Below are 54,416 nucleotides of genomic sequence, written 5' to 3' on the forward strand. Positions count from 1 at the left end.
TAGTTCGTTGCCTTATCGATCCTCTGCCGATCGCCGGGCCGGGCTCTATAGTCTGTCCCGCACCCGTTTGAGGAAGGCTCTTAGTTCGGCGCCATCGTAGAAAGCAATATCAGCGGGTGATGTCCACCACAGCTTTCGCAATTCAACATCAGATATATCTTCTCGCGTGATCATGTCGATAAAAATTCCGAGCTTCTGACGATCGCCCTTGTCTTTCATCGGGGACAAAACCGTGTCAATCATTTCGTCTACACTAGACACGTCATCTAAAATATCTTGATATAATTGCGAAGTGAATGCTCGGAATTCTGCAGATAACTCGATTTTAGTCCCCCTCCGTTAGAGGATAAGCTGTTCGAATAAAAAACCCGCTGGTGAACGGGGATCGTGCCTCAGTTCAACTCCAGCACTATATGTGTCGCGCATATATACGGCACCTTCGTCGGTGCTATAAGCTTCTCTGCCAGTTTTATAATCAAACATCTTTCTTATAAATTTACGATCGTCTTCGCCCGATGCAACTCGATCGACCGCCGCTTTATTGGTTTCAATGGCTTGATTTACGAGATTATTCGCGGTTTCTAACGATTCAAAGCCGCCGTTTCTTCTCATGCCTCCATTGGCTACCAATGAGCGCCACTGTGATTTTTGAACACGCTCAAACAATTCGGTATCAGACTTCCCGACATGCTCTCTTATCGCGTGTCTTCTTCCCTCTTCAGCCAGAAGATCAACTCTGTACCGCTGATCGTCTGCATCTCCTACGAAGATAAGGCGCGCGTCATCATTCGCTCCACGACCTCCGAGACGATCCTCATCCGTCCATTGTCCACCATCTCGACGTCCAGCAGGCACCCGTGGCTGACCGGGATTGTAGGCGCTGACAGTGAGTTTGAGACGAAATAGCTTCAGCTCCACTTTGAGAGCCGCGAGGTGCCATCTCGTTCGCTGAACGACAATTTCATCAAAGAGCATGGAGCACCCCGCCAGCTGCACCCGCTCATATTAGGCTAATTATCTTATTTGTCAAGGATGTTCATATTTTGTTCCGTTGCGGACTCGGGCAGCGATAGGTTGCGTGCTGATCTATCGGACTTTGAGGCGGAGCCGGGCATCGCGCCCGGCCCCGTCACATCACAGCGAGTAGTACTGCACGAACTCGATCGGGTGCGGGGTCATCTCGTAGCGCAGCACCTCGGCCATCTTCAGCTCGATGAACGAGTCGATCTGGTCGTCCGAGAACACGCCGCCCTCCTTGAGGAAGGCCCGGTCCTTGTCGAGGCTGGTCAGCGCCTCGCGGAGCGAGCCGCACACGGTCGGGATCTTCTTCAGCTCCCGTGGGGGCAGCTCGTAGAGGTCCTTGTCCATGGCCGGACCCGGGTCGATCTTGTTGCGGATGCCGTCGAGGCCGGCCATCAGCAGCGCCGAGAAGGCGAGGTAGGGGTTCGCCATCGGATCGGGGAAGCGGACTTCCACGCGCTTGGCCTTCGGGCTCTTGGTCCACGGGATACGGCAGGAGGCCGAGCGGTTGCGCGCCGAGTAGGCGAGCAGCACCGGTGCCTCGTAGCCCGGCACCAGACGCTTGTACGAGTTGGTCGACGGGTTGGTGAAGGCGTTGAGCGCCTTGGCGTGGCGAATGATGCCGCCGATGTACCAGAGGCATTCCTGCGACAGGCCGGCATACTTGTCGCCGGCAAAGACCGGCTGGCCGTCCTTCCAGATCGACTGGTGGACGTGCATGCCAGAGCCGTTGTCGCCGTAGACGGGCTTGGGCATGAAGGTCGCCGACTTGCCGTAGCTCTGCGCGACGTTGTGGATGCAGTACTTGTAGATCTGCATGTGGTCGGCGAGCAGCGTCAGCGTGTCGAACTTCATGCCGAGCTCGTGCTGGGCCGAGGCCACCTCGTGATGGTGCTTCTCGACCTTCACGCCCATCGACTGCATGGCGGCCAGCATCTCGCCGCGCATGTCCTGCGCCGAATCCTGCGGCGGGACCGGGAAGTAGCCGCCCTTGGTCTGGACCCGGTGGCCGAGGTTGCCGCCCTCGTAGTCGGTGAAGCCGTTGGTCGGCAGCTCGGTCGAGTCGAGCTCGAAGCCGGTGCGGTACGGGTCGGCGGCAAACTTCACGTCGTCGAACACGAAGAATTCGGCCTCGGGGCCGACATAGATCGTGTCGCCGATGCCGGTCTGCTGCAGGTAGGCCTCGGCGCGCTTGGCGGTGCCGCGGGGATCGCGGGCGTAGGGCTCGCCGGTGGCCGGCTCCAGCACGTCGCAGACGATTGACAGGGTCGCGGCCGAGAAGAACGGGTCCAGGGTGGCGGTGGCTGGGTCCGGCATGAGCAGCATGTCGGACTCGTTGATCGCCTTCCAGCCGGCGATCGAGGAGCCGTCGAACATGGTGCCCTCGTCGAAGATCTCCTCGTCGATGAGCGACACGTCGAACGTGACGTGCTGCCACTTGCCGCGCGGATCGGTGAACCGGAAGTCCACGTAGCGCACGTCGTTGTCCCGGATCGTCTTCAGCACCTCGGCCGCAGTGGTCATCGTGGGCATCCTCCAGGGATCGCTCGGAAACACGCTCGCGACGCACCCGCTCTCAGTCGGGCGGCACCAGCGAGCGGCGCTTGATATCCGTCACGGGCGCGTGTTGCCACCCGCAGGGTGCGGGAATCGGCTCGGCGGTGGGACGATCGAGTACGATGTTGGCGCGCTCTCGAGTCCGTGAACGCAAGGACCGACGTCAAAGGCGGTGCCCGCAGCGCGTGGTCGTTCGTTTGGCACGACCCATGCTTCCGCGACGGCGGCCGTCGGAGAGGCGGCAAGCCGTTCGCGTTGCCCAGGGGTACCCCGGTCGCGCATCGATACGGACGAGAGAACCGGAATGACCAAATATAAGCTCGAGTACATATGGCTCGACGGGTACGCGCCGACCCCGAATCTCCGTGGTAAGACGCAGATCAAGGAATTTGACAGCTTCCCGACCCTCGAGCAGCTCCCGATGTGGGGCTTCGATGGCTCCTCCACGAAGCAGGCCGAGGGCGGCAGCTCCGACTGCATGCTCAAGCCCGTGCGCCACTTCCCTGATCCGGCCCGGAAGAACGGCGTGCTGGTGATGTGCGAAGTGATGATGCCGGATGGCACGACCCCGCACGCGTCCAACAAACGCGCCACCATCCTGGACGATGCCGGCGCCTGGTTCGGCTTCGAGCAGGAGTACTTCCTGTACAAGGACGGCCGCCCGCTCGGCTTCCCGTCCTCCGGCTACCCGGCCCCGCAGGGCCCGTACTACACCGGCGTCGGCTATTCGAACGTCGGCGATGTCGCCCGCCAGATCGTCGAGGAGCACCTCGACCTTTGCCTCGATGCCGGCATCAACCACGAGGGCATCAACGCCGAGGTGGCCAAGGGCCAGTGGGAATTCCAGATCTTCGGCAAGGGCTCCAAGAAGGCCGCCGACGAGATGTGGATGGCCCGCTACTTGCTGCAGCGCCTGTGCGAGAAGTACGGCATCGACGTCGAGTACCATTGCAAGCCGCTCGGTGACACCGACTGGAACGGCTCGGGCATGCACTGCAACTTCTCGACCTCGTTCCTCCGGGAGCATGGCGGGAAGGCGTATTTCGAGAAGCTCATGGAGGCGTTCAAGAGCGCCCGTGAGGAGCACATTGCCGTCTACGGTCCGGACAACCACATGCGCCTGACCGGCAAGCACGAGACCGCATCGATCAACGAGTTCACGTACGGCGTGGCCGACCGCGGCGCCTCGATCCGCGTGCCGCACTCGTTCGTCAACAACGGCTACAAGGGCTACCTTGAGGACCGCCGTCCGAACTCTCAGGGCGACCCCTACCAGATCGCCTCGCAGGTGCTGAAGACCGTCGCTTCCGTACCAACCGAGGCCGCTGCAGCCGCGTAAGACGCGGGGCCGACCATATCGTCAATGAAGCCGGGCCCTCGGGTCCGGCTTTGCCGTTTCTGAACCCTGCAGGGGAACGGACAGAGGAGAAAAAAACAAAGCGATGCCGTCGAGCATGCACCGTGAATCGGTGGGACGCGTCACCTGCTGTGCGGGGAGCGGATGGCTCAGGACCGGCGCGGACGCTCGTCCTCACGGATCGCGGCGTCATGATACCACGCGCCGCCGCCTACGCTCGGCACCGCCGCGGGCTTCGTCGCTACGATCGCCCGCGGCGTCGCGCGGGCGCGGCGGAAAGCGGTCAGATTATAGATCTGGGCCGTCTCGCGTAGGTCCGTATCGGCCATTGCACATCCTCCTGCACGGGATTCGAGCGACCGATCGTACCGGCCGTTCCCAGGGATGTGGGGTGTCGGCGGCTGCGCTCCAGGGCGAAGCGCGCCAATGCCGGACATTCGCGCAGGGTGCATTCTTAGGCAGATCGGGAGCGGCGGCTCCGGATGTGCACGCCGGCTGCCGTCAGATCGCGTCGGTCCCGGTCTCGCCGGTACGGATGCGGATCGCTTCCTCGATGGTCGACACGAAGATCTTACCGTCGCCGATCCGGCCGGTCTGGGCCGACTTGCGGATCGCCTCCACGGCGCCCTCGACCAGCGCGTCCGACAGGACGATCTCGAGCTTCACCTTCGGCAGGAAGTCGACCACGTATTCGGCGCCCCGATAGAGCTCCGTGTGGCCCTTCTGGCGGCCGAAACCCTTCGCCTCGATGACGGTGATGCCCTGGAGGCCGACCTCCTGGAGCGCCTCCTTCACCTCGTCGAGCTTGAAAGGCTTGATGATCGCTTCGATCTTCTTCATGCCGCCCGGGCCCGCGCTACGATGCGGAGTATTTCTAACATCCCCGTGACGGGTTCGCCATGCCGATTTGACGGCATGCCCAACGAGAATGCCCAATCTCTGTGCGACTATCGCACATCATGCGGGCGTTTTCTGGTTTTCTGGCGCGCTTTTCGCCAAGTCTGGTCGACGCACGGGCAAACAGGAGGCTCACATGCGGTTGCTGACGGTCGCGGCCATGAGACAGGTCGATGCCGTGGCCATCGCCGGCGGGATCCCGGGCTCGGCTGCCGACGGGGGGGCGCGCCCTCGTCCTGTGCGGGCCCGGCAACAACGGCGGCGACGGCTTCGTGGCCGCGCGCCTACTGGCCGAGCACGGCTACGCGGTCGATCTGCGGCTGCTCGGTGATCGCGGGGCGCTGACGGGCGATGTCGCCCTGGCGGCGGGGTCATGGACCGGGCCGGTCGGACCAGTTTTCTCCGGGGAACTCCCGCCCTGCGATCTTGTGATCGATGCGCTGTTCGGCGCGGGTCTGTCGCGGGACCTCGACGGTGATGCCCGCGCGCTGGTCGAGGCCGTGAACGCGGGCGGACATCCCGTTCTCGCCGTCGACATTCCGAGCGGCATCGACGGCGATACCGGAGCCGTCCGCGGTGCGGCGATCCGGGCGACCGAGACCGTGACGTTCGTGACGCTCAAGCCGGGCCATCTGCTGCAGCCGGGGCGAAGCCTGTGCGGGCCGCTGAACGTTGCGGATATCGGCACGGGACCGGCGGCCCTGGAGGCGGGTCTGGCCGCCTGCAGGGCACCGCTCGACCGGAACGGGCCCGATCTGTGGGCGACGGCGTTTCCACGGCTCACCGGAGCCAGCCACAAATATACCCGTGGCCATGCCCTGGTGCTATCCGGCCCTGCCACGAAGACCGGCGCCGCCCGGCTGGCCGCCCGAGGCGCCCTGCGGATCGGGGCCGGCCTCGTGACGATCGCCTCGCCGCCCGGGGCGCTGGCCGAGAACGCCGCCCACCTCACGGCGATCATGCTGCGATCCTGCGAGACCGCCGACGACCTTGATGACCTGCTCACCGACGAGCGTCTCAACGTGGTGCTGGCCGGCCCCGGTCTCGGCGCCGGTGAGCCGACCCGGGAGCGTGTCGCGGTGGCGGCCTCGGCGGGACGCGGCCTCGTCCTCGATGCCGACGCGCTGACGAGCTTTTCCGGTCAGGCGCGGCTCCTTGCCGCGCATCTGGAGGACGGTGCGGCGCGGGCCGTGCTGACACCGCATGCCGGCGAGTTCGCGCGGCTGTTCGAAGGCACGCCAGCCATGGCCGAGGGGGCCGACAAGGTCGCCCGGGCCCGCGCCGCTGCATCCCTCACCGGCGCCGTGGTGGTCTTTAAGGGCGCCGACACCGTCATCGCCAGCCCGGATGGGCGGGCGGCGATCAACGATCATGGCAGCCCCTATCTCGGGACCGCCGGGTCGGGCGATGTCCTGGCTGGTTTGATCGCCGGCCTGATGGCGCAAGGCATGGAGCCGTTCGAGGCCGCCGCCGCCGCCGTCTGGCTCCACGGGGATGCCGGCCTGCGTCACGGGCCGGGGCTGATCGCCGAGGACATTCCGGAGCTGATGCCCGCGGTGTTGCGCGATCTCGAAGTCGTGGCCGGTTCGGCGGATTGATCGCGAAGAACCGGCGCTACGTGACGTCGAAGCACGTCCAGAGGCCGGTGTCGAACCGCTCCAGCACCGTGGCGCTGATCAGCCACCGGCCGGGATTGTCGGCCAGGAAGCCGATCCGTGCGGTGCGGCCCTCCAGCAACTGGAACGTGTCGAGCCAGTAGGGCTCCCAACCGTCATCCAGGGGGTGCAGCAGGCGGAAGCAGTGCCCGTGCAGGTGGAGCGCCTGCGGAAAGGCGGTCTCGTTGCGCAGGGCCAGCACCACGACCTGGCCGCGCTTCACCGTGAAGATCGGCGGGAGGCCGGTGGTGCCGCTGATCCCGTTCACCGACCAGATCTTCTGCGGGTCGCCGGTAAAGACCGGATCGGGGCTGGCCCCGTCCTTCTTGTCTTTCGGCACGAAGGCGCCGCCGGTGATGACCACGTCGCGGCGCAAGGCGTTCTGAAGCTTGACCTCGGCCGGCAGCCGCTTGTTCTCGCCGATCGGGCCGATCGGCGGCCGCTTCTCGGTGATCCGGGGGCCCTTCGCGGTGACGCTCGCCAGCGTCAGACCTTTGCCGATCAGCGCCTGGATCTCGCAGGTGGCGCCCTCATTGTCCGGCAGGTCGACCATCAAGTCGTAGCGAGTGCCGGGCGGGAAGGGCAGGGTGGCCCGCAGCGGCTCGAACGTGTCGGTCGGCTGCCCGTCGACTGCCGCCACGTAGACCTTCACGCCCTCGAACTTGATGCGCGTCGCCCGGGCGTTGCAGGCATTGCCCAGCCGCAGGCGGACCCGGGCGCCGGGGCGCGCCTCGAAGGTATCGGGCACCGGCTTGCCGTTGACCGTGACGAGGTTGCCGAGCCGCCCGTTGCTCGCCGCGAGCGGTACCTGCCCGAACGGCATCAGCGTCCCGTCGTCCTGGAGCCGCCAATCCTGCAGGATGACGGCGACGTCGGCATCGATCGCGGGCGGGTTCGTCTCTTCGACGACCAGCATGCCGGCGAGCCCGCGGCCGGAGGGCTCGCTCGCGCCGCCGACCACCAAGGGGCGGATCAGGAAGGAGCCGGCGTCGGGCGGCGTGAATGCATAGAGGAAGTCGCCGCCGGGCGGGATCGGCGCCTGGGTCACGCCGCCCACGCCGTCCATGGCGTTGACGATGCGGACCCCGTGCCAGTGCAGCGACAGGGGCTTGTCGGTCCGGTTCTCGACCTTCAGGCGCACCGCCTGGCCGAGCTTCACCCGGACGGTCGGGGGCTGTGCCTTGCCGTCGAAGCACCAGATTGGTGTCTCCGGCGCGGGCTTCGGCCGGAACCGCGCCGTCCCAGGGGCCGCCGGCAGGGCAGGGGGCTCCGCCTGGGCCGCCCCGGGTGCGGCGGGCGCAGGTGCAGGGGTCTGGGCCTGCCCCGGTTCGGGCGCGAGCCCGAAGGCGGCAACGGCCGCCAGCAGGGTCCTTCGCGACGGGGCGCCGGCCTGCGAATCGGCCGGCGGCACGGGGCGGGGTGGCGGCATGAAGTCTCGGCTGCTTTTCGCGACGGACCCGCTCCATAGCGGTGCGGCGGCCCGGGCGCCACAGGACAAGTTTTTTGCTGCGGCCCCGTCGGCCCATGCTATAGGGCCCGCTTCCGGCGGCCGGCGATGCGCCGGATGTCGGCGCGCGCGGGCGTGGCGGAACTGGTAGACGCGCTGGATTTAGGTTCCAGTGTCGCAAGACGTGGGGGTTCGAGCCCCTCCGCCCGCACCAGGACCTTTCCTGTAGGTGTGGTCCCAGCGGACCGCCCCGATCCCGTCACCCGACATCTCGGCATCCCGGTCCGCGCGAGCACGACGCCGGCCCGGTCGGCGAACCCAGGTTTTTTTGAAGAGCGACGACGACGATGCAGGTGACCGAGATCAACGCCCAGGGTCTGAAGCGCGAGTTTCAGGTTCATCTGGCCGCCCAGGAACTCGAGGAGCGCCTGACCACAGAGCTGTCCGGCATGAAGGACAAGGTGCAGCTGAAGGGCTTCCGCCCGGGCAAGGTGCCGGTCGCGCACCTGCGCAAGGTCTACGGCCGCTCCGTGATGGCCGAGGTGGTGCAGAACGCCGTCAACGAGGCCAACCGCAAGATCGTGACCGATAACGGCCTCAAGCTCGCGCTCGAGCCGCAGGTCGAGTTCCCGACCGATCAGGCCGAGGTCGAGAAGGCGCTCGACGCCAAGGGCGACCTCGCTTTCAAGGTGGCGCTTGAGGTGATGCCGAGCTTCGAGCTCGCCGATCTGTCCGACGTCAGCCTCACCAAGCAGGTCGCCAAGCCCTCCGACACGGAGGTCGACGAGGCGCTGGAGCGCATGGCCGGCCAGGGCCGTCCGTTCGCCGATCGGGAGGAGGGCGCCGAGGCTCAGACCGGCGACCGTGCCACGATCGACTTCGTCGGCCGGATCGACGGCGAGGAGTTCCAGGGCGGCAAGGGCGAGGGCATCGACCTCGAGCTCGGCTCGGGCTCGTTCATCCCGGGCTTCGAGGAGCAGCTGGTCGGCGCCAAGGTCGGCGACAAGCGCGTCGTGAAGGCAACTTTCCCGGCCGAGTACGGAGCCGAGCAGCTCGCCGGCAAGGATGCCGAGTTCGACGTGACCGTCATGAAGATCCAGGCCCCGGGCGAGGCCAAGGTCGACGACGAGTTCGCCAAGACCATGGGCATGGAGTCGCTGGAGAAGCTCCGGGAGGCCGTGTCGGAGGCGATCGGGCGGGACTACGAGACGGCTTCGCGCCGCCGCCTCAAGAAGGACCTCCTCGACGCGCTCGACGCGAAGTACGCCTTCGAGCTGCCCCCCTCCCTGGTGGCGCAGGAATTCGCCGCCGTGTGGGCTCAGGTCGAGCAGGACCTCAAGACCCGGGGCAAGACCTTCGCGGACGAGGACACCACCGAGGAGAAGGCCCAGGCCGAGTACCGCAAGATCGCGGAACGGCGCGTCCGTCTCGGTCTCGTGCTTGCGCAGGTCGGCGAGAGCGCCGATATCAAGGTCTCGGATGACGAGGTGAACCAAGCCCTCATCGCCCGGGTCCGGCAGTTCCCGGGCCAGGAGCAGCAGGTCTGGGACTTCTACCGGAAGAATGCGCAGGCGCTCGCGGAACTCCGCGCGCCCCTGTTCGAGGAAAAGGTGGTTGACCACGTCCTCGGGCAGGTCAAACTCGTCGAGGAGCCCGTCTCGAAAGAGGCGCTTTTCGCAGACGATGATGACGACGACACGACCGGCGACAAGCCGGCAGACGAGGCCGGGGCCAAGGTCGAATCGAAGACCGAGCCCAAGGCCGACTGAGACCCGCCCTGTCCGAGGACGGCGGGCAAGAATTAGGCGATGGTTAAGCATCGCCGGTGTTCGCTGACATGTCCGGGGCTGCCCTGATTCGCGGCAGCCCCGGGCCTCACTCTGGGCAGGACGAGATGAGAGATCCGATCGACGTCTACAACAACGCGCTCGTGCCGATGGTCGTCGAGCAATCGAGCCGCGGCGAGCGCGCCTTCGACATCTACTCCCGCCTGCTGCGCGAGCGGATCATCTTCCTGACCGGGCCCGTGGAGGATTACGGCGCTTCGCTGATTGTGGCGCAGCTCCTGTTCCTCGAGGCGGAGAATCCGAAGAAGGAAATTTCCTTCTACATCAATTCCCCCGGCGGCGTGGTCACCTCCGGCCTGTCGATCTACGACACGATGCAGTTCATCCGCTGCCCGGTCACGACGCTCTGTGTCGGCCAGGCCGCCTCGATGGGCTCGCTCCTGCTCACCGCCGGTGAGCCCGGCCACCGTTTCGCCCTGCCGAACGCCCGGATCATGGTTCACCAGCCGTCCGGCGGCTTCCAGGGTCAGGCGACCGACATCCTGATCCACGCCCGCGAGATCGAGGCGCTGAAGCGGCGCCTGAACGAGATCTACGTCAAGCACACCGGGCGTGAGTACGACGCCATCCACACCGCGTTGGAGCGCGACAACTTCATGACCGCCGACGCGGCCAAGGAGTTCGGGCTCATCGACGAGGTGATCGAGAAGCGCCCCGAGCCGGCGGCTGCCTGAGCGTAACGCGTTCCCCTAGAGCCGCGGCGCGGCCTTGATCCCGCCGCGGCAGCGTGTTTGCATCCGAGATTGGGCCCTTCGGTCAAAGACGCACAGCACACTGTTTCTTTAAACGGGCCCCCTACATTCATAAGTCGCGCGTTCGCCCCTAGCCGGCCGCGGACGCGAGGAATCCGGAGACCGATATGAGCAAGACTGGCGGCACCGACTCCAAGAGCACGCTGTATTGCTCGTTCTGCGGGAAGAGCCAGCACGAGGTCCGCAAGCTGATCGCCGGCCCGACGGTGTTCATCTGCGACGAGTGCGTGGAGCTGTGCATGGACATCATCCGCGAGGAGTCGAAATCCTCGCTGGTGAAGAGCCGCGACGGCGTACCGACCCCGAAGGAAATCCGCCGCGTCCTCGACGATTACGTCATCGGCCAGGACTTCGCCAAGAAGGTCCTCTCGGTCGCGGTCCACAACCACTACAAGCGGCTGGCCCACGCGACGAAGCACAACGACGTCGAGCTGGCCAAGTCCAACATCATGCTGATCGGGCCGACCGGTTCCGGCAAGACGCTGCTCGCGCAGACGCTCGCCCGGATCCTCGACGTACCGTTCACGATGGCGGACGCCACGACCCTCACCGAGGCCGGCTATGTCGGTGAGGACGTCGAGAACATCATCCTCAAGCTGCTCCAGGCCTCGGACTACAACGTCGAGCGGGCGCAGCGCGGCATCGTCTACATCGACGAGATCGACAAGATCTCGCGCAAGTCCGACAACCCGTCGATCACCCGCGACGTGTCGGGCGAGGGCGTGCAGCAGGCACTCCTGAAGATCATGGAGGGCACGGTCGCGTCGGTTCCTCCGCAAGGGGGGCGTAAGCACCCGCAGCAGGAATTCCTGCAGGTCGACACCACCAACATCCTGTTCATCTGCGGCGGCGCCTTCGCGGGGCTGGAGCGGATCATCTCCCAGCGCGGCAAGGGCACCTCGATTGGCTTCGGCGCGACCGTGCAGGCCCCGGACGACCGCCGCACCGGCGAGATCTTCCGCTCGGTCGAGCCCGAGGATCTGCTGAAGTTCGGCCTCATCCCCGAGTTCGTCGGCCGTCTGCCGGTCCTGGCGACGCTCGAGGACCTCGACGAGGCCGCGCTGAAGAAGATCCTGCAGGAGCCGAAGAACGCCCTGGTCAAGCAGTACCAGCGTCTGTTCGAGATGGAGAACGTGGACCTGACCTTCCAGGACGACGCCCTGTCGCTCGTCGCCCGCAAGGCGATCGAGCGCAAGACCGGCGCCCGCGGCCTGCGCTCCATCCTGGAGACGATCCTGCTCGACACGATGTACGACCTGCCGGGCCTCGAGTCCGTGGAGCAGGTCGTGATCGGCCCCGAGGTGGTCGAGGGGAAGTCGCGCCCGCTCTACATCCACGGCGACCGCAACAAGGACGCACCCGCCAGCGTCAGCGCGTAAGCGCTTGGTAGGGTTGCATTAAGCGCCCGGCTCCGGCCGGGCGCGCTGCGGGGATAGCCTTGAAAACGCGCTTCCCCGCAGCCACTTCAGGCTCAGCGCGGTGGCCGCTCGCTCCTTCGAGGCGCGGTCCGCGTTACCAGCCGCAAAGTCCCAAAAAGCCCCGACCCTCGCGGCCCGGTCGGCCCCTGGCTGTAGGCGCGCTCCGTGCATGGAGGCGACGAAGCCGGGTGTCCTGAGAGGAAGTCAGCATGTCACAGTCGAAATCGCGCCAGCCGGTGGTCCCGGGTTCGACGGGCACCTACGCCGTTCTCCCCCTGCGCGACATCGTCGTCTTCCCGCATATGATCGTGCCCTTGTTCGTGGGCCGCGAGAAGTCGATCCGCGCCCTTGAGGAGGCCGTCCGCACCGATCGCCATATCCTGCTCGCCACCCAGATCAACGCGGGCGACGACGATCCGGCCACCGACGCGATCTACAAGATCGGCACCCTTGCCTCCGTGCTCCAGCTGTTGAAGCTGCCCGACGGCACCGTGAAGGTGCTGGTCGAGGGCGTTGGCCGCGCGAAGGTCACGGGCTTCACCCGCTCGGACGAGTATTACGAGGCGACCGCGGAAGCCTTGCACGACGAGCTCGGCGACAGCGTCGAGGCCGAGGCGCTCGCGCGCTCCGTGCTTTCGGAGTTCGAGAATTACGTCAAGCTGAACAAGAAGATCTCCCCCGAGGTCGTCTCCGCCGTGACCCAGATCGACGAGCCGTCCAAGCTCGCCGACACGATCGGCTCGCACCTGCTCGTCAAGATCTCCGACAAGCAGGGCATCCTCGAGACCCCCACGGTGGCGCAGCGCCTGGAGCGCGTCCTGTCGCTGATGGAGAGCGAGATCTCCGTGCTTCAGGTGGAGAAGCGCATCCGGACCCGCGTCAAGCGACAGATGGAGAAGACCCAGCGCGAGTACTACCTGAACGAGCAGATGAAGGCGATCCAGAAGGAGCTGGGCGACTCCGAGGATGGCCGCGACGAGCTGGCCGAGCTGGAAGAGAAGATCGAGAAGACCAAGTTCACCAAGGAGGCCCGCGACAAGGCCACCGCCGAGCTGAAGAAGCTGCGCCAGATGTCGCCGATGTCGGCCGAGGCGACCGTCGTGCGCAACTACCTCGACTGGATGCTCGGCATCCCGTGGGGCAAGCGCTCGAAGATCAAGAAGGATCTGCTCGGCGCCCAGGCGCTGCTCGACGACGACCATTTCGGCCTCGATAAGGTCAAGGAGCGGATCGTCGAGTACCTCGCGGTGCAGCAGCGCGCGAACAAGCTCACCGGCCCGATCCTGTGCCTCGTCGGTCCCCCCGGCGTCGGCAAGACCTCGCTCGGCAAGTCGATCGCCAAGGCGACGGGTCGCGAGTTCGTCCGTATGTCGCTCGGCGGCGTACGGGACGAGGCCGAGATCCGCGGCCACCGCCGGACCTATATCGGCTCGATGCCCGGCAAGATCGTGCAGTCGATGCGCAAGGCCAAGACCTCGAACCCGCTCATCCTGCTCGACGAGATCGACAAGATGGGCATGGATTTCCGTGGCGATCCGTCGGCGGCGCTCCTCGAGGTCCTCGACCCTGAGCAGAACAGCACCTTCAACGATCACTATCTGGAGGTGGATTACGACCTCTCGAACGTGATGTTCGTGACCACGGCCAACACCCTCAACATCCCGGGCCCGCTGATGGACCGGATGGAGGTGATCCGCATCGCCGGGTACACCGAGGAGGAGAAGGTCGAGATCGCGCGCAAGCACCTGATCCCGAACGCCCTGAAGAAGCACGGCCTCGGGACCCACGAGTGGTCGATCGACGACGACGGCCTGATGATGCTGGTCCGCCGCTACACGCGGGAGGCCGGCGTCCGTAACCTGGAGCGCGAGCTGTCCAACCTGATCCGCAAGGCGGTGAAGGAGATCCTGATCACCAAGACCAAGGTGGTTGCGGTGACCGTCGAGACCCTTCAGGTCTTCCTCGGCCCGCCGAAGTTCCGCTACGGCGAGATCGACGCGGACGATCAGGTCGGCGTGGTGACGGGTCTGGCCTGGACCGAGGTCGGCGGCGAGTTGCTGACGATCGAGGGTGTCATGATGCCCGGCAAGGGCAAGATGACGGTCACCGGCAACCTGAAGGACGTGATGAAGGAGTCGATCTCGGCGGCGGCGAGCTATGTCCGCTCCCGGGCCATCGACTTCGGGATCGAGCCGCCGCTATTCGACCGGCGCGACATCCACGTCCACGTTCCAGAGGGGGCGACTCCGAAGGACGGCCCGTCGGCCGGCATCGCCATGGCCACCGCGATCATCTCGACGCTGACCGGGATCCCGGTCCGCCGCGAGGTCGCGATGACCGGCGAGGTGACGCTCCGCGGTCGGATCCTGCCGATCGGCGGCCTGAAGGAGAAGTTGCTCGCGGCGCTCCGCGGCGGCATCAAGACGGTGCTGATCCCCGAGGAGAACGCGAAGGACATCGCCGAGGTGCCCGACAGCGTGAAGAACGGGCTGGAGATCATCCCGGTCGCGCGGATGGATCAGGTGCTGGAGAAGGCGCTGGTCCGTGTGCCGGTGGCGATCGAGTGGGAGGAGCCGCTGCCCGTGGCCAAGCCCGCCCGGACCGAAGAGGACGGTGCCACCTTCGTGGCGCACTGACACCCTCCCGCTCTGACGTGTCAAGAAAGCCCCCGGGGATCGTCCCCGGGGGCTTTTTCGTGTGCGAGGGCCGGGATGCGCATCCTGCTGATCAACCCGAACACCAGCGCGGCGATCACCGATCTGGTCGCCAGGCATGTCTGCGCTCAGCTCGGGGACCAGGCCGCGTTGCGCGCCGTCACCGGGCGTTTCGGGGCCCGCTACATCGCGAGCCGCAGCGCCGCGGCCATCGCGGGCCATGCGGCCCTCGACGCCTTGGCCGAGCACGAGGCAGGGTGCGACGCCGTCTATCTCGCGTGCTTCGGCGATCCGGGCCTGTTCGCGCTGCGCGAGATCGCCCGGGTGCCGGTGGTCGGTATGGCGGAAGCCGCCTGCCACGAGGCTGCAGCGCGGGGCCCGTTCGGGATCGTGACCGGCGGCGCCGCCTGGGAGCCGATGCTGCGGGAGTTCGTGGCCGCGCTGGGTCTCGCCGACCGCCTCGCCGCGATCCGCACCGTCGCCCCGAGCGGCGCCGCGATCGCCCGTGATCCGGACGCCGCTCTGGCCGGGCTGGCCGAAGCCTGTGGGGCCTGTGCGGAGGCTGGCGCCGTCACCGTGATCTTGGGGGGCGCGGGGCTCGCCGGCCTCACGGCGCGCCTGGCATCGCGCGTTGCGTGCCCGCTGATCTGCTCGGTCGAGGCCGGAACCCGCTCTGTCCTGGCGGCAGCGCGTGGGTCTGCGCAGCTGCGACAGGCTCCGGAACCGGCCGAGACTACGGGGCTCGCGCCGGCCCTGACGGCACGGATGGCCGATCGCGGGTAGCGTTCAGGTCAAGCGGGCGGCGGATCTTGCGCCCGACCGGCCGCATGCCGTAACGGTCGGTCGCGGGGCGGTTAGCTCAGTTGGTAGAGCGTCTCCTTTACACGGAGAGGGTCGGCGGTTCGAGCCCGTCACCGCCCACCATATACATCAGGGACTTGAAACCTGCGGCGGGCCTGCGCGAAGTGGCGCACGGTGCAGCCGTGGTTCAAGTTCGGCCCGGGCTACCGCTTCGCACTTGAGGCCGAGGGGCCGCGCGTCGGCGATCAGGCTGCGCGCCACAAGTTGCCGGGGCTGTCGGCCGTACTCGGCTACGCGCACGCGGAACACAAGCGGCTCGATCTGGTGCCGATTACGAGGCCGGACAGGCCTCCGGCCCGGGATCGGTGGCTGACCCGCTCGCAGGCCGCGCAAATGCCGCTCGCCGCGCCGAGCCTTCGGCGGGCGGGCGGGAAGGCGAAGGCGGTCTGGCGGCGACACAGCGATAGTGATGCGCGCGCTGCTGATCCAGTTCCATGTCGCCCGGTTCATCCTGGCGGGCCCCTACACGGGTACCCGGCATGAAGCGATCCTCCGTCTGAAGTGGATCGAGGTCACGTGTTCCGGCTTCGTGGATCTGCGCTCCGGCCTCATCGACCGGCACGGCACGGCCGAGGGAAAATCATCGACGCGGCGGATGCCGATCCCGATGTTGAAATGGCTGGCTGCGCCCATGCGGCGGTGGCGGCGATCCGGTGCCTACGGGATCGAGTTTGAAGGATGGCAAATCCTGCCTCTGCGCCGCGCTTGGACCACCGGTGCGCGCGGCGAGGAGATCTAGCGCCACGTCCTACGGCACACTTTCGCGACCTGGGCCGTTATGGACGGGATGCCGTTCGGCACGGTGGCGAAGGCGCTCGGCACGACCGAGCGCGTGGTCGAGGACGTCTATGGGCGTCACTCGCCCGAGCACCTGCGCGGCGGCGTCGAAAGCGTGTCCGGACGGCGCAGGTAGCCGAAAGGGATGAAGAGACGAACAGTCATGCGCGATACCGAGGTCAGCATCAGGTTTTTTTTGGCGGGAAAGGAGTGGGGTGCCCGCTTCTGGCGGCAGGTCCCACGCCGAGGCGAGGAGGTCATGCTAGGCGGAAAGCATGAGGTCCGTGGCGCTTACCGGGTGACGCGCGTGGTGTGGGGTGTCGAAGGGCCGGACGAAGAGCTGCTTGGCATCCAGGCCGTCAACGTCGAGGTCGAGCCCGTCGGGTAGGGCGGAGGGCACCTGGCGGCCGAGCCCGGAACAGGGCGCTGGTTATTCTCCGGAAACGGAGGTTTTCTGGGCCCCAGAATAGCCCACTACGGCACTGCTGCGGAGGACCGACATATTATGGCAACAGACCACCAATCCTTTACTCGGATTGGGTCGGGGGTTTGAGGCTCTCATCATCCGCCAACCACGATCTTGTTGCACACCAGACACCCCGATTTTTGCAGCGGAGCATGACACAAGCGAGAGATCATAAGATCGAAGCTGCGATCGGGGCCAGCTGCGCGGTCGCGAGCGCCGAGCCTTTGACCCTTCGTTTGGACCGGACCCTCGACGGCGTGAAGGCGATCGGACGGCCTTCTGCGGCCCATAAACAGCTGGCCGACACGGCGTCCCGGCCGGGCACGGGCTGCTCGATCGTGAAGAATGCCGTGGCCTTGGCCTCTCCGGCGCAGAGATGAGTGAGGCCGCCGCTTCCGAGGCTCAGCCACGGCACTGGTTTTACGACAACAAGGGTTTGGTGGCGCTGTTCTGCCTCTTGTCGGTCGTCGCCATCTTTTGGCAGGTCAGTCGCTTCGAGGGCTTTCAGCCGATCTTCACCTGCGGCGGCCCCGAGGGAATCGATCGGGCGGTGCTGTCGTCCGGCATGCAGGCGTGCATGGCCGATGCAAAATCGCAGGCGGCGCAGGCGCGCTGCATGCACGTCGTCTACGTTCTGGCGTGTACCGACGAAAGATGGCGATAATCGACGATAGCCATCTTCGGGCGGTGGTCGACGCCTTCGTCGGTGGCAGCAGCATCGACGCCCGCCCCACCGTCTCGCGTCGCCGCCGAGAGGCTCACGACGGAGAGCGCGCGGCGACGCCACGCGCCGGAATGTCGATCGCGCCGGCGGAACGGCGTTAGCGCGCGAATCTGGCCGGCCTCAAACCTTCGCCTCGACCAGCAGATCGACCGTCGCATCCATGCCCTCGACCTGCGGGACGTGCTGAACCAGCATCACCTTGTAGAACTCGGGCGCCTGCGCCCCGGCGAGCGGCGGAAGCACGATGGTCTCCCCGATGCGCGGCACAACGATGAAATCCCAGGCGCCGAGTTTCTCGGTGGTCGTCAGCATCAACGTGCAGTGTACAGTCATTCCAACCTCCTGCCTGAATCTACGTGGCATCACCGCTCGCAGGGCGTCCAGCCGCTCGGCACGAACCGGAGCGGGGGGCGACGCCGCCCCGAGGTCTCAAGAAGCAGCCACTTCGAGGTATCCGACTTTGGAACACCGGGTCGGAACACCGGCCCCCGGCCTCCAAACGCGCCGTTTCCTTGACAGGTCGAGCGACGGCAAAATGCCGACCGGGCGTCGGTTCGCCCCTCTGAACGGGCCGCCTCACAGGCCATCGAACACCCGATCGAGATCCTGAACGGACCGTTCGATCGAGAAGCGCGCCGTGACCGTGCTGCGCCCATCCGCGGCTAGGCGGGAGGCCATCGCGCGGTCGCTCAGGAGCGAGCGCAAGGCCTCGGCCAGGGCCACGCCGTCTCCCGGCGGATAGAGGAGGCCGGTCGTCCCGTGATCGATGATCTCGCCCACCCCGCCGCCCCGCGTGGCGACCACGGGACGGCCCAACGCCATGCCCTCGACGATGACGCGTCCGAACGGTTCCGGGTCGATCGACGTGTGCGCCACGATATCGACCGCCGCCATGAGGCGCCGGACGTCCTTTCGGAAGCCCAGGAATTTGACCCGATCGGACAGGTGCTTCTGTTCGACCAGGGCCCGGATGCGATCGAAATAGGCGCTGTCCTGATAGGTCGCGTCACCGACCACGAGGGCCTGCAGGCCCGGAACACGCTCCACCGCCTCGATCAGAACGTGCTGGCCCTTCCACGTGGCGATACGGCCGAACAGGCCGACCGTCGGAAGATCCGGCAGACCGGCTTCCTGCAGGACCGAACCGCGATCCGTGTCCGAGGCGGCGGGGACATCCGCCGCGAAATCGAAACCGTTGTAGACGACGGAGATCGAGTCGGCCCTGCCGCCGCATTCGATCAGAGCGTCCCGGGCGGCCAGGGAATTGGTCACCACGTGGGACGTCATGTGGTTGGCGAAGAAGACCAGGGCCCGCCGCATCGTTGGCGAGAAACTGCTGTCCGTCACCAGATCGTGCAGGATCCAGACGAACGGCTTGCGCGCGAGGCGTGCGGCGAGACCGGCCAGGAACAGGGACTTCTGGCTGTTGGCGCAGACCACGTCGACGCCGCGAAAAGCCCTGATCAGTGCGCCCACGACCGCGAAGATGCCGATCAGGGCCGAGACGACAGCGCGAATGCTTGATCCGCGCTTCAGCCTCAGGATCTGAGCGCCGGCCTTCACGGTCCTGGCGTCCGATCCCGCATCGATCAGATCCTGAACCAAAGGTCCGTCGTCGAGGAAGACGACCGGCCAATGGCGGCCGGTCTGCTTCGCATGGACGACGATATCGCGAAGAAAGAGTTCGGCGCCCCCGTAATGGGCAGCATGCGTGACGAACAGAATCTTCTTCATGGTGCGTTCCGGGCCATGACCGACAGGCGCGCCACGCCGATGATGCAGGAGAAAGTCCAGGCTCCGGTGTTTCCACCCGCCGGAGCGCTGAAGGGTGCGGTGCGAGCTGGGCGATCCATCAGGCCATCAGACCTTTCCGAGTGCGCCCCAGCGAAACGGCGTCCATTCCGGCGGCGCGCTCTAAAGGTTGGGCCGGCTGTCCGCCCCCGATCGCGCCATGGTCCGGTCGATGAACTGCGACATCTCGCGGGTGAAACGATCCAGGCCGAACTCCGAGGCCCGGCGGGCGATACGCTCCGGTTCGAAGGCGATCTGCCGGCTGCGCTCGACCGCGTCGATCAGGCAATCGACGGTCTGTTCATGGAAGAACGTGCCGGTGATCGAATCCTGGACGGTTTCCGTCGCTCCGCCGCGCGCATACGCGATCACCGGGCGGCCGCTCGCCATCGCTTCGACCGGAACGATGCCGAAATCCTCCTCGCCCGGGAAGATCAGGGCTTGGCAGCGTGCATAGTGATGCTGAAGGACCGGGAAGGGCTGCGGCCCGAGGATCTTCACCGTGGGACCCGCGAGGCTGCGCAGCTCACGCAGCATCTCGCCGCCGCCGATCACCACCAGGGGCTTCTGCAGCCGGTTGAACGCTTCGACGGCCAGTTCGGGGCGCTTGTAGCGGACGAGTTCGCCCACCATCAGGTAGAAATCGCCGATCTCCTGGTCGGGTACGATGGAGAAGGCAGCCGTATCGACCGGCGGATAGACCACCGTCGCCTGGCGCCGATAGTAGGTCTCGATGCGACGGGCGACCGTGGCGGAATTCGCCACGAACTCGTGGACGCGGTTGGCGGAAATCGCGTCCCAATTGCGAATGTAATGTGCCGCGGGCGGCATGACGAGTCGGTTGATGAAACCCGTGCGCTCCCGGTAATCATGGAACATGTTCCAGACGTAGCGCATCGGGGAGTGGCAATAGCAGATATGGGTCGAGGCGGAGGGCGGGATGATGCCCTTCGCGGGCCCTGACTCGCTGCTGATCACGAGGTCGTAGCCGCGCAGGTCGAGCTGCTCCAGCGCCATGGGCATGAGCGGCAGGTACGACTTGTATTTCGCCACCGAGAACGGCAACCGGCCGATAAACGACGTCTTGATCTGGTGCGCCTTGATGGTCGGGGAGATCGCCGCCGGATCATAGACGTGGGTGAAGATATCGGCGTTCGGATACATGTTGCACAGGGCTTCCACGACCTTCTCGCCGCCGCGCATTCCCACCAGCCAGTAATGAACGATCGCAACTTTCATTCAGTTTGCCTCGGCCTGGAACGGACTGGTTTTTCGAGATATCTCGCGCGGCACCAATTCGAGACGCGGTGGCGCGGGCTGTGCTGTGGTGGCCTTCGGCGCAGACTGCATCTTCGCGGTCTCGACGATGGAGACGTCCTCCATCGTCGAGACCGCGGTGCCAGCGTGTGCTGCAGCCGTGTGTGGCGGGTCGGGCGCCCTGCGGCGCGCCGAGCCGGTGTCTACGTCGGTGCAGAGCGTCTAGCGGATGCTCTTCAGCTGCGCTCCGGGAAGCTGGCCGGCCGCCTGCTCGGACCCGAGCTCGCTGCGCCCGGTCTCGGCGAAGTCGGGCCGCCGGTTGATCCGCACGCGGATGACGTCCTCGGGGAAGACGGGCGTGCTCTCCTCGGCTGCGATCTCCTGCGCCTTGCCGTCGACCTTTCGGACGATGCTGTAGGAGATCCGGGCGTTTCGATCGCTCGCCTTCGAGATGAAGCCGTCTGTCTCGGACAGCAGCGCCTGGGCCGTGCTGATCTTCTCCTTGGTCTCCTGCATCTTCAGGGAGACCTCATGGATTTCGTCGGAGACCGAATTCCTGAACTTGTTGCGCAGCTCCAGGCTGTCCCGATCGGCCTTGCTCAGCTCCTGCTGGGCACGAAGAATCGAGGTCGAGATATCGAGCTTGGACGACTCGAATTGCGCGAGCTGCTGTTCGAGGGTCGATTGCCGCGCGTTGACGGTGAGACCCTTGTTCATGAGCGTATCGACCGCATCCCGCTCGCGCTTGGCGAGTTCGATCTGGCGTTGCTGCGACTGCGCCCGCTCGTTGAGCGAGGTGACCTCCTGGGAGAGGAGCACCTTGAGCGCCTCGTAGGACTTGAGCTGCGCGCGCATCGACTCCTTGCGCGACTGGAAGATGCTGCCCTGCTGCTTGATGAAATCGCGGACGGTCGGGTTGCTGGCCTGATTGTTGATTTCGGCGGGGAAGGTGATGCTGTTGGCGTCCGCCAGTTCCGCGTTCAGGCGCGCCAGCCGCGTCATGTAGGAGGACAGGCTCAGCTGCAGGACGTTGAGGTCGCCCTCACCGCTGATCGATTCCCGCTCCGGCCGTTCGTCGGCAGTCCGGCGGAACCCGCCCGCGATGCCGACCGCCTGGAGGACCGTCAGGTTGGGGCGGTAGGGGTAGTCGCCGGCCTTGGTGACCGGACCGAGGATGTAGAACGGGCGGTACTGGGTGATCTCGATCGCGATCTCGGGCCGCTTGACGGTGCCGATCTTCTTGACGAGGCCCTCCGCGATGACGTCGGACAGTTCGCTCGTCGTTTTTCCCGTCGCCTTGACCTCGCCGATCAGCGGCAGCGAAATGTAGCCCGACGAATTGATCGTGTATTCCCCGGATATCGCGTCCCACTCGTAGACCTGAGCCTGCGAGGCGCGCCATTCGCTCGCGCGCACGCGGGTCTTGTCGCCGGCACCGAGCCTGTAATCGCTGTCGACGGCGTGGCCGCTTGTCGGAACCATCACGATCAGGGCGACCAGCGAACAGACGACGGCCAGAGATCTGGAGCCGGCGAGACGCATGCGTATTATTCGGCGGTTCAAGCCGCCCGCATGTTTATCCATGGTCGTAATCCTTACGCGTCGCCGATCCGGAAATTAAGCCATTCCTAATATCGGATCCAGGCGGAAACCCGCCCGATCTGAAATCTTGGTATCCGGCCCAGCCGCAACCCGACATGGCCTGCCTGCCGGGATCGGCGCCCGCTCGCACTGGAACCCGGCGCATCATCGGCAGGAGCCAGGCGCGTCGTGTCGTCCGCGAGCCGAACAAGGTGAGCGCGCGCGGATGCGTCGCCGCGGACTCTGCCGGGATGGCTAGGCCGCGTCCAGCGCCACAAGCCGGCTTCCCAGGTTGGAGAATGCGGAGGACCGGTCGTCCCGGAGGAAATCGGGGGGTATCGACCGGACGGGCGGCGTTCGCGCGTCGCGACTTGCTGGCCGTTGGGGACGTCAACGTCTCTGTGCCGGTCATCGATCCGGTGCCTCCTGGGCTGATCGAGCAACCAGTTCAGCGCGACCTGAAACCAAGCCTTGTCCGACGACCGGAATGACCGCCTCACGTTGTGCAGCGCAGCATGTCCCGGATATACACGACAACAGGCGCAAACGCCTATTGGCCAATCATGAGACTTTTGTAACGGACGTGAGCGGCTCGAGACTCCCGGGCCTGCGCATCACAGCCGTTTGGTCGCCGCGACCCAGCGGCGCTCGACCCACCCGGCGATGCGGCACCACAGAGCGTTTGGAAGCCAGTACAGCTTCACCGCGATGGCGCAGCAGGCCAGCAGCACCAGGAATAGATACGCCACCGCGTTCAGCATCAGGCTCGGCGGCTCGTCGACCTCGGCCCGATCGTACCAGATCGGGTCGTCGTACCGGCGCGGATCATTATCGTCCAACACTGGGATCCCTCCATCACGCGCCGGGGCGCGGCAGGAGACATTAGCAAATCATTTACCAATGCCGCTGTCACGGTCGACTGACGGATTGGCGGTCGATCGACCCGGGTATTTCCTGTGAGTTTCGGTGATTGATCACGAACCACGCCCCGCACCGCGGCGTGGTCCGGCCGCGGCGCCATAGAGTGGCGCCATTTCAGCCCCCGTGCGACGCAGGCTCGCCTTGCGGCCGGACGGGCGAAACGCTAGGGATCTGAGCCCGTAAACGGGATGTCGGGGTGTGGCGCAGTCTGGTAGCGCACCTGGTTTGGGACCAGGGGGTCGTAGGTTCGAATCCTATCGCCCCGACCATTTGTTCAGGAGCCTGTCGCGTCAGATGCCGAGTGCCCGCATCTTCCGTCCGTCCCGGGATGCCACGCAGTCCGGCCTCGCCCGGACCAAGCAGTGGGTCCTGGAGTTCGACCGGACCAGCCCGCGCGAGATCGATCCGCTGATGGGCTGGAACGGATCCTCCGACATGATGCAGCAGGTCCGGCTGGAATTCGACACGGAGGAGGAGGCGGTGGCCTACGCCAAGCGCGAGGGCATCGCCTACCGCGTCGAGCAGCCGGCCAAGCCCGCCGCCCGCAAGGGCCTGTCCTATTCGGATAACTTCAAATTCAACCGCACCGCGCCCTGGACGCACTGAGGCGTCAGGCGTCCCGCCGCGCCCGCCATGCCGGGTAGGGCGAATCGCCCGCCGGTCTGAGCTGGCTGAGCTGCATCGGTTGCGCGTCGAGGGGCTGGCACAGCTCGGCATAGATCGAAGCGCTTCCGGCTCCGTACTGCTCGGCCTCCTCGGCCGAGAACGCGAAGTAGCCGCGCTTGAAGCCGGCTAGCCGCATCGCGGCGTGGCACATCGGGCAGGGGCGCCCGCTTGCATACATCACGCAATCGGACAGGTCGCGGCGGCCCAGGATCCGGCTCGCCTCACGCAGCGCCACCATCTCGGCATGGGCGCTCGGGTCGTTGGTCGCGTGGACGGTGTTGGCCGCCCGGACGAGGACGGCGCCGTCGCGCACGATCACGGCCCCATAGGGCGAGCCGCCCGCAGCGACGTTCTCGGCGGCGAGCGCGACGGCCTCGCCGATATAGGATTCGTGCGTGGACATGATCCTGCCCCTCTCAATGGCGCTCCAACGCCGGGCCCGGCCGGGAGTTCAGAACGCGTAGCGAACCGTGCAGGTGGGCAGGGTCTCGGCGAGGAGCGCCTTGAAGCGCGTGAGCCACCGGCCCTTCCAGCCGGCCCGGTAACGCAGGTTCGCGCCTCCGCCCTCCGACACCTTGGCCTCCTGGATGTCGGGCCGCCACAGCAGATCCTCAGCGCGGGGGTGCCAGCCCAGATTGACCGCGTGCAGATCCGCGTTGTGGGTCAGCATGATGATCTCGCATTTGAGCTGCGCCCTGGCGGCGTCCGAGAGCGTGCCGTCGATCTCGGCGAAGAGGGCGCGCCAATCGGCCTCCCAGCCCTCGTACAGGATCACGGGCGAGAAGTTGGCGTGGACCTCGTAGCCCGCCGCCACGAAATCGTTGATCGCGGCGATCCGCTCCGGCATCGGGGCAGTGCGCACGTCGACGATTCGGGCGATGCGCGCCGGCATGAGCGAGAAGCGGATCCGCGTCTTGCCCTGCGGATCGTAGTTCAACAGGTCGCGGTTCACGGTCTTGGTGGCGAAGGACGCCTTCGCGTTCGGCAGGTCGCGGAACAGCGCGATCAGGCTCCCGACGCCGCTGCTCACCGCGGCATCGACCGAGAGATCGCCGTTCTCCCCGATGTCGTAGATCCAGAAGGCCGGATCGATCAGGTCCGGTGCCGGCAGGGGGCCCTGGCGCGCGGCGTGGCGTTGGATCGCCGCGCAGGCCTGCTCGATATTCACGAATAGCGAGATCGGGTTGGCGAAGCCCTTCCGGCGCGGCACGTAGCAATAGGCACAGGCCATCGCGCAGCCGTTGGAGGTCGAGGGCGCGATGAAATGGGCGCTCCGGCCGTTCGGCCGCATGGTCAGGCCCTTCTTTACCCCCAGCACGAGGGTCGAGCGCTTGATCCGTACCCAATCGTCCACCGATCCGGCGTTGCCGTGCAGGTCCGGGATGTTCCAGTGCGACGGTACCGGGATGCGCTCGGCCTCGGGGAAGCGCGCGAGGATCTCCTGACCGAGCGGGTAATCGGCCACGACGGGTTCGTGGTAGATCCGTCGGATATCGAGGAGATCGCGCGTGAGGGCCATGTTAAATCCGGGGGCCGGACGCGGCCCGACGCACGATATGGGGTCCGGCCGCAGGCCCGGAATGGCTTGCGACCCCTGGTCCTGGGCCGTCCCCGTTCGCGAGGGCCGGAACGCGAGTGCGCCCCGGAGCAGAGCCATCATAGGTCATGGCCAAGACTTTCTATTCGCGTGTCGCATGCCGCGTCGCGGCGATCGACAGCGGATCCAGCGCTTTGTTTTGATTTGGTCACGTTGGCCGAACCGGCGTCACCGCGGCAGAAGACAGGCGATGCCCAAAGGTCGGCTCAATCCCAACCGTCTGTAGACGCCGGTTGCCCTGCAACATTATCTTACGATTCATGAAGCATCATCGGGCGTCGCTGAGTGGGCGCGCCATGATTGTTCGGGATCAGGAGATGTCGGTTCCGGTGCCTCCGGGCTTGGGTGAGACGGCGTTTCGGGCCGGGGCGCTCTCACGCGCGCTCGTCCGACGGGACCAGCTCGAAGCCATGCGCGGCAGCGTGCTGACGGCGATTCCCGTCAACATGCTGCTTGGGCTCGCGAGCATGCTGGTCGCGTATCACAGTGGGCACGGTGAAGCCGGCGTCGTCTGGTTCGCGTTCTCCACGATCGTGAACCTGGCTCGGATCGGCCTGTGCCGTGCGACCTGTCTCGGGCTGGGCCTGACGTCGGAGACGCCGCCGGCCATGGCCGCCGCGGCCATGCAATCGGTCGATCGGCACCTGCGCGCCTGCATCGCGGCGGCGTTCCTGTCCGGCTTGGTCTGGGCCTGCCAGCCGCTCCTCTGCGCGGGTTACACTTCGGCGCAGACCTTGTTCTACCTCGCGATCACCTGCGGCATCACCGCGGGCGCAGTCACGCACGGGACCGCCTATGCGCGGATCCCGCTGGCCTTCATCCTGCCGCCGCTGCTCTCCGTCACCATCTGCCTCGTCGCGGTCGGCGATTTCGACCGGACCTGCCTCGCGGTCTGCGTGCTGCTCTACCTCCTCGCCCTAACGCACACGGCGTTCCGGAGCGAGGCCGGTTTCCGGGAGGCGAGCCGGATCAAGAACGAGGCAACCGCGCTGGCGCGGTCGCGCGCGGAGGCCCATGCCAGCGTGAGCGCCTTGGCGGACGAGATGCGCCGACGCGCCACGCATGACGACCTGACGGGCCTGCTCAATCGGGCGGGGTTCATCCAGCAGGCGGAGAGCCGCCTCCCGGCCAGCTCGATCAGCCTGCTGCTGCTCGATCTCGACGGCTTCAAGCTCGTCAACGACGTTTACGGGCACAAGGCGGGCGACCGGGTGCTGGTCGAGGTTGCTCGGCGCATCCGCGCGGAACTGCCGGAGAGCGGCCTCGCGGCGCGGCTCGGGGGCGACGAGTTCGCGGTGCTGTACGACCCCGCCGCGTCCGGCATGCCGCACGACCGGCTTGCGGCGGCCCTCGTCGCCGCGGTCGCGCAGCCCCTGGACGGTTTCGATGCGGGTCGGCTCGGGGTGAGCATCGGCGTTCATCCCGGCCCTGAACCGAGCCTGACGGAGATGCTGAGCTGCGCCGACGCGGCTCTGTACGCCGCCAAGGCGGCCGGTCGGAACCACTATCGGATGTTCGATGCAGGTCTGCGCGAGCGGCTGCAGATCCGTCGCGATCTGGAGCGCGACCTCTCGACGGCCCTGGCGGAGGGTACTCCGGAGGTGTGGTTCCAGCCGATCTACAGCATAGACGCCACGACGCTGGTCGGGCTCGAAGCCCTGGTGCGCTGGCAGCATCCGCGGCTCGGCTGGATCGCGCCGCCCGACCTGGTGGCCACGGCGGCAACCGCCGGGCTGACCGAGTCCCTGCTGCGCTACATCCTCGAACAGGTCTGCGCGATGATGCAGATCCTGCGCGGCCGAGGACTCGGAAACGTCCGTGTCGCCATGAACGTCTCCCCTCAGGAGATGGCACAGGTGCCGGTGGACGAGATCGTCATCGAGCGCTTGCGCGGCCTCGACCTGCCGGCCGCGATGCTCGAGATCGAGATCACCGAGGAGACCGCGCTCGATATCGCGGCCGTTCAGGGCAAGCTCCAGGCCCTGTCGCGGGCGGGCATTCGCGTGGCGCTCGACGATTTCGGAATCGGTTACTCGTCGCTGTCGTCGCTGCGCCAGCTACGGGCGGACCGGATCAAGATCGATCGGAGCTTCGTCACCGGGCTCAGCGCCTCGGACGACAAGCGCGGCCTAGTCCTCGCGGTGCTGGGCCTCGGTCGCATGCTCGGGCTCGAGGTCGTGGCCGAGGGTGTCGAATCCGACGAGGATCTCCGCACCCTTCAGACGATGGGCTGCCCGTTTCTCCAGGGCTACCACCTCGGTCGGCCGATGCCGGGGTGTGAACTGGAGGTCAAGGTGTTCGCAAACCACATCGAAGCCGCCTGAGCGGGCGGGTCGGCGCGTTATCCGTTTGACCGGAATGCCGGCGCTTGGCGCGAAACCTGCGGCCCGGCGCGCCCTTCGCCGGGCGCGCTCCGCCGCCCCGGCCGGGGCGGAAGTTGCCGAGCATTCGGGCAGCAGATGCTTGCGCATTCCGCATTTGCGGAATGACCGTTGGAAAACTGCGGTTTTTCACGCGTGATGTATTGATATAGTTATTGCTTAACTAGAGCCGTGCGGCATGGTGACCGCGCAAATGATCATGGAAATTGCTATGTGCGCAGCGCGTAAGCGCACTGCCCTCTGCGGGATGGCCGCGGTCTGGACCGCGTGGGTGGCTCCCGCCTGGGCCGAGATGCGGATCGAGGCGGCGAAGATCACCGGGGGTGACCTCTGGATCATCGGATATGCCGACGACCCGGATGTCGAGATCACGCTCGACGGCCGGTTCCCGCAGCGGACCGACAGCAACGGCTATTTCGAGTTCCGGGTCGTCTATCACCCGGAAACTTGCATCGCGACCCTTCGAACGCCGAAGCAATCCCGCGGTGTCGTGGTCGGAGGTTGTGGGCAGCAGGGTCCTCAGGCCCCCGGCATCGTCGGACCGTCCGGGCCTCAGGGTCTCCGTGGCGAGACGGGTCCGAGGGGGGAAACCGGCCCGGCTGGCGAGGCGGGCGCGACGGGGGTGCCGGGCCCGGTCGGTCCGCCCGGTCCGGCAGGAATTGCCGGTGTACAGGGCGAGCCCGGTCGGCCCGGGCCGGCCGGCGAACCCGGTTCTGCCGGAGAAACCGGCCCATCCGGGGTGATGGGCCCGATGGGGCCCGCCGGACCGCGCGGAGCCCAGGGGCCGGTGGGTCCGCCCGGACCGGCCGGTCCACCCGGAAAGGCTGCGGCGCCCAACACCGTGCAGAGGGTGGCGCCGCCCCCCCGTCGCGCGGCGACCCGGCCGCGTCCGGACCGGGAGGAACCGTCTCCAAACGCCTCGTCCGATGTCGAGCCGGGCGGCGGCGTGACGTCGGAAGACCGCTACTGAGAAGGATTCGCAAACGGGGTGGCGGGTTTTGCGCCGAGCGCCTGCGACCGGCCCAGTACGCAAGCGGAGTATGCGTTGGCGTACCCCACGGGACGCGACAGTGGTCTCCCAACAGGGCTAGCAAGCGCGACAGGGTCCCTCTCCCGTGCGGGAGAGGCGACCTGTGCCTCGATCGGCGACGATGGTGTTACTGTCGGGTGCTGTGGGTGCGACCACGCAACTCTGTATAGAACCGCCCGATCGCGTTGTAATTGCAGCTGTCTCTAAGTCTGTATCTGACGCGCGCTCTTGTGCTGAACCTGTGTCCACTTCTTCGGTAGAGGCGGCACCTGCGCGTTCGGTCCCGCCAAGCCCATCAGACCCGGTAGTGATCCCGATACCAGCGGACGAACCGCTCCACGCCGACCTCGATGGGCGTGCTCGGCGCATACCCGACCGCGGCCGCGAGATCCTCGACATCCGCGTAGGTGGCGGGCACGTCGCCGGGTTGCATCGGCAGGAATTCCTTGCGCGCCTTGCGGCCCAGGCAGTCTTCCAAGATCTCGATCAGGCGCAGCAACTGTACCGGCTGGTGGGTGCCGATGTTGTAGACCCGATAGGGGGCGCTGCTGCTGCCGGGATCGGGCGCGTCCGAATTCCAGTCGGGATTGAGTGACGCCGGCGTCGCGGCGAGGCGCACGACGCCTTCGACGACGTCGTCGATATACGTGAAATCGCGCTGCATCTGCCCGTGGCCGAACACACGGACGGGCTCGTCCGCCAGGATCGCCCGGGTGAACAGGAACAGCGCCATGTCGGGACGGCCCCAGGGGCCGTAGACCGTGAAGAAGCGCAGACCGCTGCATGGGATGCCGTAGAGGTGACTGTAGCTGTGGGCGAAGAGTTCGTTCGCCTTCTTGGTTGCCGCGTAGAGGCTGACCGGATGATCGACGTTCTGGTGGACCGAGAACGGCATACGCGTCACCGCCCCGTAGACCGAGCTCGACGAGGCGAAGAGCAGGTGGCCGGCCCGCGCGTGCCGGCAGCCCTCCAGCACGTTGAGAAAACCGTCGATGTTGCTCCGCGCGTAGGCGTGCGGATTTTCGATCGAGTGGCGTACGCCCGCCTGCGCGGCGAGGTGGATGACCGTGTCGAAGGCCTGCTCTTGGAAGACGGCCTCCGTCGCCGCGCGGTCGGCGAGGTCGATCTTCTGGAACATGAACCTATCGAAACGCCTGAGCGCGGCGAGACGGCTCTCCTTCAGTGCAATGTCGTAGTACGCGTTCAGGTTGTCGAGTCCGACGACACGGCAGCCCGCCTCCAGGCAGCGCGTGGCGACGTGATAGCCGATGAACCCGGCCGCCCCGGTCACCAGGACTTGTTTCATCGCGTGCTCCGAGGCTGCGGCACGCTCCGCATATACGTGCGGCGGCGGATTGTAGACACCCTGCACCGCAATCCGGACAGCCTCGGATTGATCCCGCTAGGGGCTTCGGAGCCGCGCGCCGCCGCTCAGCCCACAGGCCGCAAGGGGTCGCCGCGCGCGATAGCGCCACCCGCGATCACCTCTACGTAAACGCCGAGATCGCGGTGACCGAGCCGCGCGTCCAGGGTCCAGGGGATGTCGCAGTCACGGACGCCGCTCGTCGGATCGACATTGGTGGCCGCGCATCGCACTGTCCGCTTGGTGATCTTGAGCCGCAGCCCGCTCGGCGCCTCGATCACTTGGCCCACCATCTCCAGCTCGGCGAAGGCGGCGAGCCCCTCGATCAGCAAGTTGCCGCGGAAGCGCAGGGGATCGACCGGTGCGCCGATGTAATCCTCCACCGCCGCCACGCTCGCCCGGTTGATCAGCGAGACATAGCCGGTGGGTGAGTCGGTGAACCGGTATTGCGGCGGCGCTTCGAGGACCTTCGGTTCGCCGCGCAGACTCTCGGGGACGAAACGGCGCATCAAGTCGGCGAGCCCGTCGCGTCCGGCCTCGGTATCGAGGCGGAAGCTCTGCGGATCGCCGCAGCCCTCCACGGTCAACGTCGCCGTGGCATCGTCGAAGCGGGTGCGCAACCGGGCCAGGGCCTCGTCGCGCATCAGCATCAGATACTTGGTCTTGGGCTGGTGCCGGGGCGCCACCGCGTTGAAGCCCGAGGGCCCGTTCTCGATGGCGTAGAGACGGTCGCCGGGGAAAAAACCGCTGGTCTCGAGGTCGGCCCGCTCGACGGGTTCGGGGCTCAAGCCCTTCACCGGGTAGCGGTACAGGGCGGTGACGTGAATCGCATCGGTCATGCATGCAGCGTGGCCCTGAAATGATCCGCCACGCAAGAGCTTCGCTGCCCCTTGTGGTGCTCAATTGCAACACCACATCCGGTCTACCGGCGGCCACCATGGCGCCGGGGCCCTCGTGCGGCGCTGTGCCGGAGGGCGACGTTTCGGTGGCGCCGTGCCTCACCTTGGGCGGCAGATGCCGGTACGGGAGGGTTATGCATGAACTTTGAAAAATACACCGAACGCGCCCGCGGCTTCGTGCAGGCGGCGCAGAACCTCGCGATGCGCGAGGGACATCCGCAATTGCAGCCGGGCCACCTGCTCAAGGTGCTGCTCGACGATCCGGAGGGCCTGTGCGCCGGCCTGATCGACCGCGCCGGCGGCCAGTCGCGCGTGGCTTTGGCACAGACCGAGCAGTGGCTCGCCAAGCAGCCGAAGGTTTCCGGCAACGCGTCCGCCCCGCAGGCGACGCGCGAGCTGATGCGCCTGTTCGACACCGCCGAGAAGGCCGCCGAAAAGGCGGGCGATTCCTACGTCACGGTGGAGCGGCTGCTTCTAGCTTTGGCGGTGGAGAAGGATTCCGAGGCCGGCCGGGCGCTCCAGGCGGCGGGCGTCACTCCCGCCTCGCTCAACGGCGCGATCAACGCCCTGCGCAAGGGCCGCACCGCCGACAACGCCTCGGCCGAGAACGCCTACGACGCGCTGAAGAAATACGCCCGCGACCTCACCGAGGCTGCCCGGGACGGCAAGCTCGACCCGGTGATCGGCCGCGACGAGGAGATCCGGCGGACCATCCAGGTCCTGTCCCGGCGCACCAAGAACAACCCGGTGCTGATCGGCGAGCCCGGCGTCGGCAAGACCGCGATCGTCGAGGGTCTGGCCCTGCGCATCGTCAACGGCGATGTGCCCGAATCCCTGCGCGAAAAGAGCCTGCTCGCCCTCGACATGGGCGCGTTGATCGCCGGCGCGAAGTATCGCGGTGAGTTCGAGGAGCGGCTGAAGGGCGTGCTCTCCGAGGTCACGGCGGCCGCAGGCGGGATCATCCTGTTCATCGACGAGATGCACACGCTGGTCGGCGCCGGTAAGGCGGACGGGGCCATGGATGCCTCGAACCTGCTGAAGCCCGCGCTCGCCCGCGGCGAGTTGCACTGCGTCGGCGCGACCACGCTCGACGAGTACCGCAAGCACGTCGAGAAGGACGCGGCTTTGGCCCGGCGCTTCCAGCCGGTCTTCGTCTCGGAGCCGACCGTGGAGGACACGGTCTCGATCCTGCGCGGCCTGAAGGAGAAGTACGAGCAGCACCACGGCGTGCGCATCCAGGATTCGGCCCTGGTGGCGGCGGCGACGCTGTCGAACCGCTACATCACCGACCGGTTCCTGCCCGACAAGGCGATCGACCTCATGGACGAAGCCGGCTCGCGCCTGCGCATGCAGGTCGATTCGAAGCCGGAGGAGCTCGACAACGTCGATCGCGAGATCGTCCGGCTGAAGATCGAGGCCGAGGCGCTCAAGAAGGAGACCGATTCCGCCTCCCGCGACCGGCTGGTCCGGCTGGAAAAAGAGCTCGGCGACCTTGAGGAGCGCTCGGCGGCGATCACCGCCCGGTGGAAGGCCGAGAAGGACAAGCTTGGCACGGCGGCCGGCCTGAAGAAGAAGCTCGACGAGGCCCGGAACGAGTTGGCCGCGGCGCAGCGCCAGGGCCAGTATCAGCGCGCCGGTGAGCTCGCCTACGGGGTGATCCCGGGCCTGGAGAAGCAGCTCGCCGAAATCGAGGCGAAGGCCGAGAACGGCCGCGACACGATGATGGAGGAGGCGGTCACGCCGGCCCATATCGCAGGCGTCGTCTCCCGCTGGACCGGCGTGCCGGTCGACAAGATGCTGGAGGGCGAGCGCGAGAAGCTCCTGGCCATGGAGGAGGCGCTCGCCAAGCGCGTCGTCGGCCAGCGCGAGGCGGTGGAGGCGGTCTCGACCGCGGTCCGGCGCGCCCGCGCAGGCCTGCAGGATCCGAACCGGCCGATCGGCTCGTTCATGTTCCTCGGGCCCACGGGCGTCGGTAAGACCGAGCTGACTAAGGCTCTGGCCGGCTTCCTGTTCGACGACGACACGGCGCTCGTGCGCATCGACATGTCCGAGTACATGGAGAAGCACGCGGTCGCCCGGCTGATCGGCGCACCTCCGGGCTATGTCGGCTACGAGGAGGGTGGCGCGCTGACCGAAGCCGTGCGGCGGCGGCCCTATCAGGTCGTGCTGTTCGACGAGGTCGAGAAGGCGCATCCGGACGTGTTCAACGTCCTGCTGCAGGTGCTCGACGATGGGCGGCTCACCGACGGACAGGGTCGGACGGTCGACTTCCGCAACACGCTGCTGATCATGACCTCGAATCTCGGGTCCGAGTATCTGGTCAACCAGCCCGCCGGTGCGGAGACCGAGGCGGTGCGGGATGAGGTGATGGGCGTGGTGCGCAGCCACTTCCGGCCGGAATTCCTGAACCGGGTCGACGAGATCATCCTGTTCCACCGCCTTGCGCGGTCGGAGATGGGAGCGATCGTGGAGATCCAGCTCGGGCGGCTGCAGAAGCTGCTGGACGACCGCAAGATCACCCTCACGGTGGACGAGGAGGCCAAGAACTGGCTCGCCGACAAGGGCTACGACCCGGCCTACGGGGCGCGGCCGCTGAAGCGGGTGATCCAGAAGAACGTCCAGGATCCACTGGCCGAGCTGGTGCTCTCCGGCAAGCTCCATGACGGCGAGACGGTGCCGGTGCGGCTCGGCCCGATGGGGCTGATGATCGGCGACGTCACGGTCGGCACCGAGCGGCGGCCGGCCCACGCGATGCTGAACTGAGCGCTCACGGCGCGGAGATGGTTAGGGGCGGCGTGCCACGATTGTGGCGCGCCGACCCCCGTTTTCTGTTCGTGACGCCGGACGTCAGGCGTTTGCCATCGATCTCCTGCAGGTCAGGATCGCGAGTTGCAGCATAAGCGCCGCTACTGCGACTCCGGCTGCCGCGACCGGCAGGGCGGCGATGCCCGCCACTGCCATGACCACGCCTCCGAGCGCCGCGCCCACGGCGCCGCCGAGATAGTTCGCCGAGCTGTTCAGTGCGACGGCGACGCTGCCGTGATCGGGCCTCAGGCTGAGCAGCGTGTGCTGCTGCGGCGCTTGCGAGGTCCAGCCCATCGCGCCCCAGATCAGAAACGGCAGGAAGCCCAGGAAGCCGAGACCGAGCAGGGCCGGCAGTGCGGCCAGCATCAGGGCGAGAATGCCGAGGATCACGGCCATCAGACGTCGGGGGGCGCCCGTCCAGTCGATCAGGGGGCCGACCGCGAAGCTGCCGCCGAGGCCGCCGAGACCCCAGACCCAGAAATATGACGGCGCGGTCTCGCCGAGCCCGGCGCGATCGAGCAGCGGCGCCACGTAGGTGTAGAGGCCGAGGCTGGCCACCGCGGTCAGGAACGAGACCGCGACAGTGGCAACGATTCGCGGATCGGTGAGGAGCGCGACCCGCGTTCGCCAGGACGGGGGCCCTGCGGCAGGAATGTCGGGCAGGCGCAGAAGGATCGCGATCGCCGCCAGGGCACTGAGCAGCGCGACCATCAGGAGCGTCCCCTGCCAGCCCAGACGCTGCGCGATCCATAGACCGGCCGGCACGCCGATCACCGTGCCGGTGCTCATGCCGCCGAGCGTGAACGCGAGGGCGCGGCCCTTGCGCCGTGGATCCGCCAGGGTGGCGGCTGCGGCCACCGCCACCGGCGCATAGAGGCCCGCGGCGAGGCCGGCGAGTGCCCGGGCGAGGAGCAGCCCCCATAAGCCTGCCGCACAGGCACTGAGCGCGTTGGCGAGGGCGAAGATCGCGAGCGCCAGAGCGAGGATCTTTCGGACGGGCCGCTCCGCCAGCAGCGTGGCGCAGACCGGCGCGGCTAGGGCGTATGTGAGGGTGAAGACTGTCACGGTCTGCCCGGCTTCGCCGGGCGCGATTCTGAAGCTCGCGCCGATTCCCGGCAGTAGGCCGGCGACGACGTAAGCATCGAGCCCCAAGGCGAACATCCCGAGGGCGAGCACGGCGATACGCTCCATTGCACGACTCGCTTTACGATGTACGACGAAGACCGTACATTATCGCCACCATGAGCCCACGCAAGTTCTTCCACCCGGATGCCGCCGAGCTGACGCTGCACCGGATCCTGTTCGCGCTGAGTGATCCAACGCGACTTGCCGTGGTCGCCGACCTCAAGGACGGGTCAGAGCACGCCTCCGGCGACCTTCTGGCCGACAGCGTGCCGCGCTCGACGATGACGCATCACCTCAAGATCCTGCGCGAGGCCGGCGTGACGCGCACGCGGCCCGAGGGGATGCGCTGCCTGATCTCGCTCCGGCGTGAGGATGTCGATGCGCGCTTTCCCGGCCTGCTGGACGCGATCATGCGGCATGGGAATGCGGATGAGCTGCCGACGGCGACAACCCGTGCGACGATGCGCTGACGTGTCGGCGGCCGGCCTTCGGGACCGGCCCTAAACGCGCCGGATCGCCCGCGCCAGATCGGCTGCCTGATCCCGATCCCGGCAGATCATCCAGAGATCGTCGTGGCCCGAGAGCCCGTCATCGAACAGGTCGATGAACGCGGCCGGCGGCTCCGCGAGATCCGGCCAGTGGAACAGGCGGAAACCCAGCGCCTCGAACACGGGCAGGATCGGAGCGAGGTCCCAGAGCATATGATTGCATAGGGTCGCGTCGAGCCGGCCGGTCGCCAGCAGGGCGGCATCAGCGATCGCGCCGCCCTCGCCCCAGGGAAACCAGCCCCGCCCGTAATCCAGGGTGTAGCGCTGCGCAGCGACGGCAAGCCAGCCGACATGCCCGGTGCGCGTGGCAGGCCGTTCCAGCCGCTGCAGCGTCTCGGTCGGGCGTCCGCCCCGCGTTGGCGCCCAGAGGGCGTGGCCCTCGCAAGCCGCAAGCAGGATGCCGCGCGCCTCCTCGGCCGGCCGGATCCGGGCGGGGCCGGCGCGATCCTCGTTCCAGACCGGCAGGGTCATGACGCCGATGCGCGGCCAGCCCGATCGACAGGCGGCAACCATCACGCCCCAGCCCGTGAGGCCGCCCGCGAAGGGGCGGGTCCCGTCGATCGGATCGGCCACGAAGGTCCAGGCGTCCCGGGCGAGCATATCCGAGGCGGCGGCACGGTTCAGGTCGCCGGCCGTCTCCTCCTCGATCAGGGCGGGGCCGAACCGGTCATGCGCCAAGCGGCTGACGGCGAGATCGGCCTCGGTGAGGGCTTGGCCCAGATCCGGGCCCTTGTTGGTCATGTCCAGTCCGGCTGCCCGCATCCGTAGGGCGAGGACGGCTGCTTCGTCGGCGAAAGCCAGCATCCGGGTGAGGACATCCTGCGCCGGGGCATCGGGCGGAACGCTCATGCGGTAAACAATTCGGGGTTGCGGAGCATCAGGGCCTGGACGAGCACCAGCGTTTTGAGATCGGGGAGCCGGCCCGAGCGGGCGGCTTCACCCAATTCCGCGAGCGGGACCTCGATGGGCAGCACCTGCTCGCCCTCCGCGTGCAACCCGCCGCCGGGCGCGACCTTGTCGGCCTGGCGATAGGGCGCGAGGTAGAGCCAGAGGCGCTCCGAGGACACGCTCGGCATGCTGTAGGCATGCGTCACGCACTCCAACTGCGCGAGGCGGACGCCCGCTTCCTCCATGGCTTCCCGGATCGCGGTCGCCTCGGGCTCGCCCCCGTCGAGGCCGCCGGCCGGGGCCTCGTCGAGATCGGCTGGCTCACCCCAGAAGGCCGGCCCGACCCGGGCTTGCCGGACGAGCAGCGCAACGCGCCGCTCGGGGTCGTAGGGCAGGACGACGGCCGCCTCGCCGTGATCCTCCAGCGCCCGCGGTTCGGTGCTGCCGTCGGACAATGTGAGCGTGGCGATCCCGAAGGTGTTCCACCCCCGGTGGATCACCTTCAGGGGAAGCGCGGCCGGCGTCTCGCTCATCGGGACGGGTCAGCGCTTGGTGTTGGCGGCCGTCTGGCCGAACATCACCTTCTTGGCGTCCTCGCTCATGGTCTTCCCGAAATCGGGATTGACCTCCGGCGCCCGGGCGTAGGCCGCCTTGGTGGCGGGCCGCTCGGCGATCGCCGAGAACCAGCGTTTCAGGTTCGGATGCGAATCGAGATCCTGGCCCTGCTTCTCCCACGGCACGATCCAGGGATAGCAGGCCATGTCGGCGATGGAATACTCGGACCCGGCGACGTACGCGCGGTCGGCGAGGCGCCGGTCGAGGACGCCGTAGAGCCGGTTGGTCTCGTTGACGTAGCGTTTGATCGCGTACTCGATCTTCTCGGGCGCGTATTGCGAGAAATGGTGGTTCTGGCCGAGCATCGGGCCGAGACCGCCCATCTGCCAGAACAGCCATTGCAGCACCTCGGCCCGACCGCGCAGGTCGCTCGGGATGAAGCGCCCGGTCTTCTCGGCGAGGTAGAGCAGGATCGCGCCCGATTCGAACAGCGAGACCGGTGCACCGCCATCGGCCGGCTCGTCGTCGACGATCGCCGGCATGCGGTTATTGGGGGCGATCTTCAGAAAATCCGGGTTGAACTGCTGGCCTTTTCCAATATTGACCGGACTAAATTTGTAAGGCAGGCCGGTCTCTTCGAGGAACATTGTGATCTTGTGGCCGTTCGGCGTCGGCCAGTAATGCAGATCGATCATCGGCTTGCGTCCCGCTATGCCCCCGGCGGACGGGAAGTGGGCCTGCGGGGCGTTTCGGTCAAGCTCTGGCTTCAGACCGCTCATTAACCTCCGCCGGACACGCGAGGTATCTCGGCCGGGCCGGAGAAGCGGAGACCGGGATCCGAGAGTCGATTCTCCAACCCAACCCCCTCACCCTAAGGTGCCGGAGCGCAGCGGAGGCCTCGAAGGAGGCCTTCAGGGATCGCGGGGGCTTCCGGAGCCCTCCTTCGAGGCCCGCTGACGCGGGCCTGAGGTTGAGGGGTGAGCAGGTAGTTTCGAATGGGCGCTCAAAGGCGTGACACGTAGGTCGCCAGATCCTTGATGTCGGCCTCGCTCAACTCCTGCGCGACCTCGTTCATGGCCGGGTCGTAGCCCGGCCGCGCGTTCGACTTGTAGCCGGCGAGCGCCTTCAGGAGATACTCCTCCCGCTGGTCGCGGATCCGCGGGATCGCATCACGGCCGGCGAGGTCGGCGCCGTGGCAAGAGGTGCATTGGTGCTTGGCGACCAGCGCCTGCGCCCGCGCCGCCAGGGCCGGATCGGCGGGGTCCGCGGTCCGGGCCGGCGGCGGAAGCGTACCCACCGCGTCCGCATAGGCGCGCAGGTCGTCGTCGGAGAACCCGGCGGCGACGTCGTTCATCGGCGGTGCCTCGCGCTGCTTCTCGCGGAACTGGAACAGCTGCGTGACCACGTAATCCGGCATCTGGCCCCCGAGCGAGGGTACGCCCTCGGTCTCGGACGTACCTGCCCCGTGGCAGGCGATGCAGGGGGCAAGACGCTCCTGCACCGCCGCATCCGGGGCGGCGAGCGCCGCACCCGCCAACAGCGATCCGAGGGCCGGAATCAGCCCCCGAAACGCGCGTAAACCGACGCGATGTTGCATCACTGGCTGTGGCTGACCCGGTAGATCGCGCCGTTATAATCGTCCGACACGAGCAGCGAGCCGTCCTTGGCCACCAGCACATCGACCGGGCGGCCGACATACTTGTTGTCCTGCAGGAACCCGGTGAGGAACGGCTCGACCGCCGCGACCTTGCCGTCCGATCCGGGCTTGGCCACCACGACGGCGCCGCCGAGCTTGGTGGTGCGGTTCCACGAGCCGTGCTGCGCGATGAAGATCGCGTCGCGATAGGCCTCCGGGAACTGCGTGCCGGTGTAGAAGCGCATTCCCAGCGAGGCCGTATGCGGTCCGAGCAGGCCCGCCGGCGCGGTGAACTCGGCGCAGGAATGGCCCCAGCCGTATTCCGGATCCGTGAAGGTGCCCTGGTGGCAGTACGGGTAGCCGAAATGCTGCTTGCCCGGCTCGGTGAGCACGTTGAGCTCGTCGTTCGGGATATCCTCCGAAACCCAGTCACGGCCGTTATCGGTGAACCAGAGCTGCTTGGTCTTCGGATTCCAGTCGAAGCCGACCGTGTTGCGCACGCCGCGGGCGATGACCTCGGGGTTCTTGCCGTCGAGGTCCATCCGGCGGATCTGCGCGTGGGTGTCGGGCGGCATCACGATGTTGCCCGGTGCGCCGACCGGCACGTAGAGCTTGTTGTCCGGTCCGATGGCGATGAACTTCCAGCCGTGGGCCTCGTCCTTCGGCAGATCGTCAGTGACGAGAATCGGCTTCTCGGAGCCGTCGAGATGGTTCGCAATGTCGTCGTAACGCCAAATCTTCGAGAGCTCGGCGACGTAGAGGGTGCCGTCATGAAAGGCGACGCCGTTCGGCCGGTGCAGGCCCGACGCGATGGTCTTGATCGCGCGCTTTCCGTCCGGCCCCGCCTGCGGCAGCACCGCGTAGACCTTGCCCACGGTCCGCGTGCCGACGAACAGCGTCCCGTCCGGCGCCTGGGTCATCTCGCGGGCATTGGCGATGCCGCTGGCATAGACCTCGATCTTGAACCCGTCCGGCACCTTGAGCTTGTCGAGCGGCAGCTTGGCGACCGGCGTCGCGAGCGGGGGACCCGCCACCGGGGCGAGCTTCGAGGCCGCGCCACCTTCGGGGCGGCCATAGAGGGCATCGCCGCGCTCGACGGCCTTCACGGGTGCCGGCGGAGCCGCGGAGGCGGGCGTCTCCTGCGCGTGCGCGGCATAGGGGCTAACCGCACCCAGGCCCAGGCAGGTGAGGGCAGCGGCGAGGCTGCGGGTCAGGAGCGGCTTGCTCGAAATCGTGCAGGTCGGCGTCATGGTTTCTCCCGATGCGGCCGGTTCTTGCTCAGACCGCGTGTTCTGCACTCTTTATTCAACGAGAAGCTTCGGGACGCGAGCCGCTTGGCGGAAGCGGAGGCGACAGCGCCCCGCGGCCGTAACCCGAACTTGAATTAAGGCCGCTGCACACGCGTGCAATGCGGCTGCCGGCCCTCTGCCGGAGAGGCACGCCATCCGCCCGGAACGGTCAGCGCAAGGGTGCCGACCGCTCTGACTGCCAGTCTGCGCTGGATGCTGCCGCCGCGCCTTGCGTTTTGACGACCGATCTCCGAAAACGCCTCCCGTCCGGGAAGCTTAGGCTTGGCCGGGGTGGCCGGTCGTCCGCCGGAGCCCGGTCGACGCGGCGTTCCGATCCGGTGCGAGGACAGGGTTCGATGATCGATTACGCGCAGGCGCGGCGAATGATGGTCGACTGCCAGTTGCGGACCTTCGACGTGAACGACAACTCGGTGCTCGACGCATTCGACACCGTGCCGCGCGAGACCTTCGTGCCGAAGGGGCGCGAGCCCTTCGCGTATATCGACCAGACCCTGCATATCGGCGAGGCCCACGGCTCGGCCCGCTGCATGCCGGCACCGATGGTGGTGGCGCGGATGATTCAGGCTCTGAAGATCCGGCCGGGCGTCGCCGCCCTCGATGTCGCAACCGGCTACGGTTACGCGACGGCGGTGATGGCGCATCTCGGTGCGCAGGTGACGGCGCTCGAATCGGTTCCGGAACTCGCCGCCGAGGCACGCACCCGGCTGGGCACCACCGCCCAGGTGATCGAGGGGCCGATCGAATCGGGCGCGCCGAAGCAGGCGCCGTTCGACGCGATCCTGATCAATGGCCGCATCGAGGTCCGGCCGCAGGCGTTGCTGGACCAGCTCAAGGACGACGGCCGTCTCGTCTGCGTATTGGGCCCCCACCGCAACGCCAAGGTGACTCTGTTCGTCCGGGCCGGTGATGCCTTCGGGGCGCGTCCGCTGTTCGATGCGTCGCTGCCCGGTCTCGACGGTTTTCAGGAGGCGGCCGGGTTCGCGTTCTGAGCGCTTTGGGCGCTCAGCCGAGCCGGTAATCCGCCAACCGCGCACGTCGCGCGCTGCGACGGTAGGCCATCACCGAATCCGGCCAGAGGGTTGCGTTGCGCCCCTCTGCGTCGAGATACCAGCTCCGGCAGCCCCCGGCCTGCCAGATGCTGTCGGCAAGGCGGGTGCGGATCCGGTCGAGGAAGCGCGCTTGTGCCTCGGGCCGGACCTCGATGGCGCGGGTGCCCTGCCGCAGGGCCTTCAGGCAGTCGAGCACGTGCTGCACCTGAACCTCGATCATCGCGACGACCGAGTTGTGCCCGAGCCCCGTATTCGGCCCGAGCAGCATGAAGTAGTTCGGGAAGCCCGCGACCGTGATGCCCTGGTAGGCGCCCATGCCGCCGGACCAGGCCTCCTTCAGCGTCAGGCCGCCGCGGCCGACGAGGTTCATCCGCGTGAAGGTCGCGGTCACGTCGAAGCCGGTGGCGTAGACGATCGCGTCGAGATCGTGCGCCCGGCCGTCCTGGGTGACCAGCCCGGTCGGCGTCACCCGCGCGACACCGCCGGTTTCCAGGGTGACGTTCGGACGCTGCAGCGCCGGGTAATAGTCGTCCGAGATCAGAACGCGCTTGCAGCCGAGCCGGTAGTTCGGCGTCAGCTTCGCCCGCAACGCCGTGTCGGGTACCGCCTTGGCGAGGTGTCGGCGCGCCAGGGCTTCGGCTTGGCCGGTGAGCTTCGAGACCTTGGTGAAGCCGAGGAGGGCGCGTACCTCGTGCAGCCAGAACAGCCGGGCGCGTTCGAGCCGCCGGACCAGCGGCAGGCGCCGGTAGCGCGCCTTGGCACGCTCCGCGATGGCGTGGTCGTTCTTGGGCATGATCCAGGGCGGCGTGCGCTGGAACAGGGTCAGGTGGCCTGCCACCTTCGCGAGTTCCGGCACCACCTGGATCGCGCTCGCGCCCGTGCCGATCACGCCGACGCGCTTGCCGGCGAGGTCCACCGCATGGTCCCAGGCGGCTGTGTGGAAGGCCGGACCCGCGAAGTCGTCGAGGCCGGGCAGGTCGGGATAGGCCGGGTGATGCAGGCCGCCCATTCCGGAGACGATTGACCGCGCGGTGATCGGCCCGCGGTCGGTCTCCACACGCCAGACGCCACCTGCCTCGTCCCAGGTCGCACCCTGGAAGGACGTGCCGAGCCGGATCAGCGGCATCAGCCCGTGGCGCTCGGCGGTCTCGCGCAGGTAGGCCAGGATCTCCGGTTGCGGCGCATACATCCGGCTCCAGTCCGCCTTTGGGGCGAACGAGAGGGAGTAGAGGTGGGACGGGACGTCACAGGCCGCACCCGGATAGGTGTTGTCGTGCCACGTGCCGCCGAGGCTGTCGGCCTTCTCGATCACCCGCAGCGGCGCGATCCCGGCCTGCTTGCAGCGGATCGCCATGGCGAGCCCGGAGAAGCCAGCGCCGACGATGAGGACCGCCAGCGGCTCCGGACCGGTCTCGTTCGGCACATCGGTCATCGTGCGGGGCTCCCAGCGGCGGCGTCGGTCTTGGGTGCGTGGGCCTGGAGGAAGGCAGCGGCCTCGTCGAGGGAGGCGCGCGCCTCCGGCAGCATGCTCACCGCGAACTGCCATGCGTGGGCCACGACGGGAAAGACCTTCACTTCGGCCTCGACCCCGGCCGCCCGGGCCCGCTCCGCCATGCGCACGGAATCGTCGCGCAGCACCTCCCGGCCGCCCACATGGAACAGCAACGGCGGAAATCCGGTCGGGTCGCCGAGCAGCGGCGAGATCCGCGGATCGGCCGGGTCAGCGTTTCCGAGATACATCGCCCGGATCTTCGTGAGCGCCTTCGGGTCGAACATCGCGTCGCGCCATGCATTCGTGACGCGCGAGCCCTCCTCGGACACGAAGTCGGTGGCTGGGGAGAATAGCGCTGCGGCCCAGGGCATCGGCAGGTTGCGCGCCCGCGCCTCGCCCATCAGCACAAGGGCGAGGTTGCCGCCAGCGGATTCGCCCGCCACGCACGCCGCGCCTTCGGCACTCAATGCCTGCCAGACCGCCACGACATCCTCCAGCGCGGCCGGGAATGGGTGCTCGGGGGCGAGTCGGTAATCCGGGACGAAGATCGTGAAGCCACGACTGGCCAGGGCGCCGGTGACGGGCCGGTGCGTGCGCGGAGAGCAGGCAATGAAGCCGCCGCCATGGATGTAGAGCATCCGCCGCCCGGGTCCCGCCTTCGGTCGGACCCACTCGCCTCGCACGCCGCCGAGGGTGGCGGGCTCGTAGGCCACGCCTTTCGGGTCGGGGAAGGTCGGCGCCTCGAAGATTCGTCGGAAGTCGGCCACATTCAGCGCCCGGGCCAGTTGGCCCCGGACGCGGCTGCGGATCATGTAGGCGCCGATATAGGCGCGCAGGCTCGCCATCTCAGAGTTTCCCGCCGGACAATCGGACCATCATCTTCCAGTAGCCCACCGGCATCAGCCGCTGGATCAGCGCCGCGTTGCGGGCATCCTTGCCGATCACGATGCGGGGCGCCCGGGCCTCGATGCCGCGGATGATCGCCGCAGCGGCGTCTGCGGGGGCGAGCGTCAGGAACTTGCCGAAGGCTTCCCGGGCCTTCTCGTCCTCAACCGCCGCGCGCTTGGCCGCGTCGGGATCGGTGGGTTGGCGCCGGCCGCGGGCGTTGCGGGAGATGGCAGTCGCGACTCCGCCCGGATGGACCACGGTCACGCCGAGGCCGGTGCCGGCATATTCGTGCCGCAACGCCTCCGAGAAGCCGCGGACCCCGAACTTGCTGGTACAGTAGGCGACCTGACCGGGCGGCGCGATCAGCCCGAACAGGCTCGACAGGTTGACGATCTGCGCCGCCGGGCGCGCCTTCAGCATCGGCAGGAAGGCGTGGCACATCCGCACGACCGCGCGCAGGTTGATGTCCATCAGCCACTCGAAATCTTCGAGGTGCGTTTCGTCGAACCGGCCGCCCAAGGCTACGCCGGCATTGTTGATGAGGATATCGAGGTGTCCGAAGCGGTCCGCAGCCCAGTCCGGCAGCGCGCGAATCGCCTCCGCGTCCACGAGGTCGACGACTCGGGTCTCGACCGCAGTACCGTTCTCGCGGATCCGCCGGGCGATCGTTTCGAGCCCTTCGGGATCGCGGTCCACCAGCAGCAGGCTGCAGCCCTTCGCGGCAAGCCCGGAGGCCAGCGCAGCCCCGATACCGCTCGCGGCGCCGGTGATGAGCGCGACTCTTCCCGCGAGCTGAAACCTCTGAGCCAAGCTGTGCCTCCCGTCTCGCCGGTTGGTCCGGGCTTGGATCAGGGATAGCCCCGGCCCTGGGGATTGTCTAGGGTGAACACCCTAGACGGTATGAGAAGACGATGGCGCGCGGGGAAAGTCGCCGGGTACCGGACGAAGCGGACGCCCCCGCGGATACGCCGTGCACGCGCGAGCGGATCCTCGCGGTGAGTCTGGCGCTGTTCAACACCCGCGGCCTGGGCCGGGTCACCACGGCGGAGATCGCTGCGGCAGCGGGGATCCGCGAGGGGAACCTGCAGTATCATTTCCCACGCAAGAGCGGCTTGGTGGAGGCGGTGTTCGCCAGGTTCGAGGTGGAGGCGATGGCGGTCGCCGGCCGGATGCCGGCGGATCCGGGGGCGCCTGAGGCACTCCTGGCCTATCAGCGCGGGTGGTTCGACCTGATCTGGCGTTACCGCTGCGTCTATCGGGACGGCATCGCCATGGTGGAGATCGCCCCGGCGTTGCGCCCGCGCGTTCACGCCCTGCGGGCGCGGACCCAAAGCCTCGCTCGGGGCGTCTTCGAGGCGGCGGCGACGGCCGGACGGCTGCGGATCGCACCGGAGGCCCTTGGGCGACTGATCGACAATGCCTGGATCGTCTCCAGCCACTGGATGAGCCATCGCCTTCAGGGCGGCACCGACCTGACGGAGGCCGATCTCGACTGGGGCTTCGCGCAGGTGCGCGATCTCTTCGTCCCGTATCTCGTCGCCCTTCAACCGGATTGATACGGTCTGGCCCGAACCTTCCATGGGCGGTGATCGCTCATGATTGAAGGATGCGATGCTCGACCGCCTGATCCATGCCGGCCTCAGCCTGCTGCTGCTGCTGGCCGTCGCGGTGCTGTTCTCCACGAACCGGAGGGCGATCCGCCCGCGGGTGGTGCTCACCGGTCTGGCGCTGCAGGTCGGCCTCGGCGCCCTGATCCTGTTCCTGCCGGCGGGGCAGGCGGCCCTGAATGCGGCAGCCGATATCGTCGTACGCGTCCTCTCCTACGGCGACCGCGGCACCGCCTTCCTGTTCGGAGGCCTCGTCGAACCGAAGATGTTCGAGCTGTTCGGCGGTTCGGGCTTCATTTTGGCGCTGCGGGTGCTGCCGCAGATCCTCTACGTCTCCGCCCTGATCGGGGTGCTCTACCATCTTGGCGTGATGCAGGCCCTGGCCCGTGGGCTGGGCGCAGGACTCCGGCGGATCCTCGGCACGTCGCCGATCGAGTCCTTCGCGGCAGTGATCACCATCGCGATCGGCCAGAGCGAGATCGCAGTGGCCTTGCGCCCGTTCCTGGCCGTCCTGACCGGGGCCGAGTTGTTCGCCGTGATGTCGAGCGGTGCCGCGTCCACCGCCGGCTCGATCCTGGCCGGCTACGCGGCGCTCGGCGTCCCGATGACCTATCTGCTCGCGGCGTCCGTGATGGCGATCCCCGGCGGGCTCGTCTACGCCAAGATGCTCGTGCCCTCGACCGAGCCGACCCGGATCACCACCACCCGGGTGGAGTTCGCCGAGACAAGGGCGGCCAACATCATTGAGGCGGCCGCCGACGGGACGCAGAAGGGCCTGATGGTGGCCGTCTCGGTCGGCGCCATGCTGATCGCGTTCGTGGGGCTGATCGCCCTGGCCGATGGCCTGTTTGGCGCCCTCGGCGGCTGGGCGGGCTATCGCGGCGCCTCGTTCGAGGGCGTGCTCGGCTGGGCGCTGAGTCCCCTGGCGTGGCTCCTCGGCGTACCGTGGGAGAATGCGACGCTGGTCGGCGGCGCGATCGGTCAAAAACTCGCCTTCAACGAATTCCTGGCCTACGCCAACCTATCGCCGACCCTGAAGGCCGGGACGCTGGACGCCCGCTCGCAGGCGATCGTGTGCTTCGCCCTGTGCGGTTTCGCGAACTTCGCGTCTATCGCGATCCAGCTCGCGAGCTTTGCGAGCCTCGTGCCGGAGCGTCGCTCGGAGGTCGCCCGCTACGGGCTGCGGGCGATCCTGGCCGGCACGCTGTCGAACCTCACGAGCGCGGCGATCGCCGGGTTGTTCGTCGTCTGAGACGCCGGGTCCCGAGGCTCCGCCGTGGTTCGTGTGAGACGATCCCAAGATTTCAACAGCCGGAGGCGAGAACTCGGAACTCGCGCAAAAGAAAAACGCCGCTTCGTGAGAAGCGGCGCCCAAACTGTTCGGTCAATATCTTAGTTGAAGGTGTCGATCTCAGCGGACTCGTAGCTGGTCACTTCCATGCCAACGCAGATCTCGGAAACGATCGGAGCAGTCCAGGCCATGTGTTCCTCCTAAGGGATTTCGTGTGGGTGACTGAAGCGTCCAGCGCAGCGGGAGCGTATTCCGCTCCCCGCGGGATCGGCTCAGTTGAAGGTGTCGATCTCGGCCGACTCGTAGCTGGTGACTTCCATGCCGACGCAGATCTCGGACACGATCGGGGCAGACCAAGCCATGGCGTTTCTCCTCGTTGTTGGTGAAACCCATATAGGCAATATCTTGGACGCAATACAAGTGAGCACAACACTTATATTTCTCATAGGGATCGGCGGCCGCCCCTGATGCCGCCGCGCGACACCAGCTGGCGTCCTGCGTGCGGAAGACTGAAAGCCCGCATCCCTGGAACGGTTACGGGTTGACGGAATTTGTGCGCGGGCGCACGACGCAGCCGCACGACATCGCTCCGGCGGCGCCGCGCTCCCCCTTCAGCAGCGACCAGCGAAGCGACGTGCCCGACCGATCGTGCCTGCCGTGGCCGGCCCCGTTCCGTCATCCCGCCTGAGCCGCTGAGAGGCCTGGCCGCGGGGCGACCGGCGCACCGCCCGGTCACGGCTCTGACCCAGGATGACCGGCGCCGCGTCGCCTCGTAACCACGAGGCGAGGCCATGAACGAGATCGCCCCCTTCGACACGCGCATCGATCCGTCCGTGCTGGCCGCGCGACTCTCGGACGAGCGGGCTCCCGACATCGTCGAAAAGCTCAACGACGAAGCCCCCGAAGTCGCCGCCGCGATCCTGCTCGGCCTGCCGATCGAGCGGGCCGTCGAGGTACTCGACCAGCCGGAACTCGACTGCGTCGCCGACATCATCGAGATGCTGCCCCGCGACCGCGTCGCCGCCTACCTGTCGGGCATGTCGGCCGACCGGGTCACCGACGTCTTCCGCGAGATCGAGGAGCCGGGCCGTTCGGACCTGCGCGCCCGTCTCGACGCCGAGACCCGCGGCGCCGTCGACCGCCTCTCAGCCTACGGCGAGGAGACGGTCGGCTCGTTGATGACCACCGAGTTCGTCACCGTACCGGGGACCTGGACGGTGGGCCAGACCCTGGAGCATATCCGCCACGTCGAGAAGACCCGCGAGACCATCTACGCGATCTTCGTGCTCGATCCGCGCACCCGCGCGCTGACCAAGGCGGTGCCCCTGCGCCGGCTGATCTCGGGGGATCCGAACGACAACGTGCTGAGCGTCGCGCCGGGCCGGCGCCCGCTCGCCGTCTCGCCGACCGCGAGCCGCGAGGAAGCGGCCCGGCTGATCTCGAAGTACGACCTGCTGGCCCTGCCGGTGGTCGACGCGGTCGGCCACGTGATCGGCATCGTCACCGTCGACGACATGATCGACGCGATGATCGAGAAGCAGACGCAGGACGTGCAGCGCTTCGGCGGCATGGAGGCGCTGCCCGAGCCCTACATGGATATCGGTTTCTTCACGATGATCCGGAAGCGCGCCGGCTGGCTCTGCGCGCTGTTCCTGTCGGAGATGCTGACCGCCTCGGCCATGCAGGGCTTCGAGGGGGAGTTGGAGAAGGCGATCGTCCTGACGCTGTTCATCCCGCTGATCATGAGTTCGGGCGGCAATTCCGGCTCGCAGGCGACCTCGCTGCTGATCCGGGCGCTGGCCCTCCATCAGATCCGCCTGCGCGACTGGTGGCGGGTGGCGTTGCGCGAGCTACCCACGGGCATGCTACTCGGCGCGATCCTCGGGGTGATCGCGGTGATCCGCATCGTGGCGTGGCAGAAGCTCGGCCTCTACGATTACGGCGAGCACTGGCCGCTGGTCGCCGCCACGGTGGGGTTGGCGCTCGTCGGGATCGTGACCTTCGGGTCGCTGTCGGGTTCGATGCTGCCGTTCCTGCTCCAGCGGATCGGATTCGACCCGGCCACCGCCTCGGCGCCGTTCGTGGCGACGCTGGTCGATGTCACCGGGCTCGTTATCTACTTCTCGGTGGCGCTGCTGATCCTGCGCGGGACGCTGCTGTAGGGCGCACCTTACTCGACCGCTTCGGCCAGCCGCTTCCGCTGCACCTTACCGTTGGCCGTCCGTGGCAGGGACTGCAGGAAGCGGATCTCCCGCGGGCGCTTGTAGGCGGCGAGCCGTTCTGCGCACCACGCGAGCAGCGCCTCCGCGTCGGGCTCTGCATCCGGCTGCAGCACCACGAATCCGCAGATGACTGAGACATCCGCGCGCACGGGCAACTCCGCAACGCCGACTTCTGCCACCGATGGGTGGGCGGCCAGCACCACCTCCACCTCGTTGGGCGAGACCCGGTAGCCCATCGCCTTCATCAGGTCGTTGTTGCGGCCCTCGAACCAGAGGTAGCCGTCGGCATCGAGCCGGGCGAGGTCGCCGCCGACGAACCAGTCGCCGCGCATCACCTCGGCTTCTTCTTCGGGCCGGTTCCAGTAGCCCAGCATCAGGGCCGGCTCGGAGCGGTGGACGGCCAGCAGTCCGGTCTCGCCCGCCGGCAGCGGGACCGGCTCGCCCTCCGTCGGCAGGATCGCCACGCGCCGCCCGGGTTGCGGCTTGCCGGGCGAGCCGGGGCGCACCGGGATCGTGGGGCCACTGGAGATATAGGTCGAGATCTCGCTCATCCCGAGCGCCTCATAGAGGGGCGTGCCGGTGGCTTCGCGCCACGCCGCGAGCAGTTCCACCGGGAGCGGTTCGCCCGCCGTGCAGCCATGGCGCAGGCGCGACAGGTCGTGGGCCTCCAGAGCGCCGTATTTCAGGATCTGGCGGTAGAGGGTCGGCACGGCGGCGAAGACCGTGGCGCCGTAGTCCGCGATCAGCCGCGGCCAGACCGCGGGATCGCGCGGGCCGTTGTACAGCACCGCCGTGGCGCCCACCGACCACGGATCGCTGAGGCCCACGCCCAGCGTGTAGGTCCAGTTCATGGTACCGGCGTGCAGCATCACGTCGGATTCGGTGAGGCCGAGCCAGTGGGCGAGCATCGGCCGGCGGCCATAGGCGGCGCGGTGCGCGTGCAGCACGCCCTTCGGCCGGCTCGTCGTGCCAGAGGTGTAGATCAGCATCGCCGGATCGTCCGCGGCGGTGTCGGCGTAGTCGGGAAGCGGCGGCCCGGCCTTCAAGGCGGCGATCGCCGCGGTATCGAGGAGCAGCCTGTCGCCTAGGACCTCCGGCGCGACGATGCCGCCGCTTCCGACGACCACAGCGGCGGCGCCCGAATTCTCCATCAGGAACGCCGCCTCGCCCTCCGTGAGCTGCGGCGAGGAGGGCAGCGACACCAGCCCGGCCGCGAGCGCGCCGAAATGCACGAGGACGTAATCGGCCTCGTTGCCCATCCGGATCATCACCCGGTCGCCCGGTGCGAGCCCGAGCCCGAGCAGGCCCGCCGCGATGCCGCGCACCGCGCGCTCGACCGCATCGAATGAGAGCCGTTCGACCGTGCCGTCGCCCACCATCACAAGGGCGGTCTTGTCGGGGTGCAGCCGCGCGTTCTCGGCGAGGCAGTACCGGGCCGCGTTGAACCGCGCGGGCGGATGGCGATCGTCAGGCAGTGTGTCGGGCACCGGGCGCTTCCCCAGAAGTAGGCTTTTGACCCGTGTCCTGCCTGCGCGTGCCGTCGTCAACAGAAGGGGGACGGCAGCGCCGTGCGGCGCCAGCCCGTCCCCCTGAAGATGCTCGATCCGGGCGGGCCCGGATCGAGCGGCATTGCGAAGCGGATCAGCCGCGGTCGTCGGCGCCCTCGCCGGCATCGGCCAGCGCCGCGCCGACTTCGAGGCCGAGATCGTCGAGGTTGAATGCCTCGCGCTCGGTCACGGACTCGCCGCGGGCCTGACGCTCGGCCTCCTCGGGGCTGCGGGCGACGTTGACGGTGACCTCAACCTCGACCTCGGGGTGCAGCACCACCGGGACCTTGTGCAGGCCGAGCGTCTTGATCGGCTGGTTCAGGGTGAACTGGCCGCGATCCACCGTGAAGCCGTCCTTCGCGACGACATCGGCGAGGTCGCGGGTCGAGACCGAGCCGTAGAGCACGCCGGTCTCACCCGACTGGCGGATCAGGACGAAGCTCTGGCCGTTCAGCTTCTCGGCCACAGCCTCGGCGTCCTTCTTGCGGTCGAGGTTGCGGGCCTCGAGCTGGGCGCGCTGGGCCTCGAAGTGCTTCTTGTTGTTTTCCGTCGCACGCAGGGCCTTGCCGCGGGCGAGCAGGAAGTTGCGGGCGAAGCCCGGGCGGACATTCACGGTCTCGCCCATCTGGCCCAGCTTGGCCACGCGCTCGAGCAGGATCACTTCCATGGTCTTTCTCCTTCAGATGGTCGGCCACGCGGGCCGGGGTCTCACGGCGCCGGGTTGTTCCTCGGGCGATCCTGGGAACGCCGGCGGTCGAGGGCTGTGTCGGCGAGGCCGAACAGGGTGAGGGCGACGAGGGCGATGCCCTGCGTCACGAACAGGATCAGGTACAGCCCGAACAGCATCAGGGTGCGCCCGGGCCGGCCGCGGGAGCGGTCGTGGAAGGCGGCGAGGCCCTGCAGCGCGAAGGCCGCGCTGAACCCCCCCACCAGGGCGACGCCGAGCACGCCGACATAGCCGGGGCCGAGGCACATCAGCAGTGCAGCGCCGAGGGCGGCGAGCGTGATCCGCGGCATGGTGGTCGACGGAAGATCCGGCCAGGGCCGCGGCAGACGGCCGGAGATCTTCACGATCCGGGCCGAGGCCCAGAGATAGAAGGCGAGCAGCAGCGCCAGCCCGTTGGCCGCGAAGGCCGGCACCACGCGCGCCAGGGCGTCGGCCATCTCGGTCCGCGTGACGTCGGCGTCATCGGTTTCGGCCGGGGTCTGCGTATCGGTGTCGGCGCCCGCATCCTGGCCGGACCGGTCGGTCTCGGCCGGTGGCGCCTCGGCCCGGCGGCCCTGCTCGGCCGTGCGGGTGGCGGGCATGCGGGCCTGCACCAGCGTTTGGGCGAGGCTGCGCAATTGCCGATCGAAGGCGGCGTGGTTCGGCGAGGACAGGACCGCGATGGCGATAAAAGCCAGAGCCGCCGTGGCGGCGATCCATCCGAGCAGGCGGCCGGTGGGATACCATTCGAGGCCGCGGGCCGTTTCGCGCCCGAGGAGCGTCAGGTAGGCGAGCCACCAAGCGGGAAGGGCGATGTAGGCGCCGAAGGCCAGACCCATGAAGGGCGCGATCACCAGGGCGAGGGCAAGGCTGCCCGCCGCCGCCGCAGTCAAGGCGACCTTGTGGCTCCAGCCGAGGCCGACGATCAGGATCGGCAGCGGCGCCACGAGATAGAGCAGGATCGCGAGCGGCGTCGCCTTCAGAAGCACCCCGAACAGGAGTGCCGAGACGAGCCCAGCGCCGATACCGATGCCGATTTGCTGTACCATGGATTCCGCTGTCCCACTGCCGCTGCGGCAGGGTTAGAGGCGACTCCGCGCCCCAACGATCGGGCGACCAGGGCCGCCCTCTGCGAGGACCGGCCCGGGCAGATGCCGGGCCGGTGGGTGATCCGTGATTTACTTGATCACGTAGGGCAGCAGGCCGAGGAAGCGGGCGCGCTTGATCGCCTGAGCGAGCTCACGCTGCTTCTTGGCCGAGACCGCGGTGATCCGCGACGGCACGATCTTGCCGCGCTCGGACACATAGCGGGACAGGAGCTTCACGTCCTTGTAGTCGATCTTCGGCGCGTTCGCGCCGGAGAACGGGCAGGTCTTGCGACGACGGAAGAAGGGGCGGCGTCCACCGCCCGCACCAGCACCAGCACCAGCACCGAATGCCATGGGTTAGCCCTCCCCGCCGAAGCTGCGCTCGCCGCGATCACCACGATCGCCGCGGTCACCCCGGTCGCCGCCGAAGCCGCCACCACCGCCGAAGCCCTCGTCGTCACGACGACGGCCGCGCTCGCGATCCTTGCGGTCGTCGCGGTCGCGCTTTTGCATCATGGCGGACGGCTCCTGGTCGAGCTCCTCGACCCGGACGGTCATGAAGCGCAGGACGTCCTCGGAGATCTGCATCTGGCGCTCCATCTCGGCAATCGCGGCCGGCGGGGCGTCGATGTTCAGCAGCGCGAAATGCGCCTTGCGGTTCTTCTTGATCCGATAGGCGAGGGATTTCACGCCCCACATCTCGATCTTCTCGAGACGGCCACCGTTCTGCTCGATCACACCCTTGTAGGTGTCGATCATCGTCTCGACCTGCTGGGACGTCACGTCCTGGCGGGCCAAGAGCACATGCTCGTAGAGAGGCATTGTCGGGCCTTTCGTCGTCAAAAGGAGCCCGGCCGCCCGGAGGCGGGTGGTTCGGGCCGGTTCAGATCGCGAATCGCCCGGCGCCAAGCCCTTCGAGCCGATTTTCAGGCCCGAGCGGTTGATCGAAGGCGGAGACACCGGACGACGGGATCTTGACGAGCCCTATGCCGCAAGCGGCACCGTCCGTTCAGCCCCCGGCCGGAGCGAACGCGAGGGGCGGCGCATAGTCGGTTTTTGCTGGGATGGCAAGCCGGAGTGGTTCGCGAATAGAGCCGGCGCGCGGCGCAACATCCGTTACGCCGGCTTGCCGGAACGTCAGCACGCCAGCATATCGCGGCCAGAAGCCCGGCGCATCACGCCGATCTTGGGACGAACCAGCGGATGACCTCCGAAAAGCTGCGCCTCGGCGTCAACATCGATCACGTCGCCACCGTCCGCAACGCCCGCGGCGGCGACTATCCTGACCCGATGCGGGCCGCGTTGCTCGCGGTCGAGGCCGGGGCGGACGGCATCACCGCGCACCTGCGCGAGGACCGGCGCCATATCCGCGACAGCGACATCGCGGCGCTCAAGCGTGGCCTGTCCGTTCCGCTCAACTTCGAGATGGCGGCGACCGACGAGATGGTGGCGATCGCGCTGAGCACCCGACCGCACGCCGCCTGCCTCGTTCCGGAGAAGCGCGAGGAACGCACCACCGAGGGGGGCCTCGACATCATCCGCGGTCGCGACCACCTCGCCCCACGCATCAGGGCGCTGTCGGAAGCCGGTATCCGGGTGTCGCTGTTCGTGGAACCGGAACCGGCGGTGATGGAGGCCGCCCGGGCCCTCGGCGCACCGGTGGTCGAGCTGCATACCGGCAGCTACTGTGAGGCCGCCCTGGACGACGATGCGGCGCGGACCGCGCACGAGCTGGCCCGGATCCGGCGCGCCGCCGAGCACGGCGCCGGCCTGGGGCTTGAGATCCATGCCGGCCACGGCCTCACCCTCGGCAGCGTCGGTCCCGTCGCGGCTCTCCCACAGATCCGGGAGCTCAACATCGGCCATTCCCTGATTGCCGACGCGATCTTCGCAGGGCTCGCTCAGGCCGTGCGGGACATGCGGGCCGCCATGGATCGGGCCCGGTCCTCATGATCATCGGGATCGGATCGGACCTCTGCGACATTCGCCGGATCGCCCGGACCTTGGAGCGCCACGGCGCGCGGTTCACCCATCGCGTCTTCACAGACGGGGAACGGGCCCGCTGCGACGCGCGCGCCGCCCGCGCCGAGGGATATGCCCGGCGCTTTGCTGCTAAGGAGGCCTGCGCCAAGGCGCTCGGCACAGGCCTCAGCGGCGGTGTGTTCTGGCGCGACATGGAGGTGGTGAACCTCCCCTCTGGCCAGCCGACCCTGCACCTCACCGGAGGGGCCGCAGAGCGACTCACGGAGTTGCTGCCGCCGGGCCATGCGGCCCACCTTCACGTCAGCCTGACCGACGATCCACCCCTGGCACAAGCCTTCGTGATCATCGAGGCGCTGCCGGCCGCGAATGCCGCCTGACGAGAGCGCGGATCAGAGCGCGGATTAGCCGGCCCCCTTCGTGCGTTGCGGGGGGATCGCGCTTGGTCTAGACCCGCCGCTCACGGCGGACACGATTGCGGCGTATTCCTCGGGACAACCGCTGACCGCGCCGCCTCCGCAGGCGGCAGACGACGCAATTTCAACCGAAGACGGAACGTGCGCGTGGATTACGACGGCAAGCCGCTCAGGAAGCCCGCCGAAACCGGCACCTGGGCCAGCATCCGCGAGACCCTGAAGGTCGGCATCCAGGCGCTGCTCATCGCCCTCGTGGTGCGGACGCTGCTGTTTCAGCCGTTCAACATCCCGTCCGGCTCGCTGGTGCCGACCCTGCTGATCGGCGATTATCTGTTCGTTTCAAAA

55 protein-coding genes, 3 tRNA genes and 1 pseudogene (1 of these 59 running past the window's edge) are annotated in these 54,416 nt (G+C 67.5%); 27 read left to right on the forward strand and 32 right to left on the reverse strand.

What is annotated here, in order from left to right; genetic code table 11:
• Positions 1–45 precede the first annotated feature (45 nt).
• From OXS49_RS06705 to glnA, 3 genes are all read right to left on the reverse strand, one after another.
• The gene (locus tag OXS49_RS06705) at positions 46–219 is read right to left on the reverse strand and encodes a hypothetical protein (protein ID WP_267422936.1); all 174 of its coding nucleotides are present in this window, start codon (positions 217–219) and stop codon (positions 46–48) included.
• A 120-nt stretch (positions 220–339) separates the two neighbouring features.
• Positions 340–975: an RNase A-like domain-containing protein gene (locus tag OXS49_RS06710; RefSeq protein ID WP_267422937.1), complete on the reverse strand. Its 636-nt coding sequence runs from the start codon at positions 973–975 to the stop codon at positions 340–342.
• 159 nt (positions 976–1,134) lie between these two features.
• A complete protein-coding gene (glnA, locus tag OXS49_RS06715; RefSeq protein WP_243998753.1) occupies positions 1,135–2,544 on the reverse strand; it encodes a type I glutamate--ammonia ligase in 1,410 nt (469 codons plus the stop codon).
• A 337-nt stretch (positions 2,545–2,881) separates the two neighbouring features.
• Between glnA and OXS49_RS06720 the strand changes: the two genes are divergently transcribed.
• Positions 2,882–3,916 (forward strand): glutamine synthetase beta-grasp domain-containing protein, encoded by a 1,035-nt coding sequence (locus tag OXS49_RS06720; RefSeq protein ID WP_243998755.1) that lies wholly within the window; start codon positions 2,882–2,884, stop codon positions 3,914–3,916.
• Between the two features lie 167 nt (positions 3,917–4,083).
• Here OXS49_RS06720 and OXS49_RS06725 read toward each other — a convergent pair whose 3' ends face one another.
• Together OXS49_RS06725 and OXS49_RS06730 are read right to left on the reverse strand one after the other, a co-directional pair.
• Positions 4,084–4,263 carry a DUF2735 domain-containing protein gene (locus tag OXS49_RS06725; RefSeq protein ID WP_267422939.1) on the reverse strand — a complete coding sequence of 60 codons (180 nt, stop codon included), beginning with the start codon at positions 4,261–4,263 and terminating at the stop codon, positions 4,084–4,086.
• Between the two features lie 172 nt (positions 4,264–4,435).
• The gene (locus tag OXS49_RS06730) at positions 4,436–4,774 is read right to left on the reverse strand and encodes a P-II family nitrogen regulator (RefSeq protein ID WP_003600526.1); all 339 of its coding nucleotides are present in this window, start codon (positions 4,772–4,774) and stop codon (positions 4,436–4,438) included.
• Between the two features lie 193 nt (positions 4,775–4,967).
• Between OXS49_RS06730 and OXS49_RS06735 the strand changes: the two are divergent.
• A pseudogene (locus tag OXS49_RS06735) lies at positions 4,968–6,429 on the forward strand (NAD(P)H-hydrate dehydratase).
• Positions 6,430–6,445: 16 nt separating this feature from the next.
• Here OXS49_RS06735 and OXS49_RS06740 read toward each other — a convergent pair.
• Positions 6,446–7,915, reverse strand: a complete 1,470-nt coding sequence (locus OXS49_RS06740; protein WP_267422940.1) for a multicopper oxidase family protein — start codon at positions 7,913–7,915, stop codon at positions 6,446–6,448.
• Between the two features lie 147 nt (positions 7,916–8,062).
• On the opposite strand from OXS49_RS06740, the gene OXS49_RS06745 reads away from it, so the two are divergent.
• The 11 genes from OXS49_RS06745 (at position 8,063) to OXS49_RS06795 (ending at position 17,372) form a co-directional block, all read left to right on the forward strand.
• Positions 8,063–8,147: transfer RNA gene (locus OXS49_RS06745), tRNA-Leu, on the forward strand.
• 133 nt (positions 8,148–8,280) lie between these two features.
• Entirely contained in the window at positions 8,281–9,702 is a 1,422-nt protein-coding gene (tig, locus tag OXS49_RS06750; RefSeq protein ID WP_267422941.1) for a trigger factor, read from the forward strand.
• A 125-nt stretch (positions 9,703–9,827) separates the two neighbouring features.
• A complete protein-coding gene (locus tag OXS49_RS06755) occupies positions 9,828–10,454 on the forward strand; it encodes an ATP-dependent Clp protease proteolytic subunit (protein ID WP_243918202.1) in 627 nt (208 codons plus the stop codon).
• 185 nt (positions 10,455–10,639) lie between these two features.
• Complete coding sequence (gene clpX, locus OXS49_RS06760; protein WP_243918200.1) at positions 10,640–11,911, forward strand: ATP-dependent Clp protease ATP-binding subunit ClpX; 1,272 nt, start codon at positions 10,640–10,642, stop codon at positions 11,909–11,911.
• 248 nt (positions 11,912–12,159) lie between these two features.
• Positions 12,160–14,586 (forward strand): endopeptidase La, encoded by a 2,427-nt coding sequence (gene lon / locus OXS49_RS06765; RefSeq protein ID WP_243918198.1) that lies wholly within the window; start codon positions 12,160–12,162, stop codon positions 14,584–14,586.
• A gap of 75 nt (positions 14,587–14,661) precedes the next feature.
• On the forward strand, positions 14,662–15,387 hold the full coding sequence (locus OXS49_RS06770) for an aspartate/glutamate racemase family protein (protein ID WP_267422942.1): 726 nt from the start codon (positions 14,662–14,664) through the stop codon (positions 15,385–15,387).
• A 65-nt stretch (positions 15,388–15,452) separates the two neighbouring features.
• Positions 15,453–15,528: transfer RNA gene (locus OXS49_RS06775), tRNA-Val, on the forward strand.
• 346 nt (positions 15,529–15,874) lie between these two features.
• The gene (locus OXS49_RS06780; protein WP_267422943.1) at positions 15,875–16,204 is read left to right on the forward strand and encodes a hypothetical protein; all 330 of its coding nucleotides are present in this window, start codon (positions 15,875–15,877) and stop codon (positions 16,202–16,204) included.
• A 48-nt stretch (positions 16,205–16,252) separates the two neighbouring features.
• Complete coding sequence (locus OXS49_RS06785) at positions 16,253–16,378, forward strand: hypothetical protein (RefSeq protein WP_267422944.1); 126 nt, start codon at positions 16,253–16,255, stop codon at positions 16,376–16,378.
• 27 nt (positions 16,379–16,405) lie between these two features.
• Positions 16,406–16,630 (forward strand): hypothetical protein, encoded by a 225-nt coding sequence (locus tag OXS49_RS06790; protein WP_267422945.1) that lies wholly within the window; start codon positions 16,406–16,408, stop codon positions 16,628–16,630.
• A 454-nt stretch (positions 16,631–17,084) separates the two neighbouring features.
• The gene (locus OXS49_RS06795) at positions 17,085–17,372 is read left to right on the forward strand and encodes a hypothetical protein (protein WP_267422946.1); all 288 of its coding nucleotides are present in this window, start codon (positions 17,085–17,087) and stop codon (positions 17,370–17,372) included.
• 180 nt (positions 17,373–17,552) lie between these two features.
• Here OXS49_RS06795 and OXS49_RS06800 read toward each other — a convergent pair whose 3' ends face one another.
• From OXS49_RS06800 to OXS49_RS06825, 6 genes are all read right to left on the reverse strand, one after another.
• A complete protein-coding gene (locus tag OXS49_RS06800) occupies positions 17,553–17,765 on the reverse strand; it encodes a hypothetical protein (RefSeq protein WP_243998774.1) in 213 nt (70 codons plus the stop codon).
• 243 nt (positions 17,766–18,008) lie between these two features.
• Positions 18,009–19,166, reverse strand: a complete 1,158-nt coding sequence (locus OXS49_RS06805; RefSeq protein ID WP_267422949.1) for a glycosyltransferase family 4 protein — start codon at positions 19,164–19,166, stop codon at positions 18,009–18,011.
• 180 nt (positions 19,167–19,346) lie between these two features.
• Positions 19,347–20,462, reverse strand: coding sequence for a glycosyltransferase (locus OXS49_RS06810; protein ID WP_243998778.1), 1,116 nt, complete (start codon positions 20,460–20,462; stop codon positions 19,347–19,349).
• Positions 20,463–20,606, reverse strand: a complete 144-nt coding sequence (locus tag OXS49_RS06815; protein WP_267422950.1) for a hypothetical protein — start codon at positions 20,604–20,606, stop codon at positions 20,463–20,465.
• 96 nt (positions 20,607–20,702) lie between these two features.
• On the reverse strand, positions 20,703–22,022 hold the full coding sequence (locus tag OXS49_RS06820; RefSeq protein ID WP_243998780.1) for a polysaccharide biosynthesis/export family protein: 1,320 nt from the start codon (positions 22,020–22,022) through the stop codon (positions 20,703–20,705).
• A gap of 653 nt (positions 22,023–22,675) precedes the next feature.
• Positions 22,676–22,903 carry a hypothetical protein gene (locus OXS49_RS06825; protein ID WP_267422952.1) on the reverse strand — a complete coding sequence of 76 codons (228 nt, stop codon included), beginning with the start codon at positions 22,901–22,903 and terminating at the stop codon, positions 22,676–22,678.
• 271 nt (positions 22,904–23,174) lie between these two features.
• On the opposite strand from OXS49_RS06825, the gene OXS49_RS06830 reads away from it, so the two are divergent.
• Positions 23,175–23,251 (forward strand) — tRNA-Pro (locus OXS49_RS06830).
• A 25-nt stretch (positions 23,252–23,276) separates the two neighbouring features.
• Entirely contained in the window at positions 23,277–23,588 is a 312-nt protein-coding gene (locus tag OXS49_RS06835) for an ETC complex I subunit (protein WP_243998785.1), read from the forward strand.
• A gap of 4 nt (positions 23,589–23,592) precedes the next feature.
• Here OXS49_RS06835 and OXS49_RS06840 read toward each other — a convergent pair whose 3' ends face one another.
• Together OXS49_RS06840 and OXS49_RS06845 are read right to left on the reverse strand one after the other, a co-directional pair.
• Positions 23,593–24,051: a nucleoside deaminase gene (locus OXS49_RS06840; protein WP_267422953.1), complete on the reverse strand. Its 459-nt coding sequence runs from the start codon at positions 24,049–24,051 to the stop codon at positions 23,593–23,595.
• A gap of 48 nt (positions 24,052–24,099) precedes the next feature.
• Entirely contained in the window at positions 24,100–25,167 is a 1,068-nt protein-coding gene (locus OXS49_RS06845; protein ID WP_243998788.1) for a spore photoproduct lyase family protein, read from the reverse strand.
• Between the two features lie 395 nt (positions 25,168–25,562).
• On the opposite strand from OXS49_RS06845, the gene OXS49_RS06850 reads away from it, so the two are divergent.
• Together OXS49_RS06850 and OXS49_RS06855 are read left to right on the forward strand one after the other, a co-directional pair.
• A complete protein-coding gene (locus tag OXS49_RS06850; RefSeq protein ID WP_267422954.1) occupies positions 25,563–27,569 on the forward strand; it encodes a bifunctional diguanylate cyclase/phosphodiesterase in 2,007 nt (668 codons plus the stop codon).
• 268 nt (positions 27,570–27,837) lie between these two features.
• Complete coding sequence (locus OXS49_RS06855) at positions 27,838–28,596, forward strand: collagen-like protein (RefSeq protein ID WP_267422955.1); 759 nt, start codon at positions 27,838–27,840, stop codon at positions 28,594–28,596.
• A gap of 355 nt (positions 28,597–28,951) precedes the next feature.
• Here OXS49_RS06855 and OXS49_RS06860 read toward each other — a convergent pair whose 3' ends face one another.
• Positions 28,952–29,962 (reverse strand): NAD-dependent epimerase, encoded by a 1,011-nt coding sequence (locus OXS49_RS06860; RefSeq protein WP_267422957.1) that lies wholly within the window; start codon positions 29,960–29,962, stop codon positions 28,952–28,954.
• 125 nt (positions 29,963–30,087) lie between these two features.
• Positions 30,088–30,858, reverse strand: coding sequence for an MOSC N-terminal beta barrel domain-containing protein (locus OXS49_RS06865; RefSeq protein ID WP_267422958.1), 771 nt, complete (start codon positions 30,856–30,858; stop codon positions 30,088–30,090).
• A gap of 198 nt (positions 30,859–31,056) precedes the next feature.
• On the opposite strand from OXS49_RS06865, the gene clpB reads away from it, so the two are divergent.
• Positions 31,057–33,681, forward strand: a complete 2,625-nt coding sequence (clpB, locus tag OXS49_RS06870; protein ID WP_267422959.1) for an ATP-dependent chaperone ClpB — start codon at positions 31,057–31,059, stop codon at positions 33,679–33,681.
• An 84-nt stretch (positions 33,682–33,765) separates the two neighbouring features.
• Here the strand turns inward: clpB and OXS49_RS06875 are convergent, their stop codons facing one another.
• On the reverse strand, positions 33,766–34,914 hold the full coding sequence (locus OXS49_RS06875; RefSeq protein WP_267422960.1) for an MFS transporter: 1,149 nt from the start codon (positions 34,912–34,914) through the stop codon (positions 33,766–33,768).
• A 50-nt stretch (positions 34,915–34,964) separates the two neighbouring features.
• Between OXS49_RS06875 and OXS49_RS06880 the strand changes: the two genes are divergently transcribed.
• On the forward strand, positions 34,965–35,318 hold the full coding sequence (locus OXS49_RS06880; protein ID WP_243998798.1) for a helix-turn-helix domain-containing protein: 354 nt from the start codon (positions 34,965–34,967) through the stop codon (positions 35,316–35,318).
• Between the two features lie 30 nt (positions 35,319–35,348).
• On the opposite strand, the gene OXS49_RS06885 is transcribed toward OXS49_RS06880, so the two are convergent.
• The 5 genes from OXS49_RS06885 to OXS49_RS06905 form a co-directional block, all read right to left on the reverse strand.
• Complete coding sequence (locus OXS49_RS06885; protein ID WP_267422961.1) at positions 35,349–36,245, reverse strand: inositol monophosphatase family protein; 897 nt, start codon at positions 36,243–36,245, stop codon at positions 35,349–35,351.
• A complete protein-coding gene (locus tag OXS49_RS06890; protein WP_267422962.1) occupies positions 36,242–36,817 on the reverse strand; it encodes an NUDIX hydrolase in 576 nt (191 codons plus the stop codon). The genes OXS49_RS06885 and OXS49_RS06890 overlap by 4 nt, the downstream gene beginning before the upstream one ends.
• A 9-nt stretch (positions 36,818–36,826) precedes the next feature.
• Complete coding sequence (locus OXS49_RS06895; protein WP_267422963.1) at positions 36,827–37,534, reverse strand: glutathione binding-like protein; 708 nt, start codon at positions 37,532–37,534, stop codon at positions 36,827–36,829.
• A 308-nt stretch (positions 37,535–37,842) separates the two neighbouring features.
• Complete coding sequence (locus OXS49_RS06900; protein WP_346016934.1) at positions 37,843–38,436, reverse strand: c-type cytochrome; 594 nt, start codon at positions 38,434–38,436, stop codon at positions 37,843–37,845.
• Entirely contained in the window at positions 38,436–39,725 is a 1,290-nt protein-coding gene (locus OXS49_RS06905) for a sorbosone dehydrogenase family protein (protein ID WP_267422966.1), read from the reverse strand. Before OXS49_RS06905 ends, OXS49_RS06900 begins: the two co-directional genes overlap by 1 nt.
• Positions 39,726–40,120: 395 nt before the next feature.
• Here OXS49_RS06905 and OXS49_RS06910 point away from each other — a divergent pair, with 395 nt between their 5' ends.
• A complete protein-coding gene (locus OXS49_RS06910) occupies positions 40,121–40,774 on the forward strand; it encodes a protein-L-isoaspartate O-methyltransferase (RefSeq protein WP_243998810.1) in 654 nt (217 codons plus the stop codon).
• A 13-nt stretch (positions 40,775–40,787) separates the two neighbouring features.
• On the opposite strand, the gene OXS49_RS06915 is transcribed toward OXS49_RS06910, so the two are convergent.
• The 3 genes from OXS49_RS06915 to OXS49_RS06925 are packed head-to-tail and all read right to left on the reverse strand — an operon-like array spanning position 40,788 to position 44,024.
• Entirely contained in the window at positions 40,788–42,266 is a 1,479-nt protein-coding gene (locus tag OXS49_RS06915; protein ID WP_267422967.1) for an NAD(P)/FAD-dependent oxidoreductase, read from the reverse strand.
• Positions 42,263–43,171: an alpha/beta hydrolase gene (locus OXS49_RS06920; RefSeq protein WP_243998814.1), complete on the reverse strand. Its 909-nt coding sequence runs from the start codon at positions 43,169–43,171 to the stop codon at positions 42,263–42,265. Before OXS49_RS06920 ends, OXS49_RS06915 begins: the two co-directional genes overlap by 4 nt.
• A gap of 1 nt (position 43,172) precedes the next feature.
• The gene (locus OXS49_RS06925; RefSeq protein WP_243998816.1) at positions 43,173–44,024 is read right to left on the reverse strand and encodes an SDR family oxidoreductase; all 852 of its coding nucleotides are present in this window, start codon (positions 44,022–44,024) and stop codon (positions 43,173–43,175) included.
• 101 nt (positions 44,025–44,125) lie between these two features.
• On the opposite strand from OXS49_RS06925, the gene OXS49_RS06930 reads away from it, so the two are divergent.
• On the forward strand, positions 44,126–44,770 hold the full coding sequence (locus OXS49_RS06930; protein ID WP_243998817.1) for a TetR/AcrR family transcriptional regulator: 645 nt from the start codon (positions 44,126–44,128) through the stop codon (positions 44,768–44,770).
• A 55-nt stretch (positions 44,771–44,825) separates the two neighbouring features.
• A complete protein-coding gene (locus OXS49_RS06935) occupies positions 44,826–46,073 on the forward strand; it encodes a nucleoside transporter C-terminal domain-containing protein (RefSeq protein WP_267422968.1) in 1,248 nt (415 codons plus the stop codon).
• 140 nt (positions 46,074–46,213) lie between these two features.
• Here the strand turns inward: OXS49_RS06935 and pqqA (OXS49_RS06940) are convergent, their stop codons facing one another.
• Positions 46,214–46,303: a pyrroloquinoline quinone precursor peptide PqqA gene (gene pqqA / locus OXS49_RS06940; protein ID WP_091712468.1), complete on the reverse strand. Its 90-nt coding sequence runs from the start codon at positions 46,301–46,303 to the stop codon at positions 46,214–46,216.
• 81 nt (positions 46,304–46,384) lie between these two features.
• Positions 46,385–46,474, reverse strand: a complete 90-nt coding sequence (gene pqqA / locus OXS49_RS06945) for a pyrroloquinoline quinone precursor peptide PqqA (protein WP_007559223.1) — start codon at positions 46,472–46,474, stop codon at positions 46,385–46,387.
• A gap of 429 nt (positions 46,475–46,903) precedes the next feature.
• On the opposite strand from pqqA (OXS49_RS06945), the gene mgtE reads away from it, so the two are divergent.
• A complete protein-coding gene (gene mgtE / locus OXS49_RS06950) occupies positions 46,904–48,274 on the forward strand; it encodes a magnesium transporter (RefSeq protein WP_267422969.1) in 1,371 nt (456 codons plus the stop codon).
• Between the two features lie 8 nt (positions 48,275–48,282).
• Here the strand turns inward: mgtE and OXS49_RS06955 are convergent, their stop codons facing one another.
• From OXS49_RS06955 to rpsF, 5 genes are all read right to left on the reverse strand, one after another.
• Complete coding sequence (locus OXS49_RS06955; protein WP_267422970.1) at positions 48,283–49,821, reverse strand: AMP-binding protein; 1,539 nt, start codon at positions 49,819–49,821, stop codon at positions 48,283–48,285.
• Positions 49,822–49,975: 154 nt separating this feature from the next.
• The gene (gene rplI, locus OXS49_RS06960; RefSeq protein WP_243918124.1) at positions 49,976–50,548 is read right to left on the reverse strand and encodes a 50S ribosomal protein L9; all 573 of its coding nucleotides are present in this window, start codon (positions 50,546–50,548) and stop codon (positions 49,976–49,978) included.
• A 41-nt stretch (positions 50,549–50,589) separates the two neighbouring features.
• On the reverse strand, positions 50,590–51,636 hold the full coding sequence (locus tag OXS49_RS06965; protein WP_243998825.1) for a hypothetical protein: 1,047 nt from the start codon (positions 51,634–51,636) through the stop codon (positions 50,590–50,592).
• 129 nt (positions 51,637–51,765) lie between these two features.
• A complete protein-coding gene (rpsR, locus tag OXS49_RS06970) occupies positions 51,766–52,029 on the reverse strand; it encodes a 30S ribosomal protein S18 (protein ID WP_058194722.1) in 264 nt (87 codons plus the stop codon).
• Positions 52,030–52,032: 3 nt separating this feature from the next.
• Positions 52,033–52,497: a 30S ribosomal protein S6 gene (gene rpsF / locus OXS49_RS06975; RefSeq protein ID WP_210032655.1), complete on the reverse strand. Its 465-nt coding sequence runs from the start codon at positions 52,495–52,497 to the stop codon at positions 52,033–52,035.
• A 46-nt stretch (positions 52,498–52,543) separates the two neighbouring features.
• Between rpsF and OXS49_RS06980 the strand changes: the two genes are divergently transcribed.
• The 4 genes from OXS49_RS06980 to lepB all read left to right on the forward strand — a co-directional run.
• Positions 52,544–52,882, forward strand: coding sequence for a hypothetical protein (locus OXS49_RS06980; protein ID WP_243998826.1), 339 nt, complete (start codon positions 52,544–52,546; stop codon positions 52,880–52,882).
• Positions 52,879–53,628, forward strand: coding sequence for a pyridoxine 5'-phosphate synthase (locus OXS49_RS06985; protein ID WP_267422972.1), 750 nt, complete (start codon positions 52,879–52,881; stop codon positions 53,626–53,628). Before OXS49_RS06980 ends, OXS49_RS06985 begins: the two co-directional genes overlap by 4 nt.
• The gene (gene acpS, locus OXS49_RS06990) at positions 53,625–54,035 is read left to right on the forward strand and encodes a holo-ACP synthase (RefSeq protein WP_243998830.1); all 411 of its coding nucleotides are present in this window, start codon (positions 53,625–53,627) and stop codon (positions 54,033–54,035) included. Before OXS49_RS06985 ends, acpS begins: the two co-directional genes overlap by 4 nt.
• Before the next feature lie 183 nt (positions 54,036–54,218).
• Positions 54,219–54,416, forward strand: the 5' end (the start) of a protein-coding gene (gene lepB, locus OXS49_RS06995; protein WP_243998872.1) for a signal peptidase I. The gene runs 588 nt beyond the window's last position; only the first 198 of its 786 coding nucleotides appear in the window; it begins with the start codon at positions 54,219–54,221; its stop codon lies beyond the right edge, outside the window.

The organism is Methylobacterium sp. GC_Met_2 (assembly GCF_026540795.1).
GTDB lineage: Bacteria > Pseudomonadota > Alphaproteobacteria > Rhizobiales > Beijerinckiaceae > Methylobacterium.

Excerpts from the sequence above, each read along its gene's own strand:
- clpX (WP_243918200.1), top strand. The coding sequence starts at position 10,640 with ATGAGCAAGACTGGCGGCACCGACTCCAAGAGCACGCTGTATTGCTCG.
- OXS49_RS06720 (WP_243998755.1), top strand. The coding sequence starts at position 2,882 with ATGACCAAATATAAGCTCGAGTACATATGGCTCGACGGGTACGCGCCG.
- acpS (WP_243998830.1), top strand. The coding sequence starts at position 53,625 with ATGATCATCGGGATCGGATCGGACCTCTGCGACATTCGCCGGATCGCC.
- OXS49_RS06790 (WP_267422945.1), top strand. The coding sequence starts at position 16,406 with ATGCGCGATACCGAGGTCAGCATCAGGTTTTTTTTGGCGGGAAAGGAG.
- OXS49_RS06885 (WP_267422961.1), bottom strand. The coding sequence starts at position 36,245 with ATGAGCGTTCCGCCCGATGCCCCGGCGCAGGATGTCCTCACCCGGATG.
- OXS49_RS06705 (WP_267422936.1), bottom strand. The coding sequence starts at position 219 with ATGAAAGACAAGGGCGATCGTCAGAAGCTCGGAATTTTTATCGACATG.
- OXS49_RS06935 (WP_267422968.1), top strand. The coding sequence starts at position 44,826 with ATGCTCGACCGCCTGATCCATGCCGGCCTCAGCCTGCTGCTGCTGCTG.
- pqqA (WP_007559223.1), bottom strand. The coding sequence starts at position 46,474 with ATGGCTTGGTCTGCCCCGATCGTGTCCGAGATCTGCGTCGGCATGGAA.
- OXS49_RS06820 (WP_243998780.1), bottom strand. The coding sequence starts at position 22,022 with ATGCGTCTCGCCGGCTCCAGATCTCTGGCCGTCGTCTGTTCGCTGGTC.
- OXS49_RS06860 (WP_267422957.1), bottom strand. The coding sequence starts at position 29,962 with ATGAAACAAGTCCTGGTGACCGGGGCGGCCGGGTTCATCGGCTATCAC.
- OXS49_RS06985 (WP_267422972.1), top strand. The coding sequence starts at position 52,879 with ATGACCTCCGAAAAGCTGCGCCTCGGCGTCAACATCGATCACGTCGCC.
- glnA (WP_243998753.1), bottom strand. The coding sequence starts at position 2,544 with ATGACCACTGCGGCCGAGGTGCTGAAGACGATCCGGGACAACGACGTG.
- OXS49_RS06930 (WP_243998817.1), top strand. The coding sequence starts at position 44,126 with ATGGCGCGCGGGGAAAGTCGCCGGGTACCGGACGAAGCGGACGCCCCC.
- clpB (WP_267422959.1), top strand. The coding sequence starts at position 31,057 with ATGAACTTTGAAAAATACACCGAACGCGCCCGCGGCTTCGTGCAGGCG.
- OXS49_RS06710 (WP_267422937.1), bottom strand. The coding sequence starts at position 975 with ATGCTCTTTGATGAAATTGTCGTTCAGCGAACGAGATGGCACCTCGCG.
- OXS49_RS06840 (WP_267422953.1), bottom strand. The coding sequence starts at position 24,051 with ATGTCCACGCACGAATCCTATATCGGCGAGGCCGTCGCGCTCGCCGCC.
- pqqA (WP_091712468.1), bottom strand. The coding sequence starts at position 46,303 with ATGGCCTGGACTGCTCCGATCGTTTCCGAGATCTGCGTTGGCATGGAA.
- OXS49_RS06800 (WP_243998774.1), bottom strand. The coding sequence starts at position 17,765 with ATGACTGTACACTGCACGTTGATGCTGACGACCACCGAGAAACTCGGC.
- rpsF (WP_210032655.1), bottom strand. The coding sequence starts at position 52,497 with ATGCCTCTCTACGAGCATGTGCTCTTGGCCCGCCAGGACGTGACGTCC.
- OXS49_RS06780 (WP_267422943.1), top strand. The coding sequence starts at position 15,875 with ATGCGCGCGCTGCTGATCCAGTTCCATGTCGCCCGGTTCATCCTGGCG.
- mgtE (WP_267422969.1), top strand. The coding sequence starts at position 46,904 with ATGAACGAGATCGCCCCCTTCGACACGCGCATCGATCCGTCCGTGCTG.
- OXS49_RS06740 (WP_267422940.1), bottom strand. The coding sequence starts at position 7,915 with ATGCCGCCACCCCGCCCCGTGCCGCCGGCCGATTCGCAGGCCGGCGCC.
- OXS49_RS06965 (WP_243998825.1), bottom strand. The coding sequence starts at position 51,636 with ATGGTACAGCAAATCGGCATCGGTATCGGCGCTGGGCTCGTCTCGGCA.
- OXS49_RS06755 (WP_243918202.1), top strand. The coding sequence starts at position 9,828 with ATGAGAGATCCGATCGACGTCTACAACAACGCGCTCGTGCCGATGGTC.
- OXS49_RS06855 (WP_267422955.1), top strand. The coding sequence starts at position 27,838 with ATGTGCGCAGCGCGTAAGCGCACTGCCCTCTGCGGGATGGCCGCGGTC.
- OXS49_RS06900 (WP_346016934.1), bottom strand. The coding sequence starts at position 38,436 with ATGCAACATCGCGTCGGTTTACGCGCGTTTCGGGGGCTGATTCCGGCC.
- OXS49_RS06835 (WP_243998785.1), top strand. The coding sequence starts at position 23,277 with ATGCCGAGTGCCCGCATCTTCCGTCCGTCCCGGGATGCCACGCAGTCC.
- OXS49_RS06730 (WP_003600526.1), bottom strand. The coding sequence starts at position 4,774 with ATGAAGAAGATCGAAGCGATCATCAAGCCTTTCAAGCTCGACGAGGTG.
- rpsR (WP_058194722.1), bottom strand. The coding sequence starts at position 52,029 with ATGGCATTCGGTGCTGGTGCTGGTGCTGGTGCGGGCGGTGGACGCCGC.
- OXS49_RS06915 (WP_267422967.1), bottom strand. The coding sequence starts at position 42,266 with ATGACCGATGTGCCGAACGAGACCGGTCCGGAGCCGCTGGCGGTCCTC.
- OXS49_RS06810 (WP_243998778.1), bottom strand. The coding sequence starts at position 20,462 with ATGAAAGTTGCGATCGTTCATTACTGGCTGGTGGGAATGCGCGGCGGC.
- OXS49_RS06785 (WP_267422944.1), top strand. The coding sequence starts at position 16,253 with ATGCCGTTCGGCACGGTGGCGAAGGCGCTCGGCACGACCGAGCGCGTG.
- OXS49_RS06890 (WP_267422962.1), bottom strand. The coding sequence starts at position 36,817 with ATGAGCGAGACGCCGGCCGCGCTTCCCCTGAAGGTGATCCACCGGGGG.
- OXS49_RS06920 (WP_243998814.1), bottom strand. The coding sequence starts at position 43,171 with ATGGCGAGCCTGCGCGCCTATATCGGCGCCTACATGATCCGCAGCCGC.
- rplI (WP_243918124.1), bottom strand. The coding sequence starts at position 50,548 with ATGGAAGTGATCCTGCTCGAGCGCGTGGCCAAGCTGGGCCAGATGGGC.
- OXS49_RS06905 (WP_267422966.1), bottom strand. The coding sequence starts at position 39,725 with ATGACGCCGACCTGCACGATTTCGAGCAAGCCGCTCCTGACCCGCAGC.
- OXS49_RS06895 (WP_267422963.1), bottom strand. The coding sequence starts at position 37,534 with ATGATCGATCTGCATTACTGGCCGACGCCGAACGGCCACAAGATCACA.
- OXS49_RS06875 (WP_267422960.1), bottom strand. The coding sequence starts at position 34,914 with ATGGAGCGTATCGCCGTGCTCGCCCTCGGGATGTTCGCCTTGGGGCTC.
- OXS49_RS06770 (WP_267422942.1), top strand. The coding sequence starts at position 14,662 with ATGCGCATCCTGCTGATCAACCCGAACACCAGCGCGGCGATCACCGAT.
- OXS49_RS06795 (WP_267422946.1), top strand. The coding sequence starts at position 17,085 with ATGAGTGAGGCCGCCGCTTCCGAGGCTCAGCCACGGCACTGGTTTTAC.
- OXS49_RS06880 (WP_243998798.1), top strand. The coding sequence starts at position 34,965 with ATGAGCCCACGCAAGTTCTTCCACCCGGATGCCGCCGAGCTGACGCTG.
- OXS49_RS06815 (WP_267422950.1), bottom strand. The coding sequence starts at position 20,606 with ATGGAGGACGTCTCCATCGTCGAGACCGCGAAGATGCAGTCTGCGCCG.
- lon (WP_243918198.1), top strand. The coding sequence starts at position 12,160 with ATGTCACAGTCGAAATCGCGCCAGCCGGTGGTCCCGGGTTCGACGGGC.
- OXS49_RS06850 (WP_267422954.1), top strand. The coding sequence starts at position 25,563 with ATGTCGGTTCCGGTGCCTCCGGGCTTGGGTGAGACGGCGTTTCGGGCC.
- OXS49_RS06845 (WP_243998788.1), bottom strand. The coding sequence starts at position 25,167 with ATGGCCCTCACGCGCGATCTCCTCGATATCCGACGGATCTACCACGAA.
- OXS49_RS06865 (WP_267422958.1), bottom strand. The coding sequence starts at position 30,858 with ATGACCGATGCGATTCACGTCACCGCCCTGTACCGCTACCCGGTGAAG.
- OXS49_RS06725 (WP_267422939.1), bottom strand. The coding sequence starts at position 4,263 with ATGGCCGATACGGACCTACGCGAGACGGCCCAGATCTATAATCTGACC.
- OXS49_RS06805 (WP_267422949.1), bottom strand. The coding sequence starts at position 19,166 with ATGAAGAAGATTCTGTTCGTCACGCATGCTGCCCATTACGGGGGCGCC.
- OXS49_RS06910 (WP_243998810.1), top strand. The coding sequence starts at position 40,121 with ATGATCGATTACGCGCAGGCGCGGCGAATGATGGTCGACTGCCAGTTG.
- tig (WP_267422941.1), top strand. The coding sequence starts at position 8,281 with ATGCAGGTGACCGAGATCAACGCCCAGGGTCTGAAGCGCGAGTTTCAG.